At 43.7% G+C, this 57,671-nt stretch carries 45 protein-coding genes (1 of these 45 only partly in view); 26 read left to right on the top strand and 19 right to left on the bottom strand.

Translation table 11 applies throughout. The annotated features are described in order from the left end of the window. Positions 1 to 1,309 carry the 5' portion of a PQQ-dependent sugar dehydrogenase gene (locus IEY13_RS11845; RefSeq protein WP_188952201.1) on the bottom strand. It extends 14 nt beyond the left edge of the window, so the window shows 1,309 of its 1,323 coding nt (coding positions 1-1,309); it begins with the start codon at positions 1,307 to 1,309; its stop codon lies beyond the left edge, outside the window. 130 nt (positions 1,310 to 1,439) lie between these two features. Here IEY13_RS11845 and dnaK point away from each other — a divergent pair, with 130 nt between their 5' ends. Further along, the gene (dnaK, locus tag IEY13_RS11840; protein WP_188952199.1) at positions 1,440 to 3,347 is read left to right on the top strand and encodes a molecular chaperone DnaK; all 1,908 of its coding nucleotides are present in this window, start codon (positions 1,440 to 1,442) and stop codon (positions 3,345 to 3,347) included. 472 nt (positions 3,348 to 3,819) lie between these two features. Here dnaK and IEY13_RS11835 read toward each other — a convergent pair whose 3' ends face one another. From IEY13_RS11835 to IEY13_RS11810, 6 genes are read right to left on the bottom strand one after another with little or no spacing between them, the layout of a single operon-like run. After that, positions 3,820 to 4,629: a 5'-nucleotidase, lipoprotein e(P4) family gene (locus tag IEY13_RS11835; protein ID WP_188952192.1), complete on the bottom strand. Its 810-nt coding sequence runs from the start codon at positions 4,627 to 4,629 to the stop codon at positions 3,820 to 3,822. Positions 4,630 to 4,653: 24 nt separating this feature from the next. Beyond that, entirely contained in the window at positions 4,654 to 5,466 is an 813-nt protein-coding gene (locus IEY13_RS11830) for a 2,3,4,5-tetrahydropyridine-2,6-dicarboxylate N-succinyltransferase (protein WP_188952186.1), read from the bottom strand. Between the two features lie 53 nt (positions 5,467 to 5,519). After that, on the bottom strand, positions 5,520 to 6,260 hold the full coding sequence (locus tag IEY13_RS11825; RefSeq protein WP_188952184.1) for a LytR/AlgR family response regulator transcription factor: 741 nt from the start codon (positions 6,258 to 6,260) through the stop codon (positions 5,520 to 5,522). Continuing rightward, positions 6,235 to 7,293: a sensor histidine kinase gene (locus IEY13_RS11820; RefSeq protein ID WP_229687830.1), complete on the bottom strand. Its 1,059-nt coding sequence runs from the start codon at positions 7,291 to 7,293 to the stop codon at positions 6,235 to 6,237. Before IEY13_RS11820 ends, IEY13_RS11825 begins: the two co-directional genes overlap by 26 nt. A gap of 13 nt (positions 7,294 to 7,306) precedes the next feature. Continuing rightward, on the bottom strand, positions 7,307 to 7,666 hold the full coding sequence (locus tag IEY13_RS11815) for a DUF4288 domain-containing protein (RefSeq protein ID WP_188952182.1): 360 nt from the start codon (positions 7,664 to 7,666) through the stop codon (positions 7,307 to 7,309). A 25-nt stretch (positions 7,667 to 7,691) separates the two neighbouring features. Further along, complete coding sequence (locus IEY13_RS11810; protein WP_188952180.1) at positions 7,692 to 8,513, bottom strand: LiaF transmembrane domain-containing protein; 822 nt, start codon at positions 8,511 to 8,513, stop codon at positions 7,692 to 7,694. 130 nt (positions 8,514 to 8,643) lie between these two features. Between IEY13_RS11810 and IEY13_RS11805 the strand changes: the two genes are divergently transcribed. From IEY13_RS11805 to IEY13_RS11785, 5 genes are all read left to right on the top strand, one after another. After that, entirely contained in the window at positions 8,644 to 9,795 is a 1,152-nt protein-coding gene (locus tag IEY13_RS11805) for a glycosyltransferase family 4 protein (protein WP_188952178.1), read from the top strand. Between the two features lie 2 nt (positions 9,796 to 9,797). Beyond that, complete coding sequence (locus IEY13_RS11800) at positions 9,798 to 10,376, top strand: L-threonylcarbamoyladenylate synthase (protein ID WP_188952176.1); 579 nt, start codon at positions 9,798 to 9,800, stop codon at positions 10,374 to 10,376. A 151-nt stretch (positions 10,377 to 10,527) separates the two neighbouring features. Further along, positions 10,528 to 10,761 (top strand): hypothetical protein, encoded by a 234-nt coding sequence (locus IEY13_RS11795; RefSeq protein WP_188952174.1) that lies wholly within the window; start codon positions 10,528 to 10,530, stop codon positions 10,759 to 10,761. Positions 10,762 to 10,827: 66 nt separating this feature from the next. Continuing rightward, the gene (locus tag IEY13_RS11790) at positions 10,828 to 12,249 is read left to right on the top strand and encodes a CCA tRNA nucleotidyltransferase (protein ID WP_188952172.1); all 1,422 of its coding nucleotides are present in this window, start codon (positions 10,828 to 10,830) and stop codon (positions 12,247 to 12,249) included. 63 nt (positions 12,250 to 12,312) lie between these two features. After that, a complete protein-coding gene (locus tag IEY13_RS11785) occupies positions 12,313 to 12,879 on the top strand; it encodes an IS1096 element passenger TnpR family protein (RefSeq protein WP_188952170.1) in 567 nt (188 codons plus the stop codon). Positions 12,880 to 12,899: 20 nt separating this feature from the next. Here the strand turns inward: IEY13_RS11785 and msrA are convergent, their stop codons facing one another. Continuing rightward, on the bottom strand, positions 12,900 to 13,574 hold the full coding sequence (gene msrA / locus IEY13_RS11780; protein ID WP_188952168.1) for a peptide-methionine (S)-S-oxide reductase MsrA: 675 nt from the start codon (positions 13,572 to 13,574) through the stop codon (positions 12,900 to 12,902). Positions 13,575 to 13,722: 148 nt separating this feature from the next. On the opposite strand from msrA, the gene IEY13_RS11775 reads away from it, so the two are divergent. From IEY13_RS11775 to IEY13_RS11740, 8 genes are all read left to right on the top strand, one after another. Then, entirely contained in the window at positions 13,723 to 15,825 is a 2,103-nt protein-coding gene (locus IEY13_RS11775) for an endonuclease MutS2 (protein ID WP_188952166.1), read from the top strand. 72 nt (positions 15,826 to 15,897) lie between these two features. Next, positions 15,898 to 16,290: a response regulator gene (locus IEY13_RS11770; RefSeq protein ID WP_188952165.1), complete on the top strand. Its 393-nt coding sequence runs from the start codon at positions 15,898 to 15,900 to the stop codon at positions 16,288 to 16,290. 101 nt (positions 16,291 to 16,391) lie between these two features. Beyond that, positions 16,392 to 19,100, top strand: coding sequence for a 4-alpha-glucanotransferase (locus IEY13_RS11765; RefSeq protein ID WP_188952164.1), 2,709 nt, complete (start codon positions 16,392 to 16,394; stop codon positions 19,098 to 19,100). Between the two features lie 42 nt (positions 19,101 to 19,142). Continuing rightward, the gene (locus IEY13_RS11760; RefSeq protein ID WP_188952163.1) at positions 19,143 to 20,162 is read left to right on the top strand and encodes a dipeptide epimerase; all 1,020 of its coding nucleotides are present in this window, start codon (positions 19,143 to 19,145) and stop codon (positions 20,160 to 20,162) included. Positions 20,163 to 20,257: 95 nt separating this feature from the next. Beyond that, complete coding sequence (locus IEY13_RS11755; RefSeq protein ID WP_188952162.1) at positions 20,258 to 23,704, top strand: response regulator; 3,447 nt, start codon at positions 20,258 to 20,260, stop codon at positions 23,702 to 23,704. 1 nt (position 23,705) lies between these two features. Next, positions 23,706 to 24,533: a CheR family methyltransferase gene (locus IEY13_RS11750; RefSeq protein WP_188952161.1), complete on the top strand. Its 828-nt coding sequence runs from the start codon at positions 23,706 to 23,708 to the stop codon at positions 24,531 to 24,533. A gap of 8 nt (positions 24,534 to 24,541) precedes the next feature. Then, positions 24,542 to 25,126 (top strand): chemotaxis protein CheB, encoded by a 585-nt coding sequence (locus tag IEY13_RS11745; RefSeq protein ID WP_188952160.1) that lies wholly within the window; start codon positions 24,542 to 24,544, stop codon positions 25,124 to 25,126. After that, entirely contained in the window at positions 25,123 to 26,241 is a 1,119-nt protein-coding gene (locus IEY13_RS11740; protein WP_188952159.1) for a sensor histidine kinase, read from the top strand. The genes IEY13_RS11745 and IEY13_RS11740 overlap by 4 nt, the downstream gene beginning before the upstream one ends. A 37-nt stretch (positions 26,242 to 26,278) precedes the next feature. Here IEY13_RS11740 and IEY13_RS11735 read toward each other — a convergent pair whose 3' ends face one another. Together IEY13_RS11735 and IEY13_RS30315 are read right to left on the bottom strand one after the other, a co-directional pair. Beyond that, on the bottom strand, positions 26,279 to 26,617 hold the full coding sequence (locus tag IEY13_RS11735; protein ID WP_188952158.1) for an ArsR family transcriptional regulator: 339 nt from the start codon (positions 26,615 to 26,617) through the stop codon (positions 26,279 to 26,281). A gap of 75 nt (positions 26,618 to 26,692) precedes the next feature. Continuing rightward, entirely contained in the window at positions 26,693 to 27,340 is a 648-nt protein-coding gene (locus IEY13_RS30315; protein ID WP_262891975.1) for an HU family DNA-binding protein, read from the bottom strand. Positions 27,341 to 27,381: 41 nt separating this feature from the next. Here IEY13_RS30315 and IEY13_RS11725 point away from each other — a divergent pair, with 41 nt between their 5' ends. The 3 genes from IEY13_RS11725 to IEY13_RS11715 all read left to right on the top strand — a co-directional run bounded on the left by IEY13_RS11725 (position 27,382) and on the right by IEY13_RS11715 (position 30,348). Then, positions 27,382 to 28,710 (top strand): DEAD/DEAH box helicase, encoded by a 1,329-nt coding sequence (locus IEY13_RS11725; protein ID WP_188952157.1) that lies wholly within the window; start codon positions 27,382 to 27,384, stop codon positions 28,708 to 28,710. Positions 28,711 to 29,054: 344 nt separating this feature from the next. Then, entirely contained in the window at positions 29,055 to 29,378 is a 324-nt protein-coding gene (locus IEY13_RS11720) for a carboxypeptidase-like regulatory domain-containing protein (protein ID WP_188952156.1), read from the top strand. A gap of 34 nt (positions 29,379 to 29,412) precedes the next feature. Continuing rightward, complete coding sequence (locus IEY13_RS11715) at positions 29,413 to 30,348, top strand: FecR family protein (RefSeq protein ID WP_188952155.1); 936 nt, start codon at positions 29,413 to 29,415, stop codon at positions 30,346 to 30,348. Between the two features lie 17 nt (positions 30,349 to 30,365). Here the strand turns inward: IEY13_RS11715 and IEY13_RS11710 are convergent, their stop codons facing one another. Beyond that, positions 30,366 to 31,112, bottom strand: coding sequence for a LytR/AlgR family response regulator transcription factor (locus tag IEY13_RS11710; protein WP_188952154.1), 747 nt, complete (start codon positions 31,110 to 31,112; stop codon positions 30,366 to 30,368). 62 nt (positions 31,113 to 31,174) lie between these two features. On the opposite strand from IEY13_RS11710, the gene IEY13_RS11705 reads away from it, so the two are divergent. Then, a complete protein-coding gene (locus tag IEY13_RS11705; RefSeq protein ID WP_188952153.1) occupies positions 31,175 to 32,485 on the top strand; it encodes a sensor histidine kinase in 1,311 nt (436 codons plus the stop codon). A gap of 294 nt (positions 32,486 to 32,779) precedes the next feature. On the opposite strand, the gene IEY13_RS11700 is transcribed toward IEY13_RS11705, so the two are convergent. From IEY13_RS11700 to IEY13_RS11685, 4 genes are all read right to left on the bottom strand, one after another. Beyond that, positions 32,780 to 35,161, bottom strand: a complete 2,382-nt coding sequence (locus IEY13_RS11700; RefSeq protein WP_188952152.1) for an outer membrane beta-barrel protein — start codon at positions 35,159 to 35,161, stop codon at positions 32,780 to 32,782. A gap of 91 nt (positions 35,162 to 35,252) precedes the next feature. Next, entirely contained in the window at positions 35,253 to 36,650 is a 1,398-nt protein-coding gene (locus tag IEY13_RS11695) for a hypothetical protein (RefSeq protein ID WP_188952151.1), read from the bottom strand. A gap of 9 nt (positions 36,651 to 36,659) precedes the next feature. Continuing rightward, entirely contained in the window at positions 36,660 to 37,448 is a 789-nt protein-coding gene (locus tag IEY13_RS11690) for a hypothetical protein (RefSeq protein WP_188952150.1), read from the bottom strand. After that, a complete protein-coding gene (locus IEY13_RS11685) occupies positions 37,435 to 37,959 on the bottom strand; it encodes an RNA polymerase sigma factor (protein WP_188952149.1) in 525 nt (174 codons plus the stop codon). Before IEY13_RS11685 ends, IEY13_RS11690 begins: the two co-directional genes overlap by 14 nt. Positions 37,960 to 38,124: 165 nt before the next feature. Between IEY13_RS11685 and IEY13_RS11680 the strand changes: the two genes are divergently transcribed. Continuing rightward, entirely contained in the window at positions 38,125 to 39,219 is a 1,095-nt protein-coding gene (locus tag IEY13_RS11680; RefSeq protein ID WP_188952148.1) for a mechanosensitive ion channel family protein, read from the top strand. A 169-nt stretch (positions 39,220 to 39,388) separates the two neighbouring features. Here the strand turns inward: IEY13_RS11680 and IEY13_RS11675 are convergent, their stop codons facing one another. Together IEY13_RS11675 and IEY13_RS11670 are read right to left on the bottom strand one after the other, a co-directional pair. After that, positions 39,389 to 39,865 carry a DUF4920 domain-containing protein gene (locus IEY13_RS11675; RefSeq protein ID WP_188952147.1) on the bottom strand — a complete coding sequence of 159 codons (477 nt, stop codon included), beginning with the start codon at positions 39,863 to 39,865 and terminating at the stop codon, positions 39,389 to 39,391. Positions 39,866 to 40,124: 259 nt separating this feature from the next. Further along, on the bottom strand, positions 40,125 to 41,447 hold the full coding sequence (locus IEY13_RS11670; RefSeq protein WP_188952146.1) for a sensor histidine kinase: 1,323 nt from the start codon (positions 41,445 to 41,447) through the stop codon (positions 40,125 to 40,127). 263 nt (positions 41,448 to 41,710) lie between these two features. Here IEY13_RS11670 and IEY13_RS11665 point away from each other — a divergent pair, with 263 nt between their 5' ends. Next, positions 41,711 to 42,589, top strand: a complete 879-nt coding sequence (locus IEY13_RS11665; protein ID WP_188952145.1) for a sensor histidine kinase — start codon at positions 41,711 to 41,713, stop codon at positions 42,587 to 42,589. Positions 42,590 to 42,609: 20 nt separating this feature from the next. On the opposite strand, the gene IEY13_RS11660 is transcribed toward IEY13_RS11665, so the two are convergent. Then, on the bottom strand, positions 42,610 to 43,254 hold the full coding sequence (locus tag IEY13_RS11660) for a response regulator transcription factor (protein ID WP_188952144.1): 645 nt from the start codon (positions 43,252 to 43,254) through the stop codon (positions 42,610 to 42,612). A gap of 637 nt (positions 43,255 to 43,891) precedes the next feature. On the opposite strand from IEY13_RS11660, the gene IEY13_RS11655 reads away from it, so the two are divergent. From IEY13_RS11655 to IEY13_RS11630, 6 genes are all read left to right on the top strand, one after another. Then, the gene (locus tag IEY13_RS11655) at positions 43,892 to 44,521 is read left to right on the top strand and encodes a LuxR C-terminal-related transcriptional regulator (protein ID WP_146835149.1); all 630 of its coding nucleotides are present in this window, start codon (positions 43,892 to 43,894) and stop codon (positions 44,519 to 44,521) included. A 31-nt stretch (positions 44,522 to 44,552) separates the two neighbouring features. After that, on the top strand, positions 44,553 to 45,236 hold the full coding sequence (locus IEY13_RS11650) for a sensor histidine kinase (protein WP_188952143.1): 684 nt from the start codon (positions 44,553 to 44,555) through the stop codon (positions 45,234 to 45,236). A gap of 123 nt (positions 45,237 to 45,359) precedes the next feature. Beyond that, a complete protein-coding gene (locus IEY13_RS11645) occupies positions 45,360 to 52,040 on the top strand; it encodes a putative Ig domain-containing protein (protein ID WP_188952142.1) in 6,681 nt (2,226 codons plus the stop codon). Positions 52,041 to 52,056: 16 nt separating this feature from the next. Further along, positions 52,057 to 53,070 carry a PorP/SprF family type IX secretion system membrane protein gene (locus IEY13_RS11640; RefSeq protein WP_188952141.1) on the top strand — a complete coding sequence of 338 codons (1,014 nt, stop codon included), beginning with the start codon at positions 52,057 to 52,059 and terminating at the stop codon, positions 53,068 to 53,070. Between the two features lie 50 nt (positions 53,071 to 53,120). Further along, positions 53,121 to 54,152, top strand: coding sequence for a DUF8428 domain-containing protein (locus IEY13_RS11635; protein WP_188952140.1), 1,032 nt, complete (start codon positions 53,121 to 53,123; stop codon positions 54,150 to 54,152). A 116-nt stretch (positions 54,153 to 54,268) separates the two neighbouring features. After that, positions 54,269 to 54,640 carry a hypothetical protein gene (locus tag IEY13_RS11630; RefSeq protein WP_188952139.1) on the top strand — a complete coding sequence of 124 codons (372 nt, stop codon included), beginning with the start codon at positions 54,269 to 54,271 and terminating at the stop codon, positions 54,638 to 54,640. Positions 54,641 to 54,673: 33 nt separating this feature from the next. Here IEY13_RS11630 and IEY13_RS11625 read toward each other — a convergent pair whose 3' ends face one another. Next, positions 54,674 to 57,490 (bottom strand): glycosyl hydrolase, encoded by a 2,817-nt coding sequence (locus tag IEY13_RS11625; protein WP_188952138.1) that lies wholly within the window; start codon positions 57,488 to 57,490, stop codon positions 54,674 to 54,676. Between the last annotated feature and the right edge of the window lie 181 nt (positions 57,491 to 57,671).

The following is a 57,671-nucleotide window of genomic DNA, read 5'->3' as shown; positions in this document are numbered from 1 at the left end:
TATACCATAATGTATTAGAAGCATCATCCGCCACCATCATAGCGCCATTCTGTAGCACGGTTACGCCTACGGGGCGTCCGTATACGCTATGGTCGCCATCGGCTGCATTAATAAAACCGGTAAGAAAATCTTCCGGCTTACCACTGGGTTTGCCGTTTTTAAAAGGCACAAACACCACTTTGTAACCTACCAGCTTGCTACTGTTCCAGGAGCCGTGCTGACCTATAAATGCACCGCTTTTGTATTTGTCGGGAAAGCCATCTTTATCATAAAAAGCCAATCCCAGAGAGGCGGTATGTGAGCCCAGCGGTACATCGGGTACAATGGCTTTGGCTACCAGATCTTCCCGGGCGTTATTCATACGCGCATCTTTATGCTGGCCAAAATAACTGTAAGGCCAGCCGTAAAACCCGCCATCTTTTACCGAGGTGGCGTAATCCGGTACCAGTTCATCACCCAGCTCATCTCTCTCATTTACGGCTGTCCACAGATCTGCCGTACCGGGTGCCCATGCCATACCTACGGGGTTGCGCAGTCCACTGGCATATATACGCTCGCCGGTACCATCGGGGTTTATTTCCAATATATTGGCTCTTCTTATTTCGTTTTCTATACCGTGCTCGGCTACGTTAGAGCCGGAGCCCACGGAAATATATATTTTAGAACCGTTGCCATTGGCAATGATATTACGTGTCCAGTGGTTATTATAGCCACCTGCGGGCAGGTCCAGTATCTTTTTGCCCTCGCCCGTTATTTTATGGGTTTGCGGGTTGTATGGGTAGCGTAACAGGGCATTGGTATTGGCCACGTAGAAGTTATTACCCAGAACCAGCATGCCAAAAGGCTGTTCGAGGCCGGAAAGAAACACCTCCTGCACATCAGGAACGCCATCATTTGTAGTATCGCGAAATAGTAAAACGGTGTTAGCGCTGTTGCCCAGGTTTTGCGATTTGGCTTTGCCGGTAAGTTTGGCGGCTGCTTTTTTAATGGCATTGGCATCAGTACTGGCCTGCGATACAAAAATATCTCCGTTAGAAGCCTGGTAAATCCAGCGCGGATTATTTAAATCGCCCGCAAATTTGGTTACCACAAAGCCGCTGGGGGCCTTGGGGGTTACCCCGTCGGGCCAGCCCGTTACCTTGCAAAAAAGGTTTTTACTTTCGGTAGGTGCCGGTAAATCTATCTGGCCGGTTTGGGTGTTTACGGTATCGGCTTTGGCGGAATCGGCGTTGTTTTGTTGTTGGTTATTACCAGATTGGCAGGAAAAGAAGAGCAGGGCAGTACAAAATGTCACAACGGTAATTTTCATAATTCCTCAGTTTTGCCTGTAGTGGTACAATACCAATGCCATAACAACCACCCGGTTACTGCCATTTTTTCACTTCTGGTGCCATGGCATAACTATTGAGAAATGTATCGTCAAGGAAATTTAAATCAATATGGGAAAGATAATTGGAATAGACCTGGGTACTACCAACAGTTGTGTAGCCGTAATGGAAGGTAACGAACCGGTGGTAATTGCCAACGACGAAGGCCGTCGCACTACCCCTTCAGTAGTAGCATTTCTTAAAAACGGAGAACGCAAGGTGGGCGATCCTGCCAAGCGTCAGGCCATTACCAATCCGCACAACACTATCATGAGTGCGAAGCGTTTTATGGGTCGCCGTTACGACGAAGTGACCGAGGAAATCAGCCATTGGAGCTACAAAGTGGCAAAAGGTGATAACAACACCGTTCGTGTAGATATTGACGGACGTTTATATACGCCACAGGAAATTTCTGCCATGATTCTTCAGAAAATGAAGAAGACTGCAGAAGATTATCTGGGCCAGGAAGTAACTGAAGCGGTTATTACCGTGCCTGCTTACTTTAACGATGCACAGCGCCAGGCTACCAAAGAAGCCGGTGAAATTGCGGGTTTAAATGTACGCCGTATTGTAAACGAACCTACCGCAGCAGCGCTGGCGTATGGTTTGGATAAGGCTGACAAAGAGCAGAAGATTGCTGTGTTTGACTTAGGTGGCGGTACCTTCGATATCTCTATCCTGGACCTGGGTGATGGTGTATTTGAAGTAAAATCTACCAACGGTGATACTCACTTAGGTGGTGACGACTTTGATAAAGTAATTATGGACTGGCTGGCTGACGAATTCAAGAAAGACGAAAACGTTGACCTGCGTAAAGATCCTATGGCTTTACAGCGTTTGAAAGAAGCAGCTGAAAAAGCGAAGGTGGAACTATCTTCTTCTTCTGAAACAGAAATTAACCTGCCTTACATTACCGCTATTGACGGTGTGCCTAAGCACTTAGTGTTAAAGCTGACCCGTGCTAAGTTTGAGCAACTGGCCGACAGCCTGTTTGAAAGATGTTTAAGACCTTGTGAAGCTGCCCTGAAAGATGCAGGTTACAGCGCTTCACAAATTGACGAAGTAATTCTGGTAGGTGGCTCCAGCCGTATACCTAAAGTACAGGAGATTGTTGAGAAGTTTTTTGGTAAAAAGCCTAACAGAGGAGTTAACCCCGATGAAGTGGTTGCCGTAGGTGCTGCTATTCAGGGTGCGGTATTAACCGGTGATGTGAAAGATGTGTTACTGTTAGACGTTACGCCTTTAAGCCTGGGTATTGAAACTATGGGCGGTGTAATGACTACCATGATTCCTTCTAACACCACCATTCCTACCAAGAAAACTGAAGTTTACTCTACTGCCAGCGATAACCAGCCTGGTGTACAGATACACGTGTTACAGGGTGAAAGACCTATGGCTAACCAGAACAAGAGCCTGGGTGTATTTAACCTGGATGGTATTCCACCAGCACCACGCGGCGTGCCTCAGATTGAAGTAACTTTTGATATTGATGCCAACGGTTTGCTGCATGTAAGTGCAAAAGACAAAGGCACCGGTAAAGAGCAGAAGATTCGTATTGAAGCAGGTAGCGGCTTAAGCAAGGAAGAGATTGAAAAGATGAAGGCAGAAGCGAAAGCGAATGAATCAACTGACAAAGAAGCCCGCGACAGAGTTGAAAAACTGAACCAGGCTGACAGCATGATCTTCCAGACTGAAAAGCAACTGAAAGATTTTGGTGATAAAGTACCTGCTGACAAAAAAGCGCCTATTGAAGCTGCGCTGGAAAAACTGAAAACAGCCCATAAAGCTCAGGATATTGCAGGTGTTGAAGCCGGCTTAAATGAACTGAATACTGCATGGACTGCAGCCAGTGAAGAAATTTACAAGGCACAACAGGAAGGCGGAGCTCCAGGTGCAGGCCCTGCAAACGGTGGAGCACAAGCTTCAACAGAAAATGCAGGTGACCATGTTACCGATGCTGAGTTTGAAGAAGTAAAATAACATCGGATTAAATAAAATGAAAAGGCGTTCCATAATATTATGGGGCGCTTTTTTATGTCTTCCCAGGTAATCGGGGAAGTTGTAGAACGAAATTTTATAACTATCGGATGGAAATTTACAGTTGTAAGATTTCGTTCTACAACTATCGAACGGGAATTTATAGTTGTAAAATCTGGCGCTACAACTATCGGACGAAAACTTACAGTTGTAAAATTCCGTTCTACAACTGTTGGGCGAAAATTTAGCGTTGTAAAATCCGGGCTTACAACTGTAGAACAGAAATTTGCAGCTGTAAAATTCCAGTCTACAACTGCCGAACGAAATCTAGTGCTGTAAAATCTCGTTCTACAGTTATGGAACGAAAATTTACAACTATAAAATCTGATCTTATAGTGATAATCTACCATCATAGAATATCTGGTATAAAAAAAAGGCACCCCAACGGATGCCTCTTTAAAGTGAAATGCAAATATCAATACGTTTTCAGTCTGGCTCTTATCACCGAATCTTTCTGGGCAGCAGTAAACCGTGGCTCGTGTTTGAAAAATGAACTTTCCCAATCGCCATACACCGGGTTAGGCAATACAATAAATCTGTTGCCAAACTCCGCAGCAGAAGATAGTACATTGGCTGCACGTTCTTCTTCAGATTTGCTGTCGAACAGGGTACTGAAATCGGCCAGGTTATCGCCCAGCAGCAGCACAATATCATAGTTCTTCAACACGTCCTGCCTTCTGCTTTCTTTGCTGGAAGGGCTGCCGGGTTGTTTCAGAATTATATGGTTATTGTCTGCAAAAGGGAAACCGTACTTAAGCAGGTTTTGTGTGGTGCCTGCTCTTTCTGCTTCGCCACGGTTGGTAATATAGAAAACAGTAACCTGGTTATCGGCTGCGTATTTAAAAAAGCGCAGTGCGCCGGGTAGGCTATCTGCCTGCCCCAGGCTGGTCCATTGTTGCCAGCTGTTGTTTTCGTAGTCTTTACCGGCCAGGGCCTGTTTAACATCGTACGGGCTGTTATCCAGAAAGGTTTCATCCACATCGGTTACCACAGCCAGTGGTTTGCCATTAGTGCGCTGGCGTATGGCCTGCTCAAGCCTTAGCTGTGCAATGTTATATGCCTGCAGGCAAAGCGCCTTGTATTCGGCCGCCCGCTGCTGAAATAACGATGCCCACAGTTTACCATCCGGTACCAGTTTACTTTCGGCAGTAGCCGTAGCCTGTGGCTTTTGCGAGGCGCAGCTGCAAAGCAGCAGACCTGCCAGTATACCTGCGTTAAGTTTCATTACCTTACTGATTACGCGTAGTAATTAAATGCTTACGTTAAACTCTCTTAAACAGTTGTTGAGGCTGGTTTTGAGGTCGGTGCTTTCTTTACGTTTACCAATGATAAGCGCACAGCTAACCTGGTATTCACCCGCAGGGAATTTTTTAGTGTAGCTGCCTGGTATTACCACGCTTCTGGCTGGTACACGGCCCTTCATTTCAACAGGGGTATCGCCGCTTACATCAATAATTTTAGTGCTTTGTGTAAGTACCACGTTAGCGCCCAGTACGGCTTCTTTTTCTACAACTACACCTTCTACCACAATACAGCGGCTGCCAATAAATACGCCGTCTTCAATAATAACAGGAGAAGCCTGCAGGGGTTCCAGTACACCGCCAATGCCTACGCCACCGCTCAGGTGCACACATTTACCAATTTGTGCGCAGCTGCCTACAGTGGCCCAGGTATCAACCATGGTACCTTCATCTACATACGCACCAATATTTACATAGCTGGGCATTAATACCACGTTGCGGCCTACAAATGCGCCATAACGTGCTACGGCATGGGGTACCGCGCGAACGCCCAGTGAAGCGTAATTCTTTTTCAGTAACATTTTATCATGAAACTCAAACGGCTCAACACTCCAGGTTTGCATTTGCTGAATGCCGAAGTATAACAGAATGGCTTGCTTTACCCACTCGTTTACCACCCAGCCATTTTCGGTAGGGGATGCTACTCTTAAACGGCCCTTATCAACCTCTTCAATAGTGGTTTTAACGGCTTCTGAATAGGTATTCTCCTTTAGCAGCTCTCTGTTGGCCCATGCGTCCTGGATCAGTTGCTTTAATTCCATGATGTCAAAATTTTTGACAAAAATAGGCAAACTGAATCAAGGCTGCATGAAAGTTACAGCCCCAATGCTTCCTTTAAACGCACATAGCCGCTTTTGCTTACCGGCAGGCGCATGCCATTTTGAAGAATTACCAGGTGGCTATCTTTTTCATAAGGATCTATACGGGTAATCAGCTGCACGTTAATAATATACGAGCGGTGAATACGAACAAATTGCTGTGCAGACAGCAATTGCTCAAAATGAGCCATGGTTTTGTTTTTGAGGTAGGTGCCATCAGCGGTGTGAATTTTTACGTAGTCGTCGGCCGCTTCCAGGTATTGTATATGAGGTATGGGTATAATTTTAATTTTGCTGCCTTCTTTCACCACCACCCGGTTCTGATGGGCGGGCGATTGTGCAGCGGTTTCCAGCAGGGTGTGGTTATCTACCACAGTGTTAGTACTGCGCTGGTTCAGCCACTTTTGCAGGGCTTTATCAAACCGCTCTTTGCTAAAGGGCTTCAGCAGGTAATCTACCGCATGGGTTTCAAATGCCTTAATAGCATATTCGTCAAACGCAGTGGTAAATATAACGGCAGGTGGTGTTTCTATCAATTCCAGCATTTCAAAGCCGTTAATCTTGGGCATTTGTATATCCAGAAAAATAACATCTGGCGTGTGGGCATTAATGGCTTTAATGCCTTCAAACCCATCTCCGCATTCCTGCACAATGGTAAACTCGGGCCAGGCCTGAAGGTATTCTTTTACAATACTGCGTGCCAGGGGCTCATCATCTATCAGTATGGTCTTTATCATGAATCTGCGGAATAATAAGTGTTGTAGTAAAAGTAGTGTTATCTGTGTGTGTTTGCACCAGATCGGCCCGGGCAAACAGCAGAAACAGGCGGCGCTGAACAGAGGCCAGGCCAAAGCCCGTTCCCTTACCAGCTACGCTGGTTTCGGGGTCAAAGGGGTTAGATACGCTTACAATCAGCGCCTCTTTTTCCTCACGGGCCTGCAATTCAATATTTACCGTATCGGTAGTATCATACAGGCCAAACTTAATAGCGTTTTCCACCACCGGCTGTAACAGCAGGGCCGGAATATTAAGCTTACAGGCTTCATCGCTGCAAATAATATTGGTTTGAAGCCGGTGTCCAAAGCGAACCTTTTCAATCTCCAGGTACAGTTGCAAATCGGCCAGTTCTTCCTGTAGCGGCACCCATTGTTTCTGTTCTTTCCGCAGCGTACCTCTTAAAAAATCGCTCAGTTGCTGAATCATGTGCCTGGCTTTTTCAGGCTCGCTGCGGGTAAGGGCGCTGATGCTGTTAAGGCTGTTAAACAGAAAGTGTGGTTGCAACTGCTCGCGCAGGCGAAACAGTTCTGCGTCTCTGGTCATTTTTTCTGCATCGGCCTGGCGGCGGGCTGCCTGTGTTTGTTCGCGCTGTGTATACCACAGCAGGCCAAACATGGCTATAAAACCTACCAGTAGCGTATCAAAAGCAAAGCGTATGGTTGAGGAATCTTTTACAAACGCTGCATATACCGGCGTGCTGCTGCCTATTAACATCAACAGCCATTGCGAAACCAGCATACATATTACTCCCAGCACAGTGCTAATTACCAGTATGTACCAATACTTTTCCTGCCGGGGCAGGTAATACCGCATGTTGTTTATAATAAGCAGGCAGCTGGCAGCAAGCAAACTGTTGCTTACAATGCTATCGGTAACGCACAGTAAAATACCATACGGTTCGTTATAAATAACAGCCACATGAATAATGGCGCATACCAGCCACCAGGTTAAAAAGCTGCGGTAAAAACTACTGTCGGAAAAGGCGGGTTTCAATAGTATGCCGGTTTTAGAGTGAGCTGATGAAGGCGTCGGAATGCTTATCCAGCAAGTGCGCAGCCCTTATATTTACCATGTGTGTATACATGTCTGCATCTTCTTCCTCTTTAATACGGGAGTATATTTCTACTCCGTCTGCCAATGTTTCCAGTACCTGCAGTTCGCTCACATTCACAAATTTCCACTGTACGGGGCTGCGTTCCTGGTTCAGAAAGCAGTCCTGCTCTTTTTCGCCCATGGCCTGTGCTTTATTAAAGGCGTGTAAGCCATCTTCTGCCTCAATTAACCGTAGCTGTTCATCAAACTGCGGGGTATGATCACCATCGCCGCAGATAATGCGATATACCAGTTTTGCGAGATACCAGTTCATAAGTTATCAGTTTACAGTATGAATGTTAATAGCTTTGGATGTCTATACCGCCAAACACCGAAGTGCCTCTCAGTATTACTACTTTGTTTAAATCTACCGATTTACCGTGCAGCACCCGCTTGTCTTCCACACCACCAAACACTGCTGCCATTTCGGCTTTCAAATCCCAGTGGGAGGGTACAATCAGTTTGGTGCCTCCAAATACTTGGGTTATGTCCAGTATTACCGGGCCCTGAATATCTGCCTGCGACAGGTCTATTTCTGCGCCGCCCATAAAACACACCACTTCTCCACCGGCAAAGTTTTTAGACACTACTTTTTTGCGCACTGCTCCAAACACTGCCACTGCATCCAGTTGTTCGCTGCTGTCTACCGGTTCGGTACTATTTTTTTTTTCCGTAAAAATGGCTTCCTTTTCTACCGCCGCTGCATTTTCAAACTGGTACTTCCCTTCAAAGTGCTGTTTCCGCTTCTCTTCCCAATGCTTTCTCCAGCGGTCGTTGCGGCAATTATGCTTGTTAAAACGTTTGGGTTTAAGCATAAAACCAACACCTATGATTATTATGACAATCGGAAGAATGTATTCCCTTACGTGGAAGGCAAAATTCATTTTCTCTGCCAGAAAAAGGCCGCCCACGATGATGAGAATAATCCAGCTGAAATCGCGGAAGCCCTTTTTTATGCCTACAAAAACACCAATAGTAATTAACAGTACCGGCCAGGTAAACAGCCAGTAAGGCATAGGCACTCCCATTTTAGAAGCCAGAAACAGAGAGCCGGCTACCACCAGAAATAAGCCGGCAAGTATATTATGGCGGGGTTCAGATTTTTCTTCGAAATTATCCATCAGTAGTAATTGAATTTTGATACCTCAAAGCTACGTGGCGGCCTACTGTAGCAAAAGTGTTTTTAGGTTGCTGTATGTCTGTGGCCGGTTAATGGCGGAAAATTGCCGGTGAATATTTTACCTTCGCGGCATGAACATAGCATTTGAGGCAAAACGTGCTTATACCAACGGCACCGGTTTGGGTCATTACAGCCGTACGTTGATAAGCTCTCTTGCTACCGGGTATCCTGATAACGAGTATTTTCTTTGTACTCCCCGGCTTACTAAAAGGTATAACACAGATGGTTTTGATAATGTACATGTTGTTACCCCGCAAGGTTTTCCGGGCGGTTTGTTCACCTCGGCATGGAGAAGCAGCTGGGTAAAAAAAGATCTGAAAAAGCTGGAGATTGATCTGTACCACGGCTTAAGCCATGAAATACCTATTGGCATTCAGAAAACCGGCATACAGTCGGTAGTTACCATTCATGATCTTATTTTTGAGCGGTATCCGGAGCAGTTTAATGCGGTGGATGTGCAGATATACCGTAAAAAGTTCAGCTATGCCTGCCGCAATGCGGATAAGGTAATAGCCATAAGCAAACAAACCAAACAGGACATTGTAGATTTTTACGGTGTACCTGAACAAAAAATTGATATCTGTTACCAGAGCTGCAATGCCTCTTTTGCACATATGGTAACAGAAGCAGAAAAGCTGCGTGTGCGCCGGGAATACAATTTACCCGAACGTTTTTTCTTATACGTAGGTTCTATTATTGAGCGTAAAAATCTGCTGAGTATTTGTAAGGCTTTAAAGCAGCTGCGCGATAAGGAAGACCTGCCGCCATTGGTGGTGATAGGAGAGGGCGGTGCTTACAAACAGGAGGTGCAACGTTATCTGCACGAGCAGCACCTGGAAAAGCACGTGATTTTTCTGTCTGAAAACGCGGCAGCCAAAAACAACGCATCTTACCGCAATGCGGCCGATTTTCCGGCTATTTACCAGCAGGCCATCTGTATGATATATCCCTCTATATTTGAAGGGTTTGGTATACCGGTGCTGGAAGCACTGTTCAGCGATTTGCCCGTTATTACCAGCAACGTATCGTGCCTGCCGGAAGCGGGTGGCGATGCAGCTTTTTATATTGATCCATATAATCCCTCTGAGCTGGCGGGTGCTATGTGGCAGCTGGCTACTACACCTACGCTGGCTGAGCAGATGATTGAAAAAGGCAGAATACATGCACAAAACTTTACGCCTGAAAAGTGTGCATATGGGGTAATGCAGGTGTATCTTAGATAGCTATGAGTACCAGTGCTGATTTTTTACCGGATGTGGAAGCCTGCCTGGAAGTATTGCAGACGGGCGGAATTATATTATACCCTACAGATACCGTGTGGGGTATAGGCTGCGATGCTACCAATGCAGCCGCAGCAGAACGTATTATAGCGTTGAAACGCCGGCCGGAGCAAAAAAGCTTTGTGGTGCTTACCGCCAGCGAAAGGGAAGTGCTGAAATATGCCGCTGCGCCAGACCTGTCTGTGTTCGATTACCTGCAACAGGCTACCAAACCTACTACGGTTATTTACGAACATGGTATTGGCCTGGCAGAAAATGTACTGGCCACCAATGGCTCAGTAGCCATCCGTATTTGTGGCGATGATTTTTGCCGCCACCTGATTAAACGCTTCCGTAAACCTATTGTAAGTACTTCTGCCAATATCAGTGGTATGCCATCTCCGGCTATTTATAGTGAGATAAGCGCTGAAATAATACAAGGTGTTGATTATGTGGTAGGCTACCGCCAGGAAGAAACTACCGCAGCTGCCCCCTCTGCCATCATCAGCTGGAAAAACGGCGAAGTACAGGTGATACGCCCCTGAACCGGCATCTGAATTTGTGGATAACTTTCCGGGGTTTTATTCAAATATTAATGTAAAAGGCTTGCGTGGGCCGGATTGGGGTTGTACCTTAATTAACCGATAGATATCCCATATTGAAATACCCATTTGTGTAATTCAAAAATCCGTTACCATGACAAAGGTAATTTTAGACGTGCCCACTGATAAAATGCATTCATTTATCAAGCTTGTATTAAAGCTGGGTATAGACAAGCATACCATCAGTTCCACTAACCAGGCCACAGTATCTGATGTAAACACCGCTACCTCTACTATATCTGCCCGACCGGGCCGTTCAAAGCGTAGTTTTTCTTCTTTTCTGTTGTTTGATTGGGAGTTTTTCAGCAATGAGCTGGAATACGAGTAATGAATACAGTATAGTACACATTGCAAGGCTGAATGACTTATTTACCGAATTGTTATTTTTGCCGCAATGCAAATACAATGTTCAGAAAGGGAAGCAGCAGTTTTTGCCCATATTGCTGCTGCGGCCAAAACACTACAGGTACCAGCGTATCTGATAGGCGGTTTTGTGCGTGATAAAATAATTGGCAGGCCTACCAAAGATGCAGATATCGTTTGTATGGGAGATGGTATTGCCCTGGCACATGCCGTGGCAGACCGTTTTACACCCCGGCCCCATGTGGCGTTTTTTAAAAACTTTGGCACCGCCCAGATAAAGCTGGACGATTTTGAGATAGAGTTTGTAGGCGCCCGGAAGGAAAGTTACCGGAGCGATAGCCGCAAACCGGATGTTGAGCCGGGTACCCTGGAAGATGACCAGAACCGGCGCGATTTTACCATTAATGCACTGGCTATCAGTTTAAACGAGGCGGATTATGGTGCATTGGTTGATCCGTTTAACGGTGTACAGGATATTGAAAGCCAGGTAATTCAAACACCACTGGAGCCGGACCGTACTTTTAGCGATGATCCGTTGCGGATGATGCGTGCTATTCGGTTTGCCAGCCAATTGGGCTTTAATATAGCACCTGCTACTTTTGCCTCCATACAACGTATGGCCCAGCGTATTAAAATTATATCGCAGGAGCGTATAACGGATGAGCTGAATAAGATTATGATGAGCAAACAGCCCTCAATGGGCTGGAACCTGCTGGATAAAAGTGGCCTGCTGAAAATTATATTTCCGCAAATGACAGAATTGCATGGAGCGGAATATATTGATGGTAAAGGGCATAAGGATAATTTTCACCACACCTTGCAGGTGCTGGATAATATAATACCACATACCGACGACTTGTGGCTGCGTTGGGCAGCATTATTGCATGATATTGGCAAACCTGCTACCAAGCGGTTTGAGGAAGGGCATGGGTGGACTTTTCATGGCCATGAAGTAGTGGGCGCACGTATGGTGCCCAAAATATTCGGCCGTTTAAAGCTGCCCCAGAATGAGAAAATGAAGTTTGTGCAAAAGCTGGTTGAACTGCACTTGCGCCCGATAAGCCTTACCAAAGAAAATATTACAGACAGCGCTATACGCCGTTTGTTGTTTGATGCGGGTGAGGATATTGAGGCATTAATGTTGTTGTGTAGTGCAGATATTACCAGCAAGAACAAGGTAAAAGTAAAACGATACCTGCAAAACTTTGAGCTGGTAAAACAACGGCTGGAGCAGGTGGAAGAAAGTGACCGTATACGTAACTGGCAACCACCTGTAACAGGAGAGATGATTATGGAAACTTTTGGGCTGGCACCGGGAAGAAATGTAGGTATTATTAAAGATGCTATACGTGAAGCAATACTGGATGGCGTTATACCTAACACATTTGAAGCCGCAAGGGAATTTATGCTACAAAAAGGGGCAGCGCTTAACCTTGTACCGGTTACCGGCTAAATTCAAAAGTTTCCTTTATTTTAGTGTTTTATATCTTCATAAACTAGCATAGAAACTTAACTAATGGCTGTATTAAAGTTCAGGGCGTATTTCGAAGAAGACGATGCCATATACCGGGATATTGTCATTAAGCACACGCAAACCTTTTTTGATTTGCACCTGGCGATACTGAAATCTTACGAGTTTGACAGTAAACATCAGGCTACTTTTTACAGAAGTAATGACCATTGGGAGCGGGGCCGTGAGATAAGCGTGGAAAAGTACGACAAGGCTTACCGTGCAGACCCGTTAATTATGGCTGAAACCACTATTGGCAGTGAAATACGCGATCCTAACCAGAAGTTTGTGTATATATACGACTTTGCCAAAAACTGGGTATTTCAGGTAGAGTTGATTAATGTTACCAAAGAAGAGAGTTCTAAAATAACTTATCCTTCCACATCAAGAGCCGAAGGTATAGGGCCGCAGCAATACGGTACAAGAAGCCTGCTGGGTGCCAAGTTTGTTGAAATTGAAGAGAAGTATGATCTTACCAAAGGATCAGAAGGTTTTGGAGAAGAAGGCGACAGCAACGGTTCTGACGATATGGTAGACGATGGAGAAGATACGGGCGGAGGCGAAGAGGAATAATCCTCTGCCTCCCGCTTTTTTTATTTCTTATTGTGCTTCAGTTTGTCTTTAAACACTTTTTCAAATTCCTGTAGCTTGGGCATTATCACATAACGGCAATACATCTGCTCGCCATTGTTATTGTAAAAATTCTGGTGATAATCTTCCGCACTGAAAAAGTTTTTATAAGGTTCAATAGCCGTAACTATAGGAGCATTATAAGCACCGCTTTTGTTCAGCTTGTCTTTATAATAAGCGGCTTTTTCTTTCTGTTCCGCATTTTTATAAAAAACTACACTTCTGTATTGTGTTCCTACATCGTTCCCTTGCCTGTTAAGTGTGGTAGGATCGTGCGTTTGCCAGAAAACAGATAATAATTCGTCGTAATTAATTTTGGAGGTATCGTATATAACCCGGCAACTTTCTGCATGGCCGGTGGTACCTGTACTTACCTGTTCGTAGGTGGGATTGTTTACTGAGCCGCCGCTGTAACCGCTTACTACTTTCAATACCCCATCTAACCGTTGAAAAATAGCTTCTGTACACCAGAAGCAGCCCGTTCCAAAAATGGCGGTATCATTGGTTGTAGCTGCAATGAATCTGTCTTCCACCACGCTTTTTTTCTGACTTTTGTTTTCTGCACAGGAAACCAGGAACAAAAAGCTAAGCATTGTACCCGGTACCCACGATAGCTGAAATTGTGCTTTTGCCTTCATGAATGCAAGTACCTAACTAATATTTGAGTAAACAAGTTAATTAACAAATCGCTAATTTAAGGGTATTTACCGTAAGGGCAGGAGAACTTATTCACAATAGCCAGAATATCTCAATACCTTTGCCGGATAAATTTTTACGAGGAGTTCAATGAAACTATATCCCGAATCAGCGGCAGTTCAACTGGAATTTGATAAAGTAAAGTTCTTGCTAACCGAATACTGTAAAACGGAATACGCCAAAACCAAGGCGTCAAATTTACGCATACATACCAAAAAGGAATACATTTTAACAGAGTTACAGCAAACGCACGAATATAAACTGATACATCAGACGGCGCAATATTTTCCTAACGATTATGTACTGAACATTCACCGCGATATTAAACTGCTGAGCATACCCGGCAGTACGCTTACCGGCGAGCAGTGGATGCTGATACGCAAACTGGTGGAAAGTATGGAAAAAGTGTTTCGCTGGTTTGATAACGAGCGCCGCACTGCATACCCTGCCCTTACCCTGGTAATAGCCGAAAGTTATTATGAAAAGGCAATCATGGAAATGATTGACGAAATACTGGATGAGCAGGGAAATGTAAAAGACAACGCAAGCCCCGAGCTGGCTAAAATACGGATGAGCCTTTACCGCAAGCGGAATGAGTTGCGGCGCATGTTTGACAAAGTGTTGTCTAAGTTATCCAAATCGGGCTACACGGCAGATATTGATGAAAGCTTCAGTAACGGTCGCCGGGTGGTAGCTGTGTTTTCTGAACATAAAAGAATGGTAAAAGGCATTCTGCATGGGGAGAGCGACAGCCGTAAAACAGCGTTTATTGAACCGGAGGAAACTATTGGCCTTAACAACGAAGTGTTTAGCCTGGAAAGCGATGAGCGTAAAGAGGTGATGCGCATTTTGCGCGAGCTTACTGCCCGTGTTTCTGTATACAGTTCTTTATTGTTTGTATACCACGATATTTCCGGTGAGTACGATTTTATCCGTGCCAAGGCCCGCCTGGCTATTGATATGAATGGTAACCTGCCCAATGTGGCGGATAAAGCGCATATAGAACTGAAAGATGCGTACCATCCGTTACTATATATATATAACCAGCGTTCGGGCAAAACCACTATACCGGTAAACCTTACACTGGATGAAAAGGATCGTATACTTATTATAAGTGGCCCTAACGCCGGTGGTAAAACGGTTACCATGAAAACAGTGGGGCTGAACCAGCTGCTGCTACAGAGTGGATTGCTGGTACCGGTGCACCCTACCAGCCAGATGGGCATTTTCAGGCAGTTGTTTATACACATTGGCGATACCCAAAGCATAGAGTTTGAACTGAGTACCTATTCATCGCACCTGCTGCATATGAAGCAGTTTATAGAAACGGCGAACGGTAAAACCATGTTTTTTATAGATGAGCTGGGCAGTGGCAGTGATCCCAACCTGGGTGGTGCTTTTGCGGAAGTGATTCTGGAAGAACTGGCCCGCAAACATTCTTACGGCATTGTAACCACCCATTATCTTAACCTGAAGGTTATGGCCAACCGTACCAATGGTATTATAAATGGTGCTATGGCGTTTGATGAAGTGCGCCTGCAACCGTTGTATAAACTAATGGTAGGTAAACCCGGCAGTTCGTATACGTTTGCTATTGCTGAACGTATAGGCTTACCGGCACAACTGATTAACCGTGCGCGGAAACTGGTAGATGAAGACCATTTTAGGCTGGACCGCTTATTAAACCGTACCGAGCAGGACTTACAGCAGCTGGACAAAGAGAAAAAGGAGTTACACCGTTTAATACGTGATAACGAAAAGCTGAAGAAGGAAATGGAGCAGGTGCTGGATAAAGAAAAACATCGCCAGCAGGTGGAATTACTGAAACACCAGAATGTAATTACAGAAGACCGTATTAATTATTTAAAAGATACAGAACGAAAGCTGAAACAAATTGTACTTGAGTGGCGTAAGGCAGATGATAAGGCTGAGGTAATGAAGCAGGTGCAAAACCTGTTGTTTAAAAAGAAAGAACAACTGGTTAACACCAAAGCGGTGAAAAAGCTGGAATCCAGATACAAGGAAGTTAACGTAGATATTACGGTAGGTGCAAGGGTAAAGCTGAAAAAGAACTTTCAGGTAGGTGAGGTGAAGGAGATAAGAGGCCGCAGAGCCATTGTACAAATTGGTGTAGTGCCGATGAATGTTGAGTTGAGCGATCTGATAGTGGTGGAAGAAAAACCAACATCTTAGCTAAAATCATATATATTTGAACTTCTGCAAAAAGGCGCAAAGTTTTAATTAGATCTCGTAAAATACTGATGAATGTCTCGTTTTAAGTCGATTCTGTTAATTGAAGATGATCCTATTACCATTATGGTATGTGAGAGAATCATCCGTATGACCGGGTTTGCAGCGCAATTGAAATCTGTAACCAATGGTCAGGAGGCGATGGATTACCTGCAGGAACAGGCTAAAAAGGACGAGCACAATATGCCGGATATTATTTTTCTGGATATAAATATGCCGGTGATGAATGGGTGGGAATTTTTAGAGCAGTTTCATAAAATAGAACCCCTTTTCAATAAGCAACCTTCTGTTTATGTACTTTCTTCTACGGTAGACCCGGAAGATTATGCCCGGGCTGCTTCTTACGGCGTAGTAAAACGTTTTGTTTCCAAACCACTTACCAAAGATGTGCTGGAAAGCATAGAGTAAAAATATTTGTGTAACAATTACACAATGTATACTTTTATTTTCTATTGCTGCCATACCGTATCCGGCATGCTTTTTTTCAGTATCTGGTAAACTACGTATTAATGAAAGTTATCTTTCAACTGCGTTTTCACACGCAATTCGGGCAAACACTTTTTATTAGCGGCAACCACGCACTGTTAGGAAACAATGAATTGCAGGCAGCTGTTCCACTACAGTACTTTAACAGCGATTTCTGGCAAACAGAACTGCAAGTAGCCGCAGACCAACTGCCCCTGAAAGATATTTCATACCAGTATGTACTTAAAAATACAGATGGCTCCGTTGACCAGGATTGGGCTGGCAGCCGTAAACTGACTATTGAAGCGGGTACAACCGATACGTTGGTAATATCAGACGCCTGGAACCATGCGGGCTTTTTTGCCAATACCTTTTATACTGAACCTTTTAAGCAGGTGCTATTCCGGGATAATTATACCACTGCGGCACCGGTAGTAGTGGAAGGTGCTACCCATACTTTTAAGGTAAAAAGCCCATTACTGCAAAAGGGGCAGGTATTGTGTATTGCAGGTAGTGGCCAGGCACTGGGTAACTGGAGTACAGAAAAACCGCTGCTTTTGTATAAGGAACAGGGAGAAGATGCCTGGCAGATTTCTCTGAATCTGAATAAAGAAGATTTTCCCCTTGCTTATAAATATGGTGTGTACGATCATTCGGGTAAGCGGTTTGCCGGTTTTGAAGAAGGTGTAAACCGGATATTATATGATACTCCTGCTGCCAACCGCAAAATTTATATTAATGATGGGTTTACTCACCTGGCAGATAATACCTGGAAAGGTGCAGGTGTAGCCATTCCTGTTTTTAGCCTTAAAACCAAAAACAGTATGGGCATTGGTGGGTTTACCGATATTCATGCTTTGGTAGACTGGGCAGTAGCTACCGGCTTAAAGCTGGTGCAGCTGTTACCGGTAAACGATACTACGGCTAACTACTCAAAATCGGATTCATACCCATATGCGGCTATTTCGGCATTTGCCCTGCATCCCGCTTATATAGACGTTGCGCAGGTAGCTCTGCCCGAAAACCGGAAAATAGTTACCGCCGCGGCTAAAGAAGCAGAAAGGCTGAATGCACTGGATGCGGTAGATTATGACGCTGTAATACGTTTAAAGCGCAGTTTGTTACAACAGCTGTATCTGCGACAGAGTAAGCAAACTTTTGCCGAAGCAGAGTTCAACAGCTTTTTTGAGCAGAACAGCCACTGGCTGGTGCCTTACGCGGTATTCTGTTATTTACGGGATAAGTATGAAACGGCAGATTATAATCAGTGGCCGGAGTACCGTGTATACAACGAAAAGGAAATAGCAGCACTGGCGGCCAACACCAAAGGAGCCGCTTACGAAAGTATAGGGCTGTATTATTTTATACAATACCATCTGCATCTGCAACTGAAGCAGGCAACACAATATGCCCATAGCAAGGGTGTTATTATAAAAGGAGATATAGCCATTGGCATTTACCGCAATAGTGTGGATGCCTGGCAGCAACCAGACCTGTACTTTATGCAATCGCAGGCGGGTGCACCGCCGGATGACTTTGCGGTAAAGGGGCAGAACTGGGGCTTTCCTACCTACAACTGGCAACGTATGCAGCTGGATGGGTTTGCGTGGTGGAAGCAGCGGCTGGAGCAAATGAGTTATTATTTTGACGCTTTTCGTATTGATCATATTCTGGGGTTTTTCCGCATCTGGAGCATTCCATTGCATGCGGTAGAAGGTATTATGGGGTATTTTGTACCAGCCATTCCTGTGCATGTACGCGAGTTTTATGAGCGGAATATCTGGTTTGATCATTTCCGTTATACCCAGCCTTACATCAACGACCAGATTTTGCAGGATACATTTGGTAACGACAAGGAACTGGTGAAGAGGGAGTTTCTGAAAAATAATGGTCCGTATGAGTATGCGCTGAAAGCGGAGTTTGCTACCCAGCGACAGGTTGAAGCCTGGTTTGCGGCTAAAGAAGAAACGGCTGCAAATGCGCGTATACGCCAGGGACTTTTCGATCTTATTTCGAACGTATTATTGTTTGAGGTGCAGGACAGTGAAGGACAGGAATATCATTTCCGTTTTGGAATGGACGAGACCAGTACATACCGCCATCTGGACGCACATACACAATACCAACTGCACCAGCTTTATGTAGACTACTTCTACCGCCGCCAGGACGAATTCTGGAAAGGCGAAGCGATGCAAAAGCTTCCTGCGTTAAAGCGCGTAACCAATATGCTTATCTGCGGGGAAGATTTGGGTATGGTACCTGCCTGTGTGCCGGATGTAATGAAGCAACTGGGGCTGTTGAGTCTGGAAATTCAGCGTATGCCTAAAGACCCAACCACTGAATTCTTTAACCCGGCCCATGCACCTTACCTGAGTGTGGTTACCCCATCTACCCACGATATGAGTACCATCCGGGGCTGGTGGGAGGAAGACAGGGAGAAAACGCAGCGGTTTTTTAACCAGCAGCTAAACCATTGGGGCAATGCACCTTATTTCTGCGAACCATGGGTAAACAGAGATATTATTATGCAGCACCTGTACTCACCTGCAATGTGGAGCGTTTTTCAATTGCAGGATTTACTGGGTATGGACGCACGGCTGAGGAGAGATAACCCGCATGATGAAAGGATTAATATTCCGGCCGATCCCAAACATTACTGGCGTTACCGCATGCATCTTTCTCTGGAACAGTTGCTGGAAGAAGCGGCTTTCAATACAGAATTACGGACAGCAGTGCAGGCCAGTGGCCGTTAATGGTTTACATTTGGCTTTTTAACAGCTTTTGACTTATATATTATGGTATTGCACTACCGTACGTACGATTTACCGTTTGAATATCCATTTACCATTTCTAACGGAAGAACTAAAACCCACCAGCCTACCTTGATTGTAGCTTTACAACTGGGGCCTTTCTGGGGATTTGGTGAGGCGCCAGCTATCAGCTATTATAATATAACAGTAGCACAAATGGTGGCCGACCTGGAAGCCAAAAAACGTATGGTAGAAAAGTTTGCGCTTACCGAGCCGGAACGCTACTGGCATTATCTGCATCATCTTTATCCGCAAAACCCTTTTCTGGTGTGCGCACTGGATATGGCTGGCTGGGATTTGTTTGGCAAGATGAAAGGCAAACCGCTGTACGAGCTATGGAATACTTCTTTTACAGATAACACACCCGTTACAGATTATACTATAGGCATAGATACTATAGATACCATGGTGGCTAAAATGAAAGCCAAACCATGGCCGGTATACAAAATAAAGCTGGGTACCCCCGATGATATTGGTATTATAGAGGCACTGCGGGAACATACTGATGCCGTTTTTAGGGTAGATGCCAATGCTGCATGGACACTGGAGGAAGCGTTGGAAAAAATACCGCAGCTGAAAGCATTGGGAGTAGAGCTGATAGAGCAACCACTGGCCAGAGACAACTGGGAGGGGATGAAGGTGCTGTACCAGCAATCGCCACTACCGCTGTTTGCAGATGAAAGTTGTGTGCTGGAAGGGGATGTAGTTAAGTGCAAAGACCATTTTCATGGAATTAACATTAAGCTTACCAAATGTAGTGGTATTACCCCCGCCATCCGTATGATACGGCAGGCCCGCGAGCTTGGGCTGAAGGTAATGATGGGCAGTATGAACGAAAGTTCTATTGGTTCTGCTGCTATAGCCGCCTTTTTGCCACAGCTGGATTATGCCGACCTGGATGGCCCGCTTTTGCTGAAAGAAGACAAGGCCACGGGTATTGTGTATAACAATGGCCGGGTAGAGTTGTCTGGTAAGCCAGGGCTGGGAATAACCCCTGCGTTGTAACATCCGGTTAGCTCAATTTCCTTCCTTAAAATACAATAAAAGCCTTTTACAGATAGGATTATAGTGTATTTTACCAATTGTTTATCATGTATACTATGAAATTATCTCTCAATAGCAGGTTATACGTATTGTTTACCCTGGCCATTTTACTGGTGCTGCTGGTAGGTATAAGATCGTATACCGCATTTCGCTCGCAAATTCAGGAGGGTGAACAGGTAAAGCATACGTACCAGGTAATTGCAGAAACAGACAATCTGCAAAAGCTGCTGGTTGATATGGAAACAGGGCGGAGGGGATATAGAAATACCAACGATAGCTCTTTTCTGCAGCCTTACTACGGTGCTTTGCCTAAAATAGCTTTGGTTTCTGCCAATATAAGACGTTTGCTGCGCGATAGTTCTACCCAGATAAGCCGTGCTTATGAAATGCAGCAAAGCATACAAAATCTGTTACGATACTGGGATGGGCTGGGCGAGAATGCAGGTACCTATACCAGAGAGCAGATTATTGCCGTAACCATGCATGAAAAAATGCTGATGGATACAGTGCGTACTGTTATCAGCTCCATCGTTACTGAAGAGCAGGGGTTGTTAAAAGAGAAGGAAAAGAAAAATCAGGCATCCATAAGTACTACCAACCTGGTTTTGATTGGGGGCACTACGCTGATATTAATTATAGTTATAGTACTTGTTTATATTATAGCAGCAGAATTCAGACGGCGGAAGCTGGCAGAGATTGAGTTGCAGAAAAGCTTTGAGGAGCAGGAGCAGTTGAACCAGGTAAACGTAGAACGTAACTGGTTGCTAACAGGCATGACAGACCTGAACCACGGTACACAGGGAATAACTGATCTGGGGGTATTGTCAGAGTCTATACTTAAGGCGCTGGTTCAGTATCTGGACTTACCAGCCGGTGCCATGTTTTTGTATAAGGAGGATAAAAAAGAGCTGGAGCTGTGTGCAGCCGTTGGTACTTCTAAAGTACAAAAGACCCTTGCCCTGGGTGAAGGCATACCCGGGCGGGCTGCTTTGCAAAAGGAAATACTGGTGGTTAAAGAGGTGCCTTCCGGTTACTGGCAAATACAGTCTGGTACAGGAAATTCGGTAGCCGGCTGCGTTATATGTATACCGCTCTGGTTTACCAATGAGCTGAAGGGGGTGCTGGAACTGGCTGCATTTGCTACTCCCAAACCAGGATGGTTTGATTTGCTGAACGGTATAAGCGGTAACCTGGCAGTTACCATTAATTCAGTAGAGGGCCGGGAAAAAATAATGGATTTGCTGGGCCAGGTACAGATACAGAAAGAAGAGCTGGAGCACCAGCAGGAAGAGTTGCGGCAAACCAATGAAGAGCTTACCCGCCAGACTGAAGTGTTACAGGCATCGGAAGAAGAACTGCGGGTGCATGAAGAGGAATTGCGACAGATTAATACCGAACTGGAAGAGAAAAACGAATCTGTAGAATCGGCCCGCGCCGCGCTGGGCGTAAAGGCCAAAGAGCTGGAAATTACCAGCAGGTATAAATCAGAGTTCCTGGCCAATATGTCGCACGAACTGCGTACACCGTTAAACAGTGTGCTTATTCTCGCCAATATTCTTGCGGAAAACAAGAACAGCAACCTTACTGAAAAGCAGGTGGAGTATGCGCATATTATTCATAAATCAGGCTCTGATTTGCTGAAGCTGATTAATGACATTCTTGATTTGTCTAAAATAGAAGCTGGTAAAGTAGAGCTTACTTTTGAAGATGTGGCAGTACGCCAGATTTCTTCTGATATTGAACAGCTGTTTCATGTGGTAGCTGAGGAGAAAGAGGTGCAGTTTGATATAGAAGTAGATGCTGCGTTGCCCGATACTATCCACACCGATGTGCAAAGGCTGGAGCAAGTGATTAAAAACCTGTTGTCTAACGCGTTTAAGTTTACACCCAAAAAAGGAACGGTAAGCCTTAGGTTTTACCATGCTGCTGATGTAGCCTCTTTACAAAACAGGCTGCTGGATAAAAATGAAGTAGTGGTAGGCATTAGCGTAGCAGATACAGGTATAGGCATTTCAGCTGTTAAGCAGCAATTGATATTTGAAGCCTTTCAGCAGGCAGATGGTTCCACCAGCCGTAAATATGGAGGAACAGGGCTGGGCCTTTCTATCAGCAAAGAACTGGTAAGAATACTGGGGGGTGAAATTCAGGTAAAAAGCACAGAGGGGCACGGCAGTACGTTTACGTTGCTGCTACCGGTGTATGCCTCGTCAGCAGTACAATCAGCAGATAAAGATGCCGGCCACAAAGTGGGAGATACCGTAGAGAAAATAGCTGAAACAGTAACAGAACAAACATGGGTACCCGATGACAGACATAACCTGGCAAAAGGGGACAAGGTGATGCTGATAATAGAGGATGATGCCAAGTTTGCCCGCATTGTGCAGGACTTTGCCCGCAATAAAAATTACAAAACCATCATAGCACTACAGGGGGATGAAGGGCTATATTATGCCCGTAAATACCGCCCGTCTGCTATTATATTAGATATGCAGCTGCCGGTTATAGATGGCTGGAACCTGCTGAAACTATTCAGAGAGGATGAGGCAATTAAGAATATTCCGGTTCATATTATTTCCGCGGCAGATGAAAGCCGTTTACAATCGAACGGGGCATTGGCCTATCTGGCCAAACCCGTTTCCAAAGAAGATCTGGAAAAAGCCTTCTCGCTGCTGGGGGCTCATCTGAACGATCGTATCAGAAAACTACTGGTGGTATCGGGAGAGTACCTTAAGAACAACGATTTGCATAATATTCTGGAGCAGCGCCATCTGGATGTAGATTGCAGTTATGCCAGTGGAATAGATGAGGCTATGGCATTGACTGCCGAAACCCGCTTTGACTGCATAATTGTAGATATTGGCAAGGACGTGGAAAAAGGTATTGAAGAAGTACAACGACTGCGTAGTGGTTTTTCCGGCCTTGAAATACCGGTAATTATTTATCTGGACAGCGATATTTCTGCGGCAGACGAATTACAACTGAAGCGAATATCTAACGTTATTATCCGTGATTCATCCTTTGCGCGCGACCGGTTGATGGATGAGATGGAACTGTTTTTGTACAAGTTGCAGGAGGGAACGCGCAAGCCGGCTGTGCCGCAGAATGTGGCGTTGGCAGATAATGATACTCTTATTGGTAAAAAGGTATTGCTGGTAGATGACGATATGCGTAATGTATTTGCATTAAGCACGGCATTGGAACAACAGAAGATGGAAGTGATTACTGCCAGTGATGGCAGGGAAGCGCTGGACCAGCTGAAAGAACACCCGGATACGCAGGTGGTGCTGATGGATATTATGATGCCTGAAATGGATGGCTTTGAAGCCATCAGGCATATAAGAGGCCAGTTAAAACTGTTGAAGCTGCCTGTAATTGCGCTTACAGCAAAAGCTATGCAGGGCGACAGGGAAAAATGCCTGGAGGCGGGTGCTTCTGATTACATTACCAAGCCGGTAGATATAAACCGTCTGTTTTCGCTGATGCGCGTGTGGTTATCGCAATAGTATGAGTACGAGATATGACATTTCACCGGGTGAGCTTGCCGGTATTGTTGAATTAATTAAGCTGAACTACGGGTACGATTTCAGCGACTATGCGCATGCATCGCTGCTGCGCAGGGTACTGCGATTTATGGATACTGCCCGTGTTAAAACAGCATACGATCTCAAATACCATTTAACCAACGATAAAGACTTTTTTGCCTGGTTTCTGCAAACGGTTACGGTAAACGTAACGGAAATGTTTCGCGATCCGCTGTTTTACAAAACCCTGAGGGATAAAGTGCTGCCTAAACTGGCTGCATACCCGGTTATTAAAATATGGCATGCGGGCTGCTCAACAGGCGAGGAAGTATTTTCTATGTGTATTCTGCTGCACGAGGCAGGGTTGCTTGACAGAGCACGTATTTATGCCACAGACCTTAACCCGGTAAATATAGAAAAGGCTAAAACGGGTATTGTGCCTATGCGGTATATGAAAGAGTATACTGCCAATTACCAGCAATCAGGCGGTAAAAACGATTTCTCTGCGTATTATACCGCCAGGTACGAAAACGCCTTAATCAGTAAAGAACTGCGTAGCAAGATTATCTTTTCCCAGCACAATCTGGTAAGCGATCATGTGTTTAACGAGTTTCAGCTGGTTTGCTGCCGTAACGTGTTGATTTATTTTAATAAAGACCTTCAGAACCGTATTTATCATTTGTTTTACGATAGTCTTACCCCCATGGGCTACCTGGCCATTGGTATGAAGGAATCTCTTTTGTTTACAGATATCCGCCACCGGTTTGAGACCGTGCATGCAGCTGCCAAGATTTTCAAACGGAAGTTGTAATTTCAGATATGATACAAAAACCTGCTGAAAACCTGTTGGTGGTAGGTGGATCTGCCGGAAGCTTGCCCATAATCATGTCGCTGATTGAAAATTTACCCGATGGTTTTAACTGGCCGGTAATTGTGGTATTACACCGGTTAAAGAATGTAAACAGCGAGCTGGTAAAGCTGCTGGCTGGCGTAAAAAACGGAAGGCGGGTGTGTGAACCGGAGGATAAGACACAGCTCAGGGATAAATACATTTATCTGGCTCCACAGAACTACCACGTATTGCTGGAAGCAGATAAAACTATTAGCCTGGATTATTCAGAACCTGTACATTTTAGCCGCCCCTCTATTGATGTTACTTTTGAAGCTGCTGCGCATGTATACGGCAATAAAGCTGCTGGTATTTTGCTAAGCGGTGCCAATAACGACGGAGCTTATGGGCTGGAACAGATATGGCGTGCGGGTGGAAGTGTGGCAGTGCAGGATCCCGAAACCTGCGAATATGCTGCTATGCCTTTGGCTGCAATTCACAGAATCAGAGAAGTACTTATCTTGCAGCCTGCCGTATTAGCCCTATTTTTGGAAAACTTATTACTAAACAAATGACCAGTATCCGCACAGAAGCTGATAGCAAGGCTTTTACGATTTTGTTAGTTGATGACCGGGAGGAAAATCTGATAGCTCTGGAAAATATGCTGGAGGCTGATGGACGCCGGTTTTTAAAGGCCATGTCTGGTAATGAAGCACTGAAGCTGGTGCTGAAAAATGATGACATAGGTTTAATTATGCTGGATGTGCAAATGCCCGGTATGGATGGTTTTGAAGTAGCCAGGCTGCTGAAGTCAAACCCCAAAACGCGCAATATCTCCATCATTTTTGTTACCGCTATTAATAAGGAAGAGCAGTATGTAATTAAAGGCTTTGAACATGGTGCGGTAGATTATCTGCAAAAGCCTCTTGATATTCATGTTACCAAGGCTAAAGTAACTGTATTTGAGCATCTGTATTTATACCAGCAAGGGTTAAAAGACTCCATCAGCGAGGTGGAGCGTATTAACAAGCAGCTGGAACGCTTTGTATACATCGTATCGCACGATTTGAAGTCGCCCTTATCTGCCATTATTACCTTGTTGTCGGTAATGGAGTCTAACGAAAAAATAGTGCGCCAGGCCGATTTAAGAGAGAATATAGAAATGCTGTCGCAGGCAGCTGGTCATTTGTCAGATATGATCGGGTCTATTCTGGAGTATTCGCGCCAGAGTGTAAACCAGCAAACTAAAGAAGAAGTAGATGTGCGTGAGTTGGTATTACAGATTGCTTACCTGCTGTTCCCGCCTAAGCATATAAACATTGATGTTGTTACCGATATGCCGGTGGTAATTACCACTAAATTGAAGCTGCAACAGGTGTTTCAGAATTTAATCAGCAACGCCATTAAGTATAACAACAAGGAGCAGGGCGTTATTCAGGTGGGGTGCCAGGAAGTGGACGGCTTTTATGAGTTTTATGTAAAGGATAATGGGCCGGGTATTACCAAGGAAGATCGTAAAAAGATATTTCAGCTGTTTCATGTTGCCGGCAATACATCAGCTACGCAGGACAGCAGTACAGGAGTGGGCCTGAACATTCTTAAAATGCTGATAGAAGAACAGGGAGGGAAGATATGGGTAGAATCGCAACCGGGAGAAGGAAGCGTGTTCTACTTTCAATGGAGAAAATAAAAAAAAGGCAGCTGTAGCTGCCTTTACGCTCTCGAACTTATTTGGATACTTCGTTAAACTTAGCCATTGCCTTATCAAAGGTGGCATAGTTAATAGTATAACTAACAATGCGGCCAAATTTTTCGGATGTAACAAGGCCTGCTTTTCTGAGAATAGCTAAGTGTTGAGATACGATAACGCCATCAATAACATTTTTAGCTTTGATCTCTTTAACAGTAATGTTCTTCTTCTTGTCAATCAACTTCAGTAACTTCTGACGCAACGGGTGGTCAATTGCTCTCAGAATTAATACATTCTGTTTCAGTGCAGATTTATTAAACGCTAAACTGTCAGCGCTGTTGTTGCTGCTTTTAGGAGTAACTGCTTTCTTTGCCATGCTAATAATTTAAGTAGGGGAAATACCTACCGGTGAACCGGCAGGTTGCATTAATTAAATAGGGTACTAATTAGTTTAGATTTTGCCTGAAAGCTCTTTACCTGCTTTAAAGCGGGCAACTTTTTTAGCTTTAATCTTAATTTTTTCACCAGTTTGGGGGTTGCGGCCTGTACGTGCTGCTCTTTTAGATACAGAGAAGGTTCCGAAGCCTACTAAGGTTACTTTGTCTCCCTTTTTTAAGGTTTTAGCTACTGCTTCAGTAAAAGAATCCAGCGCAGCGCCAGCCTGTTTTTTAGAAATGCCTGCGTCGGCTGCCAACTTTTCTACTAATTCGCCTTTGTTCATAAATGAAGTGTATTGGATGAAATAATGAATCAAAGATAGGGGAGTGTGTTCAAGTATAATCAATCTAATTAACAGTATTCCGTATAATTTATGATTTTTTTTATTTGCCACATCTCCCGGCGGTATTGGTTTTACCCCCTTATTGCACCCCGTAACCCAATGCAGATAAGGATTTTTAGGGTAATTTAATACAGAACACAAATCTGGAATGATTGTTGGAAACTGTTTAAAATAACCTTGATTTGCCTTCTGATGCTTACTCAGAGGGCTGTTTTGCTTGCAACAGAAGCAGATGACAGGCTGCTTTTTGCATATATTCTTTTCCTTTATGTCTGCGGAATTGTGTTTTTGTCCGGTAAATAGCGTTGTAACAGGCATTGCACGCGTGTTCTGGCGCTTTCTTTCGTAATTTTGGAGCGATGCAACAGAAGAAATATTCGATTGAGACTGCGTTGGCCGGGCTTAAGATAGCCGCCCTGAATGATATGCAGAAGGCTTCTCTGGAAGCTAATGTGGAACATGATAACATATTGTTACTATCTGCTACAGGTTCTGGTAAAACGCTTGCGTTCCTGTTACCGTTACTGGAAAAGCTGGACTTTACTACTAAAAAAACAGAAGCCTTGATTATAGTGCCCTCGCGCGAACTGGCCTTGCAGATAGAGCAGGTGCTGCGTTCTATGAGTACAGGTGCAAAAGTAACCTGCTGTTACGGCGGGCATTTGAGAGAAACAGAAGAGAAGAATCTGGTAGAACCGCCTTCAATAATCGTAGGCACACCTGGCAGGCTGGCAGATCATATAAGACGTGGTAATATTACCATAGATTCTATTAAAACCCTTGTGCTGGATGAGTTTGACAAATCGTTGGAAGCAGGGTTTCAGGACGAGATTGCTTTTATTATAGGCTCCTTACCTGGCATACAAAAGCGGATACTTACCTCTGCTACGGAAGCAGTGGACGTTCCTGAATTTGTAGGGTTTGAAAATTACTTTTTGCTTAACTTTTTAAATGAGGAAGGTGAAGAGCAGGAACGGCTTGCTATTAAGAAAGTAATATCTGAAGACAGAGATAAAATTGAAACGTTGTTCAAATTGCTCTGCTACTTTGGAGCCCGCCCTACCATTATATTCTGTAACCACAGAGATGCTGTGGAACGCACCAGTACGTTGTTAAGCGAAAGAGGCATTTATAGTGAGTTTTACCACGGTGCTATGGAACAGCGCGATCGTGATAGTGCATTGGGTAAATTTCGCAACGGTTCTGTATCTTTTCTGGTTACTACTGATCTGGCAGCACGAGGCCTGGATATCCCTCATATCAGGTATATCATCCACTATCATTTACCTGCCACACAGGATATTTTTACGCATCGCAATGGGCGTACAGCACGTATGGAAGCCAGTGGTACTGCTATACTGCTGCTTTCTACAGAAGAAAAAGTTCCGGCTTATGTAACAGAAGAGGTAGAAGAAATTGAGTTGCCGGAAGAACTGGAACTGCCTGAAAGGTCTAAATGGACTACCTTCTTTATTGCAGCAGGCAAAAAGAATAAGGTAAACAAAGTGGACATAGTAGGCTTTTTATCGAACAAGGGGCAATTAAAGAAAGAAGATATAGGCCTTATTGAAGTAAAGGATTTCTTTTCTTTTGTAGCTGTTCGCCGTTCAAAGGCAAGCCTTACACTTACGCTGGTGCGTAACGAGAAAATAAAGAACCAGAAGGTAAAAATAGAAATTGCTAAATAGATGGCATTAACAACTTCGGCCGGCGGTTTTATTACGGGTACATACTGCTTGTAAAATGGCTTGCTGTTGCATACTATAATCCGCCAGGGAAACGGCGTGCAATGGTTGATAAATTAATGGGGCAGCCAGTTGGGACACTACCCATGGCTGCCTTTTTATTTTGGAAAACAGCAAGGGGCCCGATGGCTGTAGCTGCCTTCTCTTCTACTTTTAACTAGAATGTTTTTTGATATATGATAGTTGTATCTGACTATAATACATTTGATTATACTATTAAACCTATTAAAATTGTAGACTTGTTTAAATAAGCCCTATATTTGTTTCTGATCCAAAAGAGATAACAGATGCAGATATCTAAACTTGTAGCCTGCTTATCCATTCCATTGACAGTTATGATTATGAGCATTACAGATAGCTATCGTTTTGTTCCATATACTATTAAAGGGAGTGTGGTGGCAGCCAGCGACCAGCGACCACTGGAAAAAGTATATGTAAGTGCCGTTATGGGAGAGGAGGAAGCGCTTACGGATAAGAATGGCAACTTTGAACTGCATACATGGCAACATTTGCCTATAACCGTACAGGTGGTGCATGCAGACTTCGTTTCGGAAAAGGTGGTACTTACAGATGTAAGTGAAAAACAAGTTTTCCGTTTGCGTAAAAAGTAATAAATTGCTATAACCACTACTGAAACTGCAAAAAATGAGAACTGAGACTATGCCGTATTCATCTAATACGGAGAATCAATCGTACGCCGGTCTTTTTTCCGGTGTTTCTCCCAAGGTCAAATCCAACAAAGCCAGAGCTCCATTCGCTGGCATCAAAGCTCATCATATATGGTGGGGTGTAGGAGTATCTGCTGTGGCTTTATTATCTGTAACCGGATACATTTTCCGGAAGGATATTTACAACAATATGCACCCGGTAGTAATGCAGCAGCTAAGTACCGGGGTAGGGCAGCGGAAACTGATTAAACTGGCAGATGGAACACAGGTATGGATAAGCCCGGGATCCACGCTTCAATATCCTCAAACTTTTAACCGCGAAAAGCGTGAAATAACTATTACCGGCGAGGTATTTATTAAAGTGGCGCCTTCTGCAACACACCCATTTGTAATTCATAGCAATGGTATTGCCACCCAGACTGACGGGGAGGCAGATTTTACGGTGCAGGCTTACGGGAATGAGGCTTACGCAGCAGTAACGATGGTAAAAGGTAATGCTGCTGTTGCTGTTACAGATACGGCATCTTCTACAGTAGTAAATAGTAGTGACCTTCCGGCAGACGCTGTAAAACAAACGATGTTGCAGGCAAACGAACGTGCCATTTTTGTGCGGGAAGAACTGGTAATTGTAAAACAGAAATTTGCCTCGGCCGACAGGCATATGCAGGGGCGTGTAAACGGATCGTATGAATTCTGGGGTATGCCTGCTGTGGAAGTGCTGAAAGAGGTACAGCGCCAGTACAGTGAACCGGTTGAATTACGGGGCAATTATTATAACTGTAAATATTACGGTGAACTGAAAGCCCAGGCTCCGCTGGAAAAGTTTCTGAAGTTGTTTGCGGAGAGTATTAATGCCGGCCTTACAAAAGAAGATGGTGTTTGGATAGTAAATACCAAAGGCTGTTCAAAATAAAAGAAAGAGCCTGAATATCAGGATATGATATTCAGGCTCTTTTTAAGGTCTTTATGATATGCTTCGGTAATATAAAAGGTTTTATTTCCTGCTTTTAACACATCACCCGCCAGCTCCTCCACATAAGACAGCTGTACTATCTCCGCCCGGTTAACCTGTGCAAATCTGCTACGTAAAGAGGCCGGAATTATATATTGCATTGCTTTCTGCAGAGAACTTCTGATCAGATATTCCGAATTGTCGCGGCTGGTAAACACACGGGTATAATTTTTTTCAGAAATGAGACAGATCACATCCTTCCAGTCTATTTTTTTATACTTATTTCCCTGCTTTATAAAAAAGGAATCATAATTGTTTTCAACCGTTGCGCCCGCAGGTTGTTCCTGCTGAAAATTATTAATAGCGCTGTGAATAGTAACAAAGAGTGAAGCGGGATTAATGGGTTTGATAAGGTAAGCAGAGGGTTTTGCTGTTATAGCTTCCTGTAAACTGTGGCTATTAAGGCTGGAGGTTACAAAAATAAAGGGCTTATGGTAATGGGTATGAAGCAGTTTTGCCAGTTCTATACCACTATTGACACCATTCAGGTGAATATCCAGCAGTACAATATCGTAATCCATGGCATTCAGGGCAGGCAGTGCTTCCTCAACAGTAGAGGCAACTGCGGTAACTTCAAACCCGAAATCAGCAAGGTTTTTTTGCATTGTTCTGGCCCAAACCTCTTCGTCTTCTATTAGTAGAACTGAAATGTTATCTTGCGTCATATTGCAACTAATGCGGCTTAACAGCCCTCTGATGCTGCAATATATAAACTAAGATTAATAAAATGCAGTCTCCGCAATCAAAATCCGCTAAAAGCTTACAGGCTTTGCTGGCAGAGTACTGGCGGCGGTTGCTGTTTATGGGCACTACACCAGATATGCCTGTGCGCGAACGGCAAAAGACATTGGTTCTCAATGTGCTGTTAATCGGGGCGCTTCCCTTTATAGTTTATTTTTGTTGTATAAATTTTATAGATAAGTATTACCTGCTGGGAACCTTAAACGCTATTAATGCATTGGTTTTTTTGATATTGGTATGGATTAACTATAAACAACGCTTTTTCTGGGCGCGGATACCATTATTTGGCATATTAGCAGTGGTTTTCCTGTTACAGTCAGTACTCTTTAAAAATGGTGCCGAATACTTTTTGCTAATGCTGATATTAGCTGCTGTGATTGTTTTTGCCAGTAAACTCACCTATTTTATTTTTTCAACTCTGGTAATTGTTGCATTTACCTGGGTGCGTATTTATAATACACCTGTTTCGGCAGGGATGACGCTGTCTCAGGGCAGGGTGGCTGCCAACCTTATTACCGCCAGCTTTTTTATGGTGGTTACGGCTCAGTATTTTAAAAATCTGGTATACAGCTATCAGATGCAGCTGGAAGAAAAAAACAGGCAGCTGAAGGAGGCAAATGAAGCTATGCAGAAAATGTTCAGCATTGTGGCGCACGATCTTCGGTCGCCTATAGCTGCTTTAGGGTACTCCCTTACCTTGTTGAACGATGAAACCATTACGGAGGAAGAATTCAGAGGATTAACAGGCAGGTTGAACAGTGATGTGGGCCAGTTGCAATACAACCTGGATAACCTGCTGCGATGGAGCCTTAATCAGTTACAGGGTATTGAAGCCCGGCCCAAAGTTGTTTTGGTAGAGGAGGAAATAATGAATATTATCATTTTCTTTCAGCAGATGTTGATGCAGAAAAATATACAGGTGGTAACCCAATTTACCGCTGGTGTTACTGTGTATACCGATCCGGATCATTTTGCACTGATTATGCGTAACCTGCTTTCCAATGCGGTTAAATACAGTTACCCTGGCTCAATAGTAACCCTGCGGGTTCTTTGCGCACCTCCAATGGCACGTATTATTGTAATGGACAGGGGTACGGGAATGAATGAGCAGGTAAAACAGCAGCTGTTTAGTGGTAGCCGGAAAGGTAGCCTGCAAGGTACCCGTAACGAGAAGGGTACAGGTTTGGGGCTGATGCTATGTAAGGAGTTTGCCGAAAAGAATAATAGTTTTATTCAGGTTGAAAGTACACCCGGAGAGGGCAGTGTGTTTACCTATAGTGTGCCGCTGGCCGTGTAATCATCCCTTTTTTTAACCGTTTGGTATATCAAAATCCCCCACCTCGCAATCAAAACTCTTATTGGGTATGCCAGGTTGTATATCTTTAATCTGGTTAGTAATTAAGTAATTGGTTTTAATCAAACCCACTGTTTTATCCCTGCTGTTTTTTATTCGACCCCTTGCTGCCTAAACCGGTAATGTATTGAAAAGTACATTGCCGGGGACGGCTAACAACCCCAAAAATTCCCCTTCTTCTGCATAAAAAAGGGCCAGGTAGAAACCCGGCCCGTTAATGCACGTGAGAAAACGAATTTATTTTTGAATGTCGTCTGTTTTTACACCTCTTTTCCGGCTGGTATTTTCAGAAAGCTTACCAAAGTTCCATCGCACACTTACATCAATAGTTCGCTGGCGAAACCGGTTGGTTACATCCTGTACAAAGTTTTTGTCAGCAAATTTTCTGCGGTAAGTCATATACTCTTGCAGGAAATTATTGGCACGCACCGTAATTCTTAGTTTATTATTCAGCAGTTTGTACGCAAAGCCCGCATCGTACCAATAGTTGAAAGGAAATTTGCCTTGTAACTGAACCGGCGATTGCCAGAAACCACCGCTGTTAAAAAAGGAGAATTTTTTAGTGATATCAAATGTATTACTCAGGTTACCATTGCCACTGAACCCTTTGTTATGCTGCGCCGGGTTAAATTTATTTCTCAGGTTGTTGTACTGGACACCTGCATTAAGATTCATGGTCCAGAAGCTTACTGGCTTTAGATTCAAACTAAGGCTTAACGAAGTAAATCTGTTTTCTCCTATGTTGTCCGGTATCATGGCGGCAACGCCTGTAGCAGCATCAAATACGGTGTACTTAACAATTTGCGTGTTACACAGGTTTTGAGACAGGCTTATGGATAAGCTATTTGAGTTTTTAAAGTAACTGTAGCTCAGGCTTACCACGTGGGTAACTTCCGGCTTTAGATTGGGATTGCCATAGCTGATATTTAAAGTGTCTATGTTGTTTACAAAAGGGTTCAGATCCCAAATAAAAGGACGGCGAAGCCGCTTGGTATAACTGAGGGAGAAATCATGAGATTCCTTGTACTTTCTGGACAGGTAAAAAGTGGGAATGAAGTTGTAGTAGTTCTGATGCAGACTTTCGCCAGAGGTTTTGAAAGTGCCAGATACCTGTGTGTTTTCCAGGCGGCCACCCAGCTTCAGGTTCAGGCTGCCTATAGCTTTATTATAAATCAGATAAGCGCTGTAAACATCCTGGCGGTACGAAAAGCGGTCGCTATTGGCGGCATCTGTTACATATTTATCACTTTTGTCTTTATACATGGCCTCGTATACTGCGCTGGCGTTGCGGAATATGCCTTTTGCGCCTATCTCCAGCTTTTGTTTTGCGGGAAGGGGCAATACAAAGTCAGATTGCAAAACGTACTGTGTATTCTTTTCCTGGTTGTTGTTTTTAATCTGCTTCCTTTCCGTTTCACTCATCTGATCGTTGTTGTTATAAGAGTTAGAGCCAGAGTATTGCCGGTTTAGCTTTACAGACCATTCTTTGTTAGGCTTACCTGCAAATTTTTTAATAAAGTCCATTCCCTGATCATTGTACACGTAGGGGAATTCTGCCGTTTCTCTGAAGGTGCTGTAGGCAGTATCTGAATACTCATGGTTGATTACTGCTACCTCTCTTGTCTGCCACCGGCTGAATGGATTGTTACCGCCATTGATATATCCGCTTACTGTATGCAAGCTGTCAATGTCGTAGCTTATTTCGGTGGATATATCCCACCAATGGTATTGGTTATTGCCCGTACCATCCAGTATGCGTTTGGAATAGGTAGAAGGTACAAGCGCTTCTGTAACAGATTGTGTTGTGAAATCACGGTTTTTACCATGACCTCTGCTGGCGCTGCCTGTAAAGCCCCATTTACCATACTTGATATTCAATGAGCCATTTTGAAGATTACGCAGTGTGCGATAGCTGCTTCCCAGGCTGGCGTTGTAGCCTGATACTGGCTTTTTAGTGATGATATTGATAATGCCACCTGTGCCTTCTGCATCATATTTAGCAGAAGGGGAGGTTATGATTTCTATTTTTTTGATAGAGCCAGCCGGAAATGATTTCAGTGCCTCCTTCGGATCCTTGGCAAAAATGCCTGCCTCTTTTCCGTTCAGCAGAATTCTGTAATTAGGCTGTCCTTTCAGCTGAATATTGCCATCCCCATCAACAGATACAAAGGGGGCTTTTCTCAGTGCATCAGTGGCTGTTTGTCCATCCATTGTTACATCCGCTTCCACATTATACACCATTTTGTCTTCTACCTTTTCTATCAGAGCCTTGCGGGTGCCTGTTACTATTACAGAACCAGTTGTGTCGCTGGCTGGTACCAGCCATAACACTGCGGGTAATGTGCCGGAAAAAGGCAGTCTGCGTTCGCGGTAAGAAGTATGGTTAATAAGCAGCTCGTATGAGGCAGTGTCTTTAACACTTATTTCAAATACTCCGTCCTCCTTGCTGATGAGCTGTTGTACAGGCTTGCCTGCATCATTGGTTTTGAATAGCGCAATAGTGGCAAAGGGAATGGGCTTTTGAGTGGAGCTGTCGGTCAGTTTTACCTGCCGCTTTGTTTGCGCATGAGCTGCCTGTAATATACAGCATATAAAAAGAGTCAGGTAAAATGGTTTCATGGCTATGGGTTTTGATCAGGTATAGGCATAGCAATCCCTGTTGAAAGGAATTTTTCAAAAAAAGATTGCTATGCCCCGGGAAGAAGATGTATTATTTGAAGTCTACAGTGCAGTAGGTACAGCGAAGCTCAAAGCGTAGGCCGCTACCGTCGCCTACTTTGGCTGTGAAATTGGTGTTAGAGTCATTACGGCGTACAGAAAGTGATCTTACCTGCACCTGCTCTGCTGTTTTGAGTGCCCTTTCTACTTTTTCATTTACCCATTCCGTATTAATATTCACGTTGCCGTTTGAAACCGTTACGGAGTCGGTATAGTAATAGGTAGTGGCCGGATTAGGTGGAGTGGGTGCTACGGCTGGTGTTGGAGGAGTAGGTGGAGTAGGAGGAACAGCGCCTATAGTGGCTGATCTGGCCGGTTTGTTTTTGGCAGTGGAAGGCAGTGTATCACTAACGGGTAGCGGAGTTTTTTCAAAAGAAGCATATACATTGTTATAGCTACCTTCCATTTTAACGCTGTAGTTTTTAATGTCGCTGGCAGGTAAGCGCAAGTCTGCATATTTGTTATTTAGTTTAACCAAAGTAGCACCCGCATCAAAATGTCTGATTTTTATATCAGCATTAGCGCCTTCCATATCAATACTATTAAGCAGCGTACCTATGCGCAGTGTGCCGTAGTTTTTTCTGCCGCGTACAGTGCGGGCATTATCTATATCATATTCATCATTACTACTGCGGATGGTTGCTTTGTTTACGGTTAAAATTTCAATATTGGTATACTTACTGTCAATATCCAGTTCGTCCGCATTTTTTATAGAAACCCTGCTATTGTTTATTTCAATTTCTCCGTCTTTTACACTTAATAGCGATACATTGTCGTGCTGGCTCCGCATTATCAGCCGGTCTACATCGCCTGCGGAAATATTGGCGTTAGAAGATACAAGCTTGAGAGAAGCTACCTTGCCTGACAGGCTTAATTCTCCATTTCTGATATCTGCCTCTACTTTTAATTGCTGGGGAACATAAATGGTAAGTATCCGCTTTTTATTTACCAATCTCGCTGCTTTGCCATCGCCTTCAAATACAGCGAAATTGCCTGATCCATAGCCTTCAAAGCTGACAATACTTTTTGAAATAATGCGGAAGCTTCCCCCGAATTTCTTCCAGCTAATGTTGAGTTTTTCAAACCAGGCTTCATCGCTCAGAGACGATTCGCCACGATATACAACCGTAGTGCTTATTTTAACCTTCGGTTTATCCCAGGTTTTTATTTCTACGGTTCTCCGGTCACTTTCCAGTAAAAGATCCAGACCATTTTCCAGGTCTGTTTCCACGCTGATTGTTTTTTCATTCTCTGGTTCAGTAGCCTGTTTTTTTCGCTCTGCTGCCAGTGCACTGTCTTTGGTGGTAAGCCTGCCTTTGCCTTCTTTTTCCTGTGCATAGCCGGTAATGTGCAGAGCCAATATAAATACGGGTATAATAAAATATTTCATAATGCTTTTTTAAATATCCATGTATGATTTGGATGCGGGAGCCGCAGTTCCATTTTGCCTGTAATGTTTGTTGGTTTTGATAATTTCTGCCTGTAGTAACCTTAAAACTTTCAGTTTTTGTTCGTAAATGTTAATCAGTTCATCCAGTTGCTCCTCGGTAATTTGTCCTTTGTTTACGCGTTTTTTCCACGCTTTCTCATCTTCATTCAATTGGTAAAACTGTTTTTTGAATGCGCTGAAATAATCTGCGTTTTCGGCGTAAAGCGGAGTAGCCCGTATTTGCTTTAACTGTGTATTGATGATATGTATAAAACCTGCCTCCATATGCTGCAGCGGAGAGGGCTCGTAAAACTCTTTGGGTTCTGAATCAGGTACGTTATTCGTTTTTTCTTTGTCAGTGCCTTGTGCAATAATTTCCTGGCTTTTAGTAATAGCCATTTGGGGTTGTTGCTTTTTAGCCGGGGCCGTTAACTGCTCAGGCTGCCCGAATTTTGTAGCAGCGCCTGCTTCCTTGTTAGCAGAAGAGGAGTCTTGCTTTTCAGCAGGCAAATGGGTTTCTGCTGTAAAACTGCCAGAAGGGTTTGTTGGGCGGGAGGGTAATAGCCACCATGCAGCTAAAGCCAGAAGCCCGGTTATACAAGCCGCAGCTGCCCGGCGCAGGAATATCGGTTGTATTGTGGCTTTGCTTTTTGGGGAAGCCTGCGCCTGCTGTTGAATATGTTGCCATACCTTATCACGCGGCCGGTCTGTGTCCAGATCATCCACATGCTCCTGTAAGTATTGTTTAAAACGATCCATCTGTTGCAACTTTTTTGGTTAAACGTTCCTTCAGTAACTGCCTGGCCCGTTGGTACTGGCTTTTACTGGTACTTTCCGAAATACCCAGTAAACCGGCAATTTCTTTATGCGCGTAATCTTCCAGGGTGTACAGGTTAAAAATCTGGCGGCAACCATCGGGCAGCAGTTTTATTTCCTGCTGTATCAACTCCGGCGAAACCAGCAACCACCAATCATCATCTGTATCGTCAGCCATATCATCATACTGCTCGTTCCAGTCGCTCCAGTAAAAGGTTTGTTTGGCAAAGCGGATGCACTCAGTCATCACTATTTTTCTTAACCAGCCACCAAACAGGTGGTCTTCCTTTAACTGATGCAGTTTTTGAAAAGCAATAATGAAGGCTTCCTGCAGAATGTCTTCTGCATCGTTACGCGTGCCTGTCATACGGGTGCAGATATTAAACATACCTCTGTTATATTGCTGATATAACCAGGATAGTGCTTCGCTATCGCCCCCGCGGGCTTTTCTCACGTTTGCTGTCAGTATGTGTGCTGTTTGTTCCAAATGCTTCTTCCTATACTAAGAGTGCAGGATGTTAAAAAGGTTGGAAAAAATAAGAAACTTTTTTTAGGAATTTCTTAGGTATATTATTTGTGCCACTCATGGCTTTTTCCGGATCTTTTTAAAAATGTACTTATGTGGGATCAGTTTGAACGTGCTTTAGACCATTTACCGCCTGTATTATGGAATCTGATACTCCTGGGGTTAGGAGTAGCGCTGGGGTTGGTGGTAAAATTTCTTCTTACGGTGTTATTAAAGTTTTACGCAAAACGCAACAATTACTCTTTAATAGGGTCTTTCCTCCGGCGTTTGGGCAAGCCTGTGAACTATTTTTTGCCGTTGCTGGCAATTAATGCCCTTATTCCTGCTATGAAGCTTCGGGCCAGGGTTGAATTGCATCTGGGCCGTATTGCCGAAATACTGCTTACGGTAGCCTTTGCGGCGGTACTGATTGGAGCGGTAAAGCTGATGGAGGATTATGTATACCATAAATATGACCTTTCTAAGCCTGATAACCTACGGGAACGTAAAATCCGTACACAACTCCAGTTCATCCGCAAGTTTGTAATCAGTCTTATTGTAATACTAACCATTTGTGCGGTGTTGCTCAGTTTTGAAAGCCTGCGAAAAGTAGGGGCAGGTTTATTAACCGGTGTAGGTATAGGAGGTATTATTATTGGTTTTGCAGCGCAGAAATCTTTAGGGAATCTGTTGGCAGGCTTTCAGATAGCTTTCACCCAACCCATTCGTATTGATGATGTGCTGGTGGTAGAAGGGGAGTGGGGTAGAGTAGAAGAAATTACATTAACCTATGTAGTACTTAATATCTGGGATAAGCGACGTCTGATATTACCTATCAACTATTTTATTGAAAAGCCTTTTCAAAACTGGACACGTACAGGTTCTGATATACTGGGTACAGCCTTTTTTTACCTGGATCATACAGCGCCCATTCCGGCTATACGGGCTGAATTAACCCGTTTACTGGAGGCGAGTCCTATCTGGAACAAGCAGGTAAATGCCTTACAGGTAACCGATGTTAAAGAAAGAACGATTGAAATACGGGCGTTGATGAGTGCTCAGAATTCCGGAATGGCATTCGATCTGCGTTGTTATGTGAGAGAGAATATGCTCCGGTTTATTACAGAAAATTATCCGGAATGCCTTCCTAAAAACAGAGCAATAGTAGAAGATGGTCCTTTAGATAAGCAACCGGCTACCGAGGTGTAGGGAATTGATGTAAATACATCAGTTGTACCTAGAAACAGGGATAAATTAAGTGTATTGCACACATTACTTTTGTTGGGCAAGGTATTTACAAACGTATTTGTTTTAACCCTAAGCCCTTGCTAAGAGTGGAATGTAGCCGGTGTTTTCACCGGCTTTTTTTTGCTATATCCTAGCCAACCACCCTTATTCCGGAAGCCGTAAGGCGAATTTCACGGGCAGGCTGGGTGATGGCTTCTATTTCAGAGGCTGTTTTTTTCGCATCTTCTGCGTAGTGGCGCAATTCCTGAACGGAAGTTTCTTTTATAAAAGACTCTCCTTCAATGATAACCGTTTTACCTTTTATATCCAGCGGCACAAAAAAGCCGTAATCTTTCATTTTTACAAATGCTGTAGTACTGTCGTTCACCTGCAATTTCATCCAGCATCCTTTTTTAGGGCAAACATCCAGTACTTTGGCGCTTACTTTCACATTAGCTTTTTGTGCGGATTGTAAAACCTGAGGCAGGCTGTTAATGTTCCGTACATTTTCCGTTGTCACAGAATCGCCATAAATGGTGCCGGGACTGGCCACACCTTGCGGGGGCTGAGCCAATGATACCGAAACAGAAAGTGCTAATGCACCTGACAGGAAAAAAAAGAATTTCATGGCTTTGTTTTATTAATCCCTCCAAATTAAATAAATTACAGTACAAAATGTTCTGTAGGAGTATTTTTAAAAAAATGTAGTAGTTATACTACAGTATAATCATTGTTATTTTACATTACTGTAGTAATGGATTACTTAACTTCGCCATCCTGTAAAGTTGTAAAGCGTGACAGTTTAAAATAAATTGGTTTTTCACGGGTTAATTACTACTCTAATAACCCAAGGGGAAGGGACCGTTATTCTTAACGGTCCATATTTTTTATACCTCTGACGAAAGCAGCAAAAGAATAAGCGTACCAGACCCACTTTTACTCTGCACCATAATATGACCTTTAATTAATCCAATCAGTTCTTTTACCATTGCCCATCCCAGGCCATGGGCCTCATTTTCAATCATAAAATCCTTCACCGCCTGCCGGTTATTACACCAGTTAACCAGTTCCGGGGCCATGCCAATACCAGTATCCTGTATACATAACTGTAATTTTCCCCGATGCTGGTTTGCCGAAAAGTAAATGTGTCCATTAGAGGTGTATTTTATGGCATTGTCCAGCAGGTTATGAATAATAACCGATAAAAGCTCTTTATTGGTGCAAACCAGCAGGTGAGCCGGAATATTATTTACTACTTTGTTATTCTGAGAACTGATCATTTCCTTAAAAATGGAAATTTTCTCCTGCACCAGGTCGTCCAGGTTAAAACTGGAGGTGGTTATAGGGGTGTCTTCCTGATAAAGAGAAGCATATTGCAGCAGATTATTGGTAAAATGGTACATCTGAAATGCGGATGTATAGATAGCACGGATGCTTTGCTCAGAATTGCTGTTGAGTTGTTTGGAATTGCGATACAGATTTTTGCCGGTAAGCATAAGATACTTAAGCGGACTTTTAATGTCGTGTGTAATAGCAGCAATCAGTTTTTTTTGCAACCTTGATTGCTGGCGTAATCCATCTCTGGAGTTTTCCAGTGCCTTTACAGTTTCATTCAATAACAAGGTGCGTGTATTTAATTCCTGTATAGTTTGGGTAAATACGGTAAAAAAGTAATATTGAACAAAGGAGATAAATAGCAGATTCACCAGTAATACAATAGCCAGGACGGGCCCTTTACTAACCTGAACACAAAATGCCGGCACAGTGGCTGTATACTGCACCCAAAACAAACCCAGGCAGGGGAGCAGGCAGAAAAGTGTGTATACGCAGGCCCATACCTTACCCAGAACATAAAAACAGCACAGGCTTACAAGTAAAGCAAACTGTAAAGTGATAATATGGGTGTTTTGCAAGTGTGTACAAAGCAAAGCCCACACTACTCCGGTTTGTATCAGAAATATCAGGTGCGTCCAGCGCAGGGAAGAGTGTTTTATCAGCAATAGCAACTGCGTGCCGATAAAAACAGAGGCGTAAAAGAGGGTATGAAGTGCACTGAAAGGTTCCCCTGAACTCACATAATAAATCATGAGAAAAAAGGGCGTAAAACCGGCTGGTAAAAGTGTAAAGGCAAGAATTTTAAACTGCACCTGCGCAAGGGTTTTGCCAGATGTATCTCTGAAATTGGGTGTGGGTTGGATCGGGAACGACATGCTTTATATAGTAACAGGGTATCTCTAATGCGCCGCCATAGCCCGTTTAGGGACCTATAGGCTACGCTTACCAAATGCAGGTCAAAATACGGGCTTTATTTTATGAAACAGCATTTTTTGCAAACACCGTTTAAGGGAGTTGTAGCCGTTATACTACCCTGGGGCTGGTAACGTAGTAGTTATACTACAGTGTTCAACGGTTTTTTGTATGACATTTGTCATCCTTTTGCCGGTACTGTTTTCCATTCCATAACTATTAATTAATGAACAGCTTTTTCATATTTTGTACTTCCGGCAATAGTTTTCTTAATGTTTCCTTCCCGCTTTGGGGCTGGGCTATTTTGTTAGTCAATAGTATTGTATTTCCCGCTTATGTCTATTACTCCGTACGTAAGGTTAAAAAGCTGGATAATACAATCAGACTATATAACGAAGAGTTGCTGGCAACTGTACGGGATATCAGGGGCAGGCAACAGGAATGGCAGTATAAATCTGATTTTCAGAAGAAGATCATCGCAGCAATTGTACATGGTGTTAAAAGCCCGTTGAAATATATGTCTCTAACCGGGCGGCAATTGCTTAACAGGAAGGAGCTGGATGGCAATCTACGGGAAATTATAAATAGCATGTATAGATCTTCGCATCACTTGTATGCGTTTACCGATAATCTGCTTGCTTATGTGAAATTGTACCTGCATGAAAATAAACCTGTTACCACAACATTCAATCTGCATGAGTTGGTGGATGAAAAAATTTCCATTTTTAGAGATATTGCTGTTGCCAAGGGATGTGTGATTAATAACCATGTGCACCCCAATATGAATATGTCTACCGACAGGCAATTATTGTCTATTATCATGCATAATTTAATAGACAACGCAGTGAAATTTACAGCGGAAGGAGCCGTCACTCTTTCAGCATTCATTACTGAACGGGGAGTGCATCTGGCTGTTCAGGATACAGGAATAGGAATGGATGAAAAGCTTACAGCGCAATTACACGGTAAATCTATGGATTATGAACCGGGGTTGGGGTTGGCAATTACCCATCACCTGTTGAATATGATTGACGGAAGGCTGGAAATAAGAAGCAGGATGGGAGAAGGCAGCACTATCATTATTATATTTGACCAGGATGTATAAAACTTAAGAAGGCTGGCTGTTTATATAATAGAGTTGTCGTACAACTTTATTTTCTCCACAAGTTCTACTAAGTTGCTGATTTTCAATTTTTCAAATATGCGGTTCTTGTAGGTGCTTACGGTAGATAACTGCAGATGCAGCGCGCGTGAAATTTCTATAAGACTAAAGCCCTGAACCAGAAAACGGGCTACTTCAATTTCCCGGTTAGATAGCGTATGCAGGGGATTCGAGGGGGCATTTTTTTTACCGTTGGTCATCACCATTTGTACAAGCACATCTTTTACCTCCCGGCTCATGTACTGTTCATCACTTAACACAGTTTCGATAGCCTTTTTTATCTGATCTTCCGATGCCAGTTTGTGCAGGTATCCATTTGCACCTGCCTGCAGATATCTGATAGCATAAAGTTGCTCGTCGTAAGCGGTGAAAATAAGAATTCTGATTCCTGGTTGCTTTAGCCGGGCTACATCCAGCATCTGAAGATTGTTTCCGCCAGGAATATTAATATCCAGTATCAGCAAATCGAATGGGCTTGCCCCCAGCATCTTCACTACTTTATTAAAATTATCCGCCTCAGAAATGGCGGCACCAGGAAGCCATTCATGTATAAAAAGCATTGTTCCATGTCGTACAATGGCATGGTCATCTGCTATCAAAATATGCATTACTGAATTTGATTGCTGAACGTAAACATACAAATAAATAAGCGGGAACTAAAAATCAGGTAGAAGCAGGTACTTCAAATGTGGTTTTGATACCTATATGTTTTTGTATCTTATAGATTTTATCAATGTTATCCCTTGAATACATTATACCCCGGAATGTTACCAAAGTCATGTGTTCCCTGACTTCTGATTCAAAAAACGTTAAAATTTGCTAAATGGATTTGCGGCAAATTTTGAACTACAGAAGGTTTTATTGTATGAGAATTAAATTTATGTGCCTATATTTATGTTATAAGTATGAAGCTACCCCTGAATCAAGGGTAATTAATACAAATCCAATCCTTAAAAACTATTGTCAATCTAAATCTTTTAAAACGATGTCAACTGTACGCCCCCAGTATGCAGCCCCGGTTTTCGGGCTTCTACGATGCAGTTCTCTGAGTAAAGAGCGCTATGCAAAAACCAAAATCCCATTTAACTGGCCTTCCGGTTCATTAAACGTTAATCATCTACTTTAAATTTTACGTGTATTGTTAAAGTAATCTTAACATACGGCTAACGCTGTGTAGATGATTCTTTGTGTTAAAATCAATTGATTTCCCATATCCCCATTCGTGAAAAAACCAAAAAAAATTGTATGGTAACCATTGGCATGATTGAAGATGATCCCAAAATCCGTGGAAATTTTCAAGACTATTTCAAGTACGACAGCCAGTTTAAGCTGAGTTTTTCTTACCATAGTTTAGAGCACTTTCTTTCTGAAGGTCAAATGCAGATAGAAGAGCCCTACATTACCTTTCTCGACATCAGCCTGCCTGGTATTTCAGGTTTAGAAGCAATTCCTATTCTTAAAAAATCACTTCCCAACACACATCTGGTAGTTTTAAGCGGCAATAGCGATCCTGACATTGTATGGAATGCTATTACCAAAGGAGCGCGCGGCTATCTGCTAAAGCCTTTTTCTATTAACAACATCAAGTCAAATATTCAGGTAGTTAAAAATGGTGGCGCATTGCTGTCTCCTGAAATTGCCCATATTCTGATTGATCGTTTAAATGAAGAGAAGCCCCAGAAAACCTACCGTCTGAAGTTTCTTACAAAGAGAGAGCAGGATGTGCTGGAGCAATTGCTGAAAGGGTTTACTTATAAAGAAATTGCCAATGTGCTGTCTCTTTCCGTTACTACTATTAATGATCATATCAAAAACATTTATAAAAAAATGAACGTCAACTCTAAAGCAGAGTTGCTTACTGTGTTCCTGCGATAATTGCCTGGGCATGTAACAGCAGAGGAGTATTATGGATGTAAAGTTTGTGAATATATTGTCGCATGAGTTAAGATCACCCCTAACCACCGTGCAAACCAGTGCTGAGATACTGGATTACTTGCTTAGTTCGGATATTATGGACACCGGAGTCATGAAAAAACATGCCCGGCGCATAATGGATGAAGTGGCAGATATGGCGCTGCTGTTGGAAAAAGTGCTGGCTATGAGTCGTTTGCAAAACAGTCAAACGGGCTTTAGTCCAACCATGGCAGACCCGGTATCTTTTCTCGGGGAGGTATTAGAAAGGTCGTTTTTACATGGGCGCCATGCAGAAAAAATTCTTTTTTCTGTGAAGGGAGAGCCCAGGCCTGCATTAATTGATCCTTTTATGCTTACGCATATTGTAAACGGATTAATTGATAATGCCTTCAAATATTCCTGCAATCATATCAATTATTCTACGCCAAAGCTGCGGTTGTCTTTTCAACCGTCGCTTTGGCGCATTATAGTATTAGATACCGGCATTGGCATAACCAGCGCCGACAAGAAAAACCTGTTTAATTCCTTCGCAAGAGGCTCTAATGTGGGGCATATTCAGGGAACCGGACTAGGGCTTGAAATCATAAAGTATTTTGTAAGGTGCCATAAGGGCATCATACATATAAAGAGTATTGAGGGGAAGGGTACTGTAGTAGTTGTGGATTTACCATATTAAACTAATGGCGCCCCTTGTTTCAGGGGTGCTGTACATGCAATAAAAAAAATTTATTTGCACAGTGGGATGCTTTCAGTTTACCCATAGGGTACCTATTGAAACCAGCCGCTAAACCTTTGTAACATGGAACAATTAAACGCTGTAGCTAAAACGCCTGAGCCTGGAATGCCTGAAGTGGATGATAGTTCTGGCAAAAGAGGGCAGTTTGGTCGCGTAATATGGAAGTATTGCGTTGGGGTAGTATTAGCCGTTTGCTTTGCTTTTGTAGCAAAGTCTCAACCGGTTATTAATTCTTTTTCTCCATCTTCAGGGGTGGTAGGCATTTCTGTTACCATCTCTGGTAGCGGATTCAACGCAGCTGCTGCCAATAACATTGTGTATTTTGGCCCGGTAAAGGCTAAAGTAAACAATGCAACCGCCACATCAATAAACGTTACTGTTCCTGCAGGCGCTGGTTATGGTCCTGTAAGCGTTACTACAAGTGGTTTAACGGCTTCCAGCAAGTCGTTTTTTACTCCAATATATACTACGTGCGCTTCCGTTCTTAGCTCTGCAACTCCTTTTTCATCTTCAGCTACTTCTCCTTCAAGCGCTACGGGAACACGCATTAATACGATGGATATAGATGGGGATGGTAAGCCCGATCTGGTTACATTTAATAATTTCTCCGTTAATGTATTTCTTAACACCACCGGCACTGCCGGAGGTGATATTACGTTTGCAGGCAAATACCCGCTGGATTTTCCAGCAGGGACTAATAGTCATCAACATTATGGTGCAGTAGTAAGTGATATCGATGGAGATGGCAAACCAGATATTGCATTTGTTAACAATACTGCTTCACGTTTACTTATTTATCGTAACCTTAGTACAACCGGCAATATCTCTTTTTCTGCAGCTACAGTTTATACAGGGTTTTCCGGCGCTCTGGCGCTTACATCAGGCGATTTTAATGGAGATGGTAAAACAGACCTGGCAGTAGTAAATGGTTCTACCGTAAAATTTTTAAAAAATATTTCAACCGTTGGTAATATTGATTTGCAGGAGGAAGGTACTCCGGTAACAACGGGTTCTGGTCCTTTTCATATTTCCAGTGCTGATTTTGACGGAGATGGAAAGGTTGATCTGGCGGTATCTAATAGTACTTCTAATACAGTTTCTTTTTTCAGAAATACTTTTGCTGGCAATGCCAGTACCGATCCTATTGCATTTAGTAATGGGTTACAGGTTGCGGCAGGAACAAATCCGCAGGGTATGGCTCTGGGAGATCTGGACGGGGATGGTGTTATGGATATCGCTTTGTTAAATGGCGGCACTTCCGGGGTAATCAGTTTTATGCGTAACATCAGTTCAAGCGGTAATATATCCTTTACACGCACAACGTTAACTCCTTCTGGTGCTGTTAATCTTGCGGGCCGCATTGCGTTAACAGATCTGGATGGAGACAACAAGGTTGATGTAATAGCAGGTTCAGCAGCAAGTGCAATTTATTGTTTTAAAAATACCAGCCCTACAACAGGGGGAACTATTACTTTTAATAACACTCCAGTTGCCGTAGCTACCGGTGTAGCAAACGGTCAGCCAGTTGGCGTTTGTGCAGGGGATTTTAACAACGATGCCCGCCCGGATCTGGGTGCTGTTAATGCGGGTAGTGCGAATGTGGATGTGTTTATCAACAAGATAAGCAAAGTAGTGGTAAATAACATGACCCCTGTTACGGGTACTCAGGGTACAGATATTACATTGATAGGCACCGGGTTAGGTTGTGTTGATAAAGCAACCATCGGCGGTGTATCTGCTATATTTGGAAGCGCTGATGAAAACACAGTAAAGATAACTGCGGGTGCGGGAAATACAGGAAATGTATTATTGTATACTGCAGGTACAGGAAGTCAGTATCTGGGGCCTAAGTTTACTTTCGTCGTAGCTCCAACAAACCTTTCCTACGCCGTAAAATCAGCCGATACTACTATCTCTGTTACATATGGAACAGAATCCTTTACCAATAGTCCGGTATTAAATGATGGTGGGGGTGGTGTAGTGTTCACCATTGAATCTGGAGCAGTTGCCGGTATTAATATCAATGCCAATACTGGTCAGATTGGATGGATTTCTACATTGGCAGTAGGGGAATACCGTTTAAAGGTAAAAGCGGAAAACAGCGCAGGTTCAGTTTCTGCTTTTATGACTTTGAAAGTGGTGCCGGATGTGCCTAAAGATCTGGCATATTTCAGTAATCCTTACGGTGCCATTTATGCGTCTGCCGGAAGTACGGGAACTACAACAAGTGGCGATGTATGGGTTGACTGGAAAGGCCAAACGGGTACTTTCAGCATATCTGCTTTGTCGCCTGCTTCTCCTGGCATAACCATTAATCCTGCAAATGGTCAGGTTACCTGGAGTTCTTCTGTTGCTGTTGGTTTGTATACTATTGTTGTTGCGGCAACTAACGATGCAGGGGAGGTAAAAACCACTATAGAGCTGAAGGTATCGCCGCAGGTACCTACCAATCTTTCTTATCCTGCGCCCAATCCGCTTACTATAAAGTATGGTAACATTGGCGGTGTTAATATGTCTTCTGCCATGTCATGGCATGGAGAAGCTGGTACATTTGCTTTAACAAGTACAGGACTTCCGTCTGGTTTTACACTTAACACAAATACAGGCCGCATTACCTGGAATAACTCCATACCAGTTGGTGGCCCTTATGTTTTGCGGGTAACTGCAACAAATACTGCCGGAACCAGTGCACCTGCTACATTTACTTTGAATGTAGAAGCAGAGGCTCCAACTGATTTAACGTACGCTTCGCCTGTTTTAGGAAACTTTGGTTCGGCAGGTTCAACAGCCGCGCCAACTGTAAACTGGCATGGAAGCACGGTAACTTATGCGCTTACCAACGCATCAGATTTGCCTGCAGGTATTACTATTAATACTACCACAGGTGTTGTTTCCTGGCCCTCTACATTGGCAGTGGGCACTTATACTATTAAAGCAAGGGGACAAAACGCCGTTGGATTCAGCAATGAGGCAAGTTTTGAATTAAATATACGTCCGCTTGTTCCCTCAACATTCTCCTATAATTCACCCATTGAAGCGCCTTTTGGTACTGCAGGCAGCGCCGCTGTGGCCACTGCTCCCAACTGGAACGGAGAAACCGGAACATTCTCTATTGGTAATCCGGCAGATATTTCAAGCGGTATTACTATAAACCCAACTACCGGAGCCATATCGTGGACAAACAGTGTACCTGTTAACTCATGGCCTGTTCAGGTAGTTGCCACCAACTCCCGTGGTTCTCAAAGCATTACTGTAACTCTGAATATATATTCTGAGCCGCCTACTAACTTTAGTTATGCTCCATCCACTACGTATAGTGCCGATTACGGCATGGCAGGAACTATTCCGGATTTACCGGTTATCAACTGGCATGGTCATATAGGCACCTACTCAATAAGTAGCGTTAGTCCTCTGCCTGCTGCCGGTTTGGTGAGTATTAATGCAGCAGATGGCAAAATCAACTGGACGGCCAATCTGGCGGCGGGTTTTTATACAGTTACTGTAAGAGCCACCAATAACAAAGGAAGTATTACTACCACTTATACCTTAAATATTAAACCTACCGCACCGGAACTTCCTGTTTACACGCCGCCTTCCAAAGGTGCTATCACAGGTACTGCAGGAGCATCTGAAGCACCTGTGGTAAGTAACTGGAATGGCGAAACCGGTACTTTTGAATTATCAGGTACTTATCCTGCAGCTATCACATTGGATCCTGCTACGGGTATAGTAAGCTGGAGCAATACACTTGCTGTTGGTACCTACGCCGTTAAGGTGAGGGCTAAAAACTCAATCGGCAGCAGTGCAGAGGGTACGTTTACTATAAATATTAATGCTTCGGCTCCAACTGAGTTTTATTACAACGATAATGGCGAAACTGCCATATTTACCGAGGCGGGTAACAGCCGTAATCCGGTAGTCAGCTTAGGTGGTGGTTCGGGAACTTATACTATAGAAACACCTGCCGTTTCTCCTGAAATCAGCATAAACAGTACTACAGGTGTAATCAGCTGGACGGGTAGCCTGGCTATTGGTTCCTATCCTTTCACTGTTAAGGTTACTAATGGAGTAGGATCGCTTACCACTCCGTTTACCTTAAATGTAGTTAAAGGTGCTCCAACAGGTCTTAGCTATACCCCCAATTCTGCTAGCATTGCATTAGGTGCTGTGGGTAGTTCAGCTACGCCAGCTATAAAATGGAGGGGCGAGGTAGGAACTTTCAGCATCAGCGGCGCTCCCACTGGTGTTACCATAAATACTACATCAGGTGTAATCAGCTGGGATAACACTGTACCTGCGGGTGCACCTTACGTACTTACCGTAAGTGCTGCCAACAGTCAGGCACCTGCTGCAACTGCTACTTATACTTTAATCATCAATGGGCAGGCACCAACCGATCTGAAATACGATCCTGATCACATCAATACTGATGCAGGTGTTGCCGGACAGTCTGATAAACCTACTGTAAACTGGCATAGCGATAAGGGAAGTTTTGAAGTAGTAAACAAAGCATCCTTACCGGCAGGTATTAGTGTGGATGCAGTTGAGGGTAATATTCTGTGGACGGATGATCTGCTGGTTGGAGAGTATAACATACAGATAAGAGCAGTGAACTTTACTGGTAGCAGCAATACTTTCACGTATAAGCTTGTTGTTTTACCGGGCAGACCAACCATTACTTATACGCCAGGCTTTACGGCTATTTTAACAGGGGGTACCGGTACTTCTGCCACGCCTGTTATAAAATGGAACAGTGCAACCAGCAGCGGTTCTATTGATGAGGCTAATAAAACTTATCCGGCAGGACTGGTTTCGCTGGATAAAACAACAGGTGTATTGAGTTTTAATGCGGCTTCCATTACAGAACCTGCCACTTATGACATTCTTATCGCAGTTGCAAATACAGAATCCAAGCAAGGTTTTGTTACCTATAAATTAATAATAGGTAAAGTTCCGTCTAACCTGCTGTATGCTACAAAGGGTTACGATATGTTAGAGGGTTCTTCCCTGGTTTCAACTACTCCAACTGTAAACTGGAATGGTGTTCAGGGCGTATTCAAGCTTTACGGAGCACCGGATGGAGTAACTATTGATGAAACAACAGGTGTTATCACCTTCGGGCCTACTGTGGCAGCGCAGCTGGATCCGTCAGATCCGCCTTACACATTTACTGTAAAAGCTGAAAGTAGTCTCGGTAGCAGTAATGAAGAAACTATCAGTTTAAGAGTTATAGCAAAAGCCGATGCTACAATTACCGGTGGGGCTACTATTTGCGAAAATGCGGAAGCAAACCTTACCATCAATCTTACCGGTACAGCTCCGTTTAGCTTTACCTATACAGATGGTACTACTAATTATACAGTAGAAGGTATTACCGAAAAAGCATTCCCGCTTAAAGTAAAACCAACTACCACTACTACCTATACTGTTACCAGCGTATCAGATGCAAATGGCAATGATAACCCTGTTACAGCAGGTTCCGACAAAACAACAGTTACTGTTTTACCAGCTCCTGAAGCAAGCATTCAGCCAATAAATCCTTGTCTGGGTGGTACGGCTACTTTAACTGCCAATGCCGGTACGGGATATGTATATACCTGGAGCAACGGAGGTACAGGCTTAACCACCACAGTAAATACCAGCGGAGATTATACGGTAACAGTTACAGGAAGTAACTCATGTGCAACTACTTCTGAGCCATTAACCGTTAAACTGAATACCATACCAACGGCTAAGCTGAACAGACCTGCCAATACCCTTATCTGCGAAGGCTTCAGCAAGCCATTAACAGCATCAGGTGGTTCATCTTACAACTGGTACAGAAACGGTGCTCTGGTAAAGGATTCTACTAAGTTTACTTACTATCCTTCTGCAGAAGGTAGCTATACAGTAGATGCGGTAAGTGCAGAGGGTTGTACTACCAAAGCTCCTGAGGTGGTAGTATTACAGTATGCCAGGAAGCCGAAAGCAGACTTTACTTACGATACTTATTGCCGTGATGTGGATATAAACTTTGTAAATAACAGTGATGAAGGTGGTGGCGAAATTCTGTATAAGTGGGTGTTTGATGCAGATAACGCCAGCACAGAAAAAGAACCTGTGTTTGCTTATAGCAAAGCGGGTGCTAAAACCATAACCCTCACAGCTACTTCTAAAGTATGTCCTGATCTGTCTGATATTAAAACAGTGAATGTGACTATTCAGGAGCCGGCTCCGGCACAACGTTATGAAGCTGTTAACGGTATCAACGGACGTTCTGTTACCTTAAAAGCACAGGCGAAAGGTGATACTTATTTGTGGACTTCTAAAGATGGTATGAATACAGGCTTAAGCGATGCCAATGTGGAGCAGCCTACGCTTAGAATTACCAAAGGCGATGAGTATACAGTAAAAATATCTACCAAAGCAGGTTGTGTTACCGTAGATACCCAACAGGTTAGAATATTTGCCGGCGCCCAGATATTTGTTCCTAAAGCATTTACGCCTAATAACGATGGTGTAAACGACAAATTATATCCGATTCCGGTGGGTATTCCTCAGATTACTTACTTCAGGGTATTTAACAGATGGGGTGTGTTAATGTACGAAACCAAACAGGCAGGCACACCAGGCAATGGTGTAGGCTGGGATGGTATGTATAAAGGAAAGCAACAACCATTTGATACTTATACATGGGTAGCGGAAGGTATTGATCTGGATGGTAAACCGGTTAGACTGAGTGGTAACTCTGTATTGCTCAGATAATTTAAAAAACTGTACAATGAAAAGTATCAACATACGGTTAGTGATTCTGGCTCTTCTTACTGGCAGCATGCTGCCAGTAAGCGCCCAGGATCCTGGATTTTCGCAGTACTTCAGTTCACCGGCAACGGTGAATCCTGCGTTTACGGGTTTTTTCTCCGGAAAAACCCGTGTTATAGCCAACCATAGAAGTCAGTGGTGGGGGGCAGGTGAGCCTTTTATTACTTCCACTATTGCCTTTGATACTAAAGGCAGTGGTTTTGGATATAACGATTTTGACCATTGGGCGCTGGGTGCTTCTGCTTTAACTGACAAATCAGCCGGCGGCTTGTTAAAAAGCAACTATTTCTCCATATCCGGTGCTTATCATAAAGCGTTAGATGAGGATGGTTTTCAAACAATTGCAGCAGGCTTTCAGGGTACGTATGCTTCCCGCAGGGTAGATCTTTCCAATGCTACTTTTGCAAGCCAGTTCAGCGATAATGGGTTCGATCTCAAACTGCCCAGTGGCGAAAATTTTGTATCCGGCTCTACCAGCCATATGGATGTAGCGGCTGGTTTGTTGTATAAGTACGATGACGAAGAAAAAAGCTACTATGCAGGTTTGTCTATGTTTCATATTACACAGCCTAAAGAATCTATTTTAGGCTCCAATACTACCAAACTGCCTACGCGTATGGCTTTTGAAGTGGGTGCTTCTTTACCGGTGGGTTATAACAGCAAGGTTTTCCTGAGCGGTCTTTTTCAGCAGCAGGCGGGTGTTTTAAATTATTCAGCCGGCGGCGCATATTCTTTTGGCTTACCTACCGAACAAAACGATATGAGTTTGTATCTTGGGGGCTGGTATAGCAATGCTAATTTATCTCCTTATATTGGACTTCAGTTTAACAGTTTTCAAATGGGGCTTACTTACGATATAGTAAATACAAGTATGAAGGCTGCTGCTAAAAAGAATGGAAGTTTTGAATTATCGTTGATTTATACCTTTTTTGGACCAGATGATGACGGGCGTAAGGCGGTGCCCCAGTTCTGATGCTAACTTTGCCAAAACATCACTAACAATTATTAAAAACAAAACAGGTTATGGTTAATCTGGACTTTAATGAGGAAAATGACGAGCTGCTGGTGCAGGAGGAAGAAGAGACTACCAGTGGTGTTGTTAAGGAGGAGAAAGAAAAAAAGCGCGTAGCTGTGTTTATGATAGCCTGCGTTGCGCTCCTGCTTTTGCTTTTGTCTGTAGGAGGCTGGGTAGTGTACGATAAGTTCAAAACCAAGAATGAATGGGCGGCAGCTCAGGTACAGTTTGATTCATCCCGCAACCTGCTGCGTGAAGAATACAACAAAGTATTGCAAAAAATGGACTCGCTGAATGGTTCTAACATGGACTTACAGAACGAGTTAACGAATAAGAAAAAAGAAATTGACAACCTTAACTCCGATCTCGACCGTATTGTGCGCGAGAAGGACAGTGATCTGAACGAAGCACGTGCTAAAATTCAGGAACTGAGTGCGCGTATTAAAGAGTTAATGGAAGAAGTGGAGGCGCTCAAAGCTGAGAACAGAGAGTTGATGGCCAGTGGTGGAGAAATGAAAATAGTTAGTGGTGATACTATTCTGGTAAGTACCAGGCCTATGAAGCTGGTTGGTGGAGAAGCCTCACCGTTAGCGAACCCGAATGTTAACAACGGACGCTTGCAGGCTGTAGAAGTGGCTATTGTTCCGGTGTCTCCCGATGGTGCAGAGAAAGTAGGAGCTTTATCCAAGTATACCGCCAGCCTGAAAGTGTCTTTCAATCTCCGGAAAGACTCATTGATTGCATCCGGAAACAGAGAGTTGCAGGTAGTTCTGTCTGGGCCTAACGCTCCTGCGGGATCTAAAGGCTCAGCCGATTCAGATCCTAACAGCACCATGCAAAGTGCAGGCGTACAAAAGGTGTACACTACCAAGGTGATGAAGTATTACGATAAAAACGGCGATAACAAAGTAGAATATACCTGGCAGCAAACTTCCCGTTTTGGTTCAGGAGAGTACAAAGCAGAAATCTATTACCTCGGTAGTAAAATAGGTGAAGGACGTCAGTTTTTGAAAAGAGGTACCAAAGCATTCCCATTCTAAAAAAGAGTATAGAGAAACGAGTTAGTATATCAAACCCCTTCCCCTTGTTTATCAACCACCTGGCAGAACTTCAGCACCTGCCAGGTACTTTTTTTCATTGCTAAGATTTGTGAGTTATGGCAGCTATAAAAGAACTGGTACAGCAATTGAACTTTTTAATTTTGAACGGGGAAACCATCCGGGGAATGGAAATCTATTACGCCGATAATGTAGAAATGCAGGACAATGAGGAGGCACCCCGCGTAGGCAAAACCAATTGCATATCGGTTGAAAAAAACAATTTGTCTAAGTTAAAGGATGTACATACCAAACTGTTGAATCAGGCAGTGAATGAAGATACAGGGGTAGTATTGAGTGAATGGGAAAATACCTACACTTATAAAGATAACAGGGTGTTTGTTTTAAGAACGGTATCTGTTCAAACCTGGCACAATGGTGCTGTTGTAAGAGAAAAGTATTACTACAAAGAATTTGTAAAAGGAATATAAAAAGAGCGGCGCAATTGCCGCTCTTTTTATGTTTTAATGTTGAACACTTACCGGTATCAGTTGCACCGGGCCTTCCATGCCCGATGGCTGTACCTGCCAGCCGGAAGCATCAAAGTTTTTATAGTTGATATTCACAAAGTTTATTTCATGATAGTTGCGCCAGGTAATACCATTGCGATCCATATATCTGATACGGTTGGCCATCAGATTGGCCACTTCCAGCCGTATAGTATTTTTTCCAGGCTGTAACCATTTCCCAATTCTCAGCTCATAAGGTATGCTCCATAACTGGCCGGCATATTTTCCGTTTACCCAAACTTTGGCGCTTTCGTTTATTTTTCCGGGGGCCAGTATATAGTCATCTGCCAGTTTGCCTTTAGGTAGGGTAAAGCTGGTGGAATAAGCCGCTGTACCGGAAAAATTCTGTGTTGTGGTATCGCTAAAAGAAGACCATTGTACAGGAGAAGCCATTGTTTTAGCAGCAGGCAGCACCGGCCCGCCTTCTGTAAAACGCAGCTGCCATTCGTTATTCAGTATAACTGGTTTTTCCTGTGCGTTTACATAGCTCCATACCCCCATTCCGGTAAAGGCTTTTTTGCTGGTTCTTATAATAATGGCTTCACCGGATTTTATCTGTACACGCACAGCTGAACCGTTGTTATTGGTAAGCACTCTGCCGTATTTACCGGTTTGCGGGTCCATAATTAATACATGGCTGCCTTGTATATTTTCAAACGGCAGGTATTGGTCAATAGCACTGCTGGTATGGTTTACTATGTAATAGTATTTCCCATTATTGTCTGCCCGGCGGATAAACTGTAAACCGCTGTCTGCAATCTTTTCTCTGTACACCTGCGCACTGCTTAAGGCTTCTTCCACATTTTTATGTAACAGAATACGTCCTTTGCCGGTTTTATACTCCTGTATACCTGAGGTAAGCGTGGTAAACTGCAGTTTCGTTTTTAACTGTTTCAGCACTGCTCTTTGTTCGTCAGTGTTATGCAAACCAGGCACGTCTTCGGGCAATTGCTCAAACACAACTGTTACGCCCTCGCTGGCTAAACGCAGCAATTGCTCAAACGTAGTAGTTGGCATATAAGTGGCCCTGGGTACCAGTAATACTTTATATATTGATCCGCTGTCAGTTACTGATAAACGGTTGTTTTTGCCCTGTGCCTGTTGCAACATGCGGTCACTGATAAAATCAAGAGAATATCCGCGTTTTTGCAATCCGGTTACCAATGCATAAAAAGGGGTGGGATGCAGCCATTCATCTATATCATGCACTTTTAAAGGCATATCCAGCCCTTTCGGGTTTTGCCAGGCGTCAAATACCGGCCAGTATATAGAAATGTCGTTATCGGGTTTACCTGCTTGTAATACACTCTGGCAGCGCGTAATATAATCGTTCAGTCCGTTTACATGCGGCCAAAGGCTGTTGGAAGGAACAAAGTTTACCGAAGCATAAAACAACCATCCGGGCCAAGGGGCGCTGGAAGGAGAGTAGGTGGTACCATGAAAAAATACATGGTTAATACCGCTCAGAAAAACCTGTTCAACTTCTGGTTTGCACTGCGACCAGCTGGTTTTAAAATGTTCAGTCAGCCAGGTAAAGGTTTCGGACGAAATAAGCGGGTGCCCCATTACATGCGCAGCAGAAGAGGCAAATTTCAACATGTTAGGGTCGGGGTCTACATTGCGTACATCCGCGCTGTCGCGCCTCAGGCCAGGAATACGGAAATTACTGCTGCCAAAGGTTTCTGCTTCAGCAATATCCACGCCTGCATACAAATCCAGCAGGTTACCCGGCGAACCATGTGCCTGGTTTAACGAAAGCGATTTTTTGCCATGCGCCCAGTTGCTGAAAGTATGTGTAAAGTTTTCCAGCATCAGATCCGCCATGGTTTCGCGGTAATCGCATTTAATACGGGCCACTTTGTCTGTAACAGAGGGGCCGGTCAGTTCACGCAAATAAGGCTTCAGGTCGTACCCACGTCTTTTCCGGAATTCGGTAAAAAAGTCAGCTGTCCAGTTGGCACCATATACCTCGTAGCTATCGTTGTAAAAACTGCGTATTCCATGCGAGGTGTTGCCGTAGGCGCTATCCGTTTTTTTAAGATAGTTGTGAAGGGCTGTTTTTGAAAAGTGGTCAAGTGTATATCCTTCACCACCGGGTGCGGCACGTTTTACCTGCTGCAGCGTTTTACCTGCAAAAGCTGCATATAGCTCCCAGTTTCCGGTTTCCGGCTTCCAGTTTAGTGTACCATCTGCGTTTAGTCTGGTGGTAACATCCAGGGTATTCCCGTTATCATCATAAGCCATCAGCGCCTGAAGGGTTACTCCAGGCAGGTTGGTCTGTTTTGGGTTATCCATCTTAACCGGTTTTGTAAGGCTTTCTCCGGCTTTCAGCGTATACTTCTGTATTAACAAACAGGTGGCAGCATCTGCTATGCCAGCCTGCGGGCCTCCTATGGGCCATCCTGTGCCTACAGCTATATCTGTACCCATATTGTTTTTAGCTGCTTCAGTAACGCTGTAGTCTACCATGGCAAACCATTGTGGGCTCAGATAGTTCAGGTATTGGCTTTCATAGCCTTTAGCACCATAAATAGGCACAATTTCAACCCCGCCAATACCTGCTGCTGCATAGTTTTTCAGCAGGCGGCTGATATTGGATTTATCTACAGCACTTCCCATCCACCACCACCTGGTCCACGGCTTATTTTCTTTAACTACTGCTGGCCAGGGTGTTTGGGTTACGGCTTTTGAAGACTGCGCATAAACGGAAGAGTAAATTAACAATGTAGCTGTTAACAGCCCGGTACACGATTGTTTCAAGGTAACAAGCATCCGATATATTTAAGGTGCAAAAATGTAAAAGGCTAATGTAGTTGCCCCCTGCAAAAATACTATCCTGTAGTGTCATGTTAACAAAACAGCCTGCCTTTAGTAAAGCAGGCTGTTTGTTGCCACATTCATCTTGTTGATAGCGCAAATAAAAGCTATCTGTAAATCATGGTTTAAAGCCCTT

This window comes from Filimonas zeae, from assembly GCF_014641615.1.
GTDB classification, from domain to species: domain Bacteria; phylum Bacteroidota; class Bacteroidia; order Chitinophagales; family Chitinophagaceae; genus Filimonas; species Filimonas zeae.
Note: the sequence above shows the minus strand (reverse complement) of the source record. Positions and strands in the feature narration are given on the sequence as shown.

Coding starts and splice junctions, on each gene's coding strand:
- dnaK (WP_188952199.1), top strand. CDS start 1,440: ATGGGAAAGATAATTGGAATAGACCTGGGTACTACCAACAGTTGTGTA.
- IEY13_RS11835 (WP_188952192.1), bottom strand. CDS start 4,629: ATGAAACTTAACGCAGGTATACTGGCAGGTCTGCTGCTTTGCAGCTGC.
- IEY13_RS11830 (WP_188952186.1), bottom strand. CDS start 5,466: ATGGAATTAAAGCAACTGATCCAGGACGCATGGGCCAACAGAGAGCTG.
- IEY13_RS11825 (WP_188952184.1), bottom strand. CDS start 6,260: ATGATAAAGACCATACTGATAGATGATGAGCCCCTGGCACGCAGTATT.
- IEY13_RS11815 (WP_188952182.1), bottom strand. CDS start 7,666: ATGAACTGGTATCTCGCAAAACTGGTATATCGCATTATCTGCGGCGAT.
- IEY13_RS11810 (WP_188952180.1), bottom strand. CDS start 8,513: ATGGATAATTTCGAAGAAAAATCTGAACCCCGCCATAATATACTTGCC.
- IEY13_RS11805 (WP_188952178.1), top strand. CDS start 8,644: ATGAACATAGCATTTGAGGCAAAACGTGCTTATACCAACGGCACCGGT.
- IEY13_RS11800 (WP_188952176.1), top strand. CDS start 9,798: ATGAGTACCAGTGCTGATTTTTTACCGGATGTGGAAGCCTGCCTGGAA.
- IEY13_RS11795 (WP_188952174.1), top strand. CDS start 10,528: ATGACAAAGGTAATTTTAGACGTGCCCACTGATAAAATGCATTCATTT.
- IEY13_RS11790 (WP_188952172.1), top strand. CDS start 10,828: ATGCAAATACAATGTTCAGAAAGGGAAGCAGCAGTTTTTGCCCATATT.
- IEY13_RS11785 (WP_188952170.1), top strand. CDS start 12,313: ATGGCTGTATTAAAGTTCAGGGCGTATTTCGAAGAAGACGATGCCATA.
- msrA (WP_188952168.1), bottom strand. CDS start 13,574: ATGAAGGCAAAAGCACAATTTCAGCTATCGTGGGTACCGGGTACAATG.
- IEY13_RS11775 (WP_188952166.1), top strand. CDS start 13,723: ATGAAACTATATCCCGAATCAGCGGCAGTTCAACTGGAATTTGATAAA.
- IEY13_RS11770 (WP_188952165.1), top strand. CDS start 15,898: ATGTCTCGTTTTAAGTCGATTCTGTTAATTGAAGATGATCCTATTACC.
- IEY13_RS11765 (WP_188952164.1), top strand. CDS start 16,392: ATGAAAGTTATCTTTCAACTGCGTTTTCACACGCAATTCGGGCAAACA.
- IEY13_RS11760 (WP_188952163.1), top strand. CDS start 19,143: ATGGTATTGCACTACCGTACGTACGATTTACCGTTTGAATATCCATTT.
- IEY13_RS11755 (WP_188952162.1), top strand. CDS start 20,258: ATGAAATTATCTCTCAATAGCAGGTTATACGTATTGTTTACCCTGGCC.
- IEY13_RS11750 (WP_188952161.1), top strand. CDS start 23,706: ATGAGTACGAGATATGACATTTCACCGGGTGAGCTTGCCGGTATTGTT.
- IEY13_RS11745 (WP_188952160.1), top strand. CDS start 24,542: ATGATACAAAAACCTGCTGAAAACCTGTTGGTGGTAGGTGGATCTGCC.
- IEY13_RS11740 (WP_188952159.1), top strand. CDS start 25,123: ATGACCAGTATCCGCACAGAAGCTGATAGCAAGGCTTTTACGATTTTG.
- IEY13_RS11735 (WP_188952158.1), bottom strand. CDS start 26,617: ATGGCAAAGAAAGCAGTTACTCCTAAAAGCAGCAACAACAGCGCTGAC.
- IEY13_RS30315 (WP_262891975.1), bottom strand. CDS start 27,340: ATGCCTGTTACAACGCTATTTACCGGACAAAAACACAATTCCGCAGAC.
- IEY13_RS11725 (WP_188952157.1), top strand. CDS start 27,382: ATGCAACAGAAGAAATATTCGATTGAGACTGCGTTGGCCGGGCTTAAG.
- IEY13_RS11720 (WP_188952156.1), top strand. CDS start 29,055: ATGCAGATATCTAAACTTGTAGCCTGCTTATCCATTCCATTGACAGTT.
- IEY13_RS11715 (WP_188952155.1), top strand. CDS start 29,413: ATGAGAACTGAGACTATGCCGTATTCATCTAATACGGAGAATCAATCG.
- IEY13_RS11710 (WP_188952154.1), bottom strand. CDS start 31,112: ATGACGCAAGATAACATTTCAGTTCTACTAATAGAAGACGAAGAGGTT.
- IEY13_RS11705 (WP_188952153.1), top strand. CDS start 31,175: ATGCAGTCTCCGCAATCAAAATCCGCTAAAAGCTTACAGGCTTTGCTG.
- IEY13_RS11700 (WP_188952152.1), bottom strand. CDS start 35,161: ATGAAACCATTTTACCTGACTCTTTTTATATGCTGTATATTACAGGCA.
- IEY13_RS11695 (WP_188952151.1), bottom strand. CDS start 36,650: ATGAAATATTTTATTATACCCGTATTTATATTGGCTCTGCACATTACC.
- IEY13_RS11690 (WP_188952150.1), bottom strand. CDS start 37,448: ATGGATCGTTTTAAACAATACTTACAGGAGCATGTGGATGATCTGGAC.
- IEY13_RS11680 (WP_188952148.1), top strand. CDS start 38,125: ATGTGGGATCAGTTTGAACGTGCTTTAGACCATTTACCGCCTGTATTA.
- IEY13_RS11675 (WP_188952147.1), bottom strand. CDS start 39,865: ATGAAATTCTTTTTTTTCCTGTCAGGTGCATTAGCACTTTCTGTTTCG.
- IEY13_RS11670 (WP_188952146.1), bottom strand. CDS start 41,447: ATGTCGTTCCCGATCCAACCCACACCCAATTTCAGAGATACATCTGGC.
- IEY13_RS11665 (WP_188952145.1), top strand. CDS start 41,711: ATGAACAGCTTTTTCATATTTTGTACTTCCGGCAATAGTTTTCTTAAT.
- IEY13_RS11660 (WP_188952144.1), bottom strand. CDS start 43,254: ATGCATATTTTGATAGCAGATGACCATGCCATTGTACGACATGGAACA.
- IEY13_RS11655 (WP_146835149.1), top strand. CDS start 43,892: ATGGTAACCATTGGCATGATTGAAGATGATCCCAAAATCCGTGGAAAT.
- IEY13_RS11650 (WP_188952143.1), top strand. CDS start 44,553: ATGGATGTAAAGTTTGTGAATATATTGTCGCATGAGTTAAGATCACCC.
- IEY13_RS11645 (WP_188952142.1), top strand. CDS start 45,360: ATGGAACAATTAAACGCTGTAGCTAAAACGCCTGAGCCTGGAATGCCT.
- IEY13_RS11640 (WP_188952141.1), top strand. CDS start 52,057: ATGAAAAGTATCAACATACGGTTAGTGATTCTGGCTCTTCTTACTGGC.
- IEY13_RS11635 (WP_188952140.1), top strand. CDS start 53,121: ATGGTTAATCTGGACTTTAATGAGGAAAATGACGAGCTGCTGGTGCAG.
- IEY13_RS11630 (WP_188952139.1), top strand. CDS start 54,269: ATGGCAGCTATAAAAGAACTGGTACAGCAATTGAACTTTTTAATTTTG.
- IEY13_RS11625 (WP_188952138.1), bottom strand. CDS start 57,490: ATGCTTGTTACCTTGAAACAATCGTGTACCGGGCTGTTAACAGCTACA.